Source organism: Streptomyces sp. NPDC014006, assembly GCF_043088925.1.
Taxonomy (GTDB): Bacteria; Actinomycetota; Actinomycetes; order Streptomycetales; family Streptomycetaceae; genus Streptomyces.
This window is the reverse complement of record NZ_JBICAJ010000003.1, coordinates 224057-278122: the sequence shown is the minus strand read 5'-3', so window position 1 is coordinate 278122 and position 54066 is coordinate 224057. Positions and strand designations below refer to the sequence as shown.

The window sequence follows — 54066 nt, the reverse complement described above, 5'->3', positions numbered from 1 at the left end:
ACGGCCACCACTCCGTGTTCCGCGTGGTGCAGCCGGCGTTCCTCGTCCCCGACGCCCGTGGGCGCGTCCTCGATGTGCCGCGTGTGCGGGTCGCTCTGGACGGCGTCACGCAGTTTGCGCAGCACCGGGTCGTCCGGGCGCCGGGCGCACGTCAGACGCAGGTCCGCGAGCAGATAGGGCGCCCAGTCCCGCTCCCAGTTCTGCAGGACGTCCTCGCGGGCCTCGTCGGACAGCAGGGCCCACTCCGTGATGTTGGCGGGCGATCGGCCGGACGGGAACATGCGCCGGAAGGCGTCGTTGGCCGAGATGACGTGCCCGGCGGCGGAGCGGACGTAGGCCATCTCGGTCTGACCGTCCGCCCAGCGCTGCCAGTGCGGGGACGCCGGCCCCGCCGGCAGCACCGGATCGGTCTTGAAGAGGTCCAGATGCGCGATGCGCAGATGGTGGTCGCTGAAGTTCAGGGCCCTCGCGACCCGCAGGAAGAGTTCGGGCGACGGAACCAGGACACCGTTCTCCAGTTTCTGATAGGTGCCCGTACCACCGCGCAGCGCCTCGTCCATGTCGGATTGACGGAGATGAGCGCTGCGTGAACGTCGTGTGGAGATCCGTGGCGGTAATCCGATGAGCTCTCGGGTGCCCTTTGCGCGATATCGCCTCAGAAGCTCCTGGTAATCGCGGTCGGTCGGCCGCTTGTGTTGCATTCTTCCCCCGGTTTTCGACTGTGTCGATGAGTTGATGCTTATTCAACTTCTATCGGAATGGTTGATTCCGTATCAGCTCCAGGGTGCGGGATCTCCTGTCGGCGCCGACAGGCGCGCACCTGAAGTGCATGCACTGGTACGGCATGCACTATAAGTGCGCTCACAAGACCGCCGTTGTCAGGAAGCTCGCCCTCCCTGAACCATTGTGTCCGGAACCGATCGGATGCTTACCCGTCCGGTTCTCACGGCACAGTGACGAAGGACACGGCGGACGCAAAAGGTTCGTCAATTCTTTCTTTGGAGTCTGTCTCCAATCACGGGGGAGCCCCGATTCACTCGGGGAGGAAAGGTGATTCCATCATGCCGCTGAATCGAGCGGTCATAGGTCGCAGTACGAAATCGGAAGCCGTCCTGGTGGTCACCGAGGACACGTTGCGCGACGCGGCGGCGCAGTTCGAGGAGCCGCTCGCGGTGTACCGGGACCCCGAGGCGGCCCGGGCGCTCGGACATCCGGCACCGATCGCGCCGCCCGCTTTCGCCGCCCGCCTGTGGTTCCGCATGGTGTGGGCCTGGCCGATGTACGAACCCGACCTCGGACGCAAGCCCGGCGCCAATCTGCTGCTGGCCGACCTGCACACGGTCGCGCACCGCCCGATCCGCCTCGGCGACCGGCTCTCCCTGACCTCGACCGTCGCGGACATCACCGAGATCAGCCGGCAGCGCGACATCATCCACATCCAGAACGAGATCACGACCGAGGACGGCGAAGCCGTCTGCAGCACGGGCTACAAGTTCGTCATCTCCCACGCGGACACCTTCGAACCGGCCGCCGCGACCGCGCAGGAGGGTGTGGCATGACCGCGAACGTCCGCTACGAGGACATCGGTGTGGGACACGTCCTTCCGGAGAAGGAGGTCGCGGTCGACCGCCTCGCGCTGTTGCTGTTCGGCGGCCAGACCATGCGGCTGGACTTCGCCGCGACCCACTGGAGCGAGCGCATCTCGCGATCCGTGGGACTGCCCGATGTGATCATGCACGGGCCCTTCACGCTCGGCAAGGTGCTGGAGATCGTCAACCAGTGGACCGGCGACCCGGGCGCCCTGGTGGAGCACCGTGTGCGCCTGGCCCGTCCGGTCCCGGTCCCGGACGACGGGACCGGAGCGGTCTTCCGGCTCTCGGGGAGCGTGGAGGAGAAACTCGACGGCAACCGGGTGCGGATCGGGGTGACCGCCGCCTCCCCCGAGGGTGAGGTGCTCGCCACCTTGCAGGCCACCGTTCAGCTCGCCTGACGACCGGGCCGCCGGCCCATCGGCAGCCCTGACCCGCGCGGGACGTCTGCCCGCGCGACGGTGCCCCGGCCCGGCGGCCGGACCCACGTGATCCGGACGCCTGCGCGCACCGCCGGACGCCCGCGCCACCCGCGGAACGCCCGCGCGCACCCGCCGCGCGCCTGCGCCTTCCACGGAACGCCTGCGCGCATCGCCGGGCGCCTGTCATCGACGTACCCCCGAACCGAACGGCCCGCAGGCGCGCATGCCGTCCACAGCCACGCACGCGCCGGCCCGCGGCGTGCTCGCACGCCGACCGCGTCGAGCAGCAGCGGCTCCCCCCACCCCGACTGTCCGAGGCGAGCCCGACCGGCTGCCGAACGCCCTTGAACCAGGAGTATTCGAGTGCGCACCCTGCTTGTCGACAACCACGACTCCTACAGCTTCAACCTCTTCCAGCTGATCGCCCAGGTCACGGGCGTCGACCCGGTGGTGGTCGTCAACGACGACCCCGCCTTGGCCACCATGCCGCTGGACGGGTTCGACAGCATCGTCATCTCGCCCGGGCCCGGCCGCCCGCAGAACGACCGCGATCTCGGCCACGTCGGTGACCTGCTGCACCGCACCGACCTGCCGGTGCTGGGTGTGTGCCTGGGCCACCAGGCCATCGCGCACCTGGCCGGCGCCTCCGTCACACCGGCCCCGCAACCGCGGCACGGCCACCTGACCACGGTCAAGCACGCGGACGACGAGCTGTTCGCGGGGATACCCACCGAGTTCACCGCGGTGCGTTACCACTCGCTGTGCGTGCAGGAGCCGCTGCCCGCCACCCTGATCGCCACCGCCCGCTCCGAGGACGGCGTGCTGATGGCGCTGCGCCATCGCGACCTGCCGCGCTGGGGCGTGCAGTTCCATCCGGAGTCGATCGCCTCGGAGTTCGGCCGGGAGCTCATCGCGAACTTCGCCGAGCTGACCCGGCAGGCCGCCGCCACGCGGATCCAGGACGACCGTGAGCCGCGCGCCGCGCGGATCCCGGCCGACGCACCGGTACGGGCCACCGGCTCCGGCCCGGCCGGCCGGATGCGGTTGCTGAGCACCGATCTGCCCGAAGCGGTCGACGCCGAGGCGGTGTTCCTCGAGTTCTTCGCCGACAGCCCGGACAGCTTCTGGCTCGACAGCAGCCGGGTGGAGGAGGGACTGTCGCGCTTCTCCTTCCTGGGCGACGCCGGCGGGCCGCTCAGCGAGGTGCTCACCTACCGGGTCGACGCCACGGCGGTCAAGGTGCGGGACGCCGCCGGCATCCGCGTGCTCAGCGGCAGCGTGTTCGACGTGCTGCAGGCGCGGCTGCGCGAGCGCGCGGTCGATCCCGGCACGCTGCCGTTCGACCTGACCGGCGGCTATGTGGGCTACTTCGGCTACGAGTTGAAGGCCGAGTGCGGCGGCAGTGCCCGGCGCAGCGCCGACACGCCGGACGCGGCCTGGATGTTCGCCGACCGGCTGATCGCGGTGGACCACCTGGAGAACCGCACCTATGTGCTCGCCCTCCACGACGAGCGGACCGAGGACGACGCCCGCGCCTGGGTCGACCGCACCGCGGCCCGCCTCGTCCAGCTGCGCCCGGCACCCGCGCCGCCCCAGGCGGACACCGGCCCCGCTCCCGACCCCGCCGAGCACCTGGTGCGCGGGCGGGCCGGATACGAGGACGACGTCCGCGCGGCGCAGCGCCAGTTGATCCGCGGCGAGAGCTACGAGATCTGCCTGACCAACAAACTGCACCTGCCCTTCGACGACGACGACACGGCCTTCTACCGCCGGCTGCGGCGGCTGAACCCGGCGCCGTACGCCGCGTTCCTGCGGATCGACGGCGTGACGGTGTTCTGCTCCTCACCGGAGCGCTTCCTGCGGATCGAGCGGGACGGACGGGTGGAGAGCAAGCCCATCAAGGGCACCGCCCCGCGCGACGCGGACCCGGAGCGGGACGCCGCGCTGGCGGCCGAGCTCAGGGCGAGCCAGAAGACGCAGGCGGAGAACCTCATGATCGTCGACCTGCTGCGCAACGACCTCGGCCAGGTCTGCGAGGTCGGCAGTGTGCACGTCGATCCCTACATGGCCGTGGAGAGCTACCAGACGGTGCACCAGCTGGTGTCCACCGTCAAGGGGCAGCTGCGTCCCTCGGTGGGTGCGGTGGAGTGCGTGCGGCACTGCTTCCCCGGAGGCTCCATGACCGGCGCGCCCAAGACGCGGACCATGGAGATCATCGACCGCCTCGAGACCGAGGCGCGCGGGGTCTACTCCGGCACCCTCGGCTACTTCGGCCTGTCCGGCGGCACCGATCTGAACATCGTGATCCGTACCGCCGTACGCCGCGGCAACGACCTGAGCATCGGCGCCGGGGGTGCCATCGTGCTGGACTCCGATCCGCACGAGGAGTACCTGGAGATGATCCTCAAGGCCGACGCCCCGCTGCGGGCCTACCGGGCCCCGCTCCCCGCTCGGGCGAGCAGCGCGGCGCGATGACCAGCTCACCGCCGGCACCGGCCGGACGCTACGTGTGGGACCCGGCCGCCGGCCGGGACGGCGCCCTGCTGCCCGAGCGGACGGCGGAGGCGGCGCCCGCCCTCGTCGCCGACTCCTGGCTGGTCGAGGACGGCAGGGTACGGGCACTGCCCGCCCACGCGAGGAGGTTCCGGGACGCCTGCGGTCGCCTGCTCGGCACGCCGCCCGGTCCGGTCACCGCCTTCCTGCGGGCGGCCACGGGCCTGCTGCCGCAGCGGGGCCGCTGGTTCCCCAGGGTCGAGGCCCGGCCCGGCGGCCACGGCCCGCACCTGACCCTGTGGCTGCGCCCGGCCCCGCCGCGCGGCGGGCCGGTGGTGCTCTGGCACCCCGGCATGGTGGATCCCCGCGCGGTGCCGTGGGCCAAAGGACCGGACCTCGTCCTGCTGGGGCGGCTGCGCGAGGCGGCCCGTGCCGCCGGCGCCGACGAGCCGCTTCTGCTGTCGGCGACCGGACAGGTCCGCGAGGGCGGTACCACCAGTCTCCTGTGGTGGCGCGGTACGACCCTGTGCGCCCCGCCACCCGGGCCGGACCTGCTGCCCGGGGTGACGCGGGCACTTCTGACCGCCGAGGTGGCCGATGCCGGCCACCGGGTGGTCTTCGAGACGGCCACCGCGCAGGACCTGGCCGGCGTGCCCGTGTGGGCGGTCAACGCCCTGCACGGCATCCGGCCGGTCGCCGGTTGGCTGAACCTGGCCGACGAGCTCCCACCACCCCCGGACTCGTCGGCCGAAGCAGAGCGCTGGCAGGCGCGCCTCGACCGGCACGCCCTGCCCGCCCACCCCGGCCTGGTGCCCGACGCCGACGATCCGGCGCCGGGCACCGCGGGGCCCCTTCCGCAGACCGACGTGGTCCGGCCGGCCCGCGCAGCTCACCGGCCGCCGGCCGGCCGGACACGCCGGCGTCCTCTGCCCGACAGCCGACTTCCCTTGCCCGACAGCCGACTTGGTTCGGCCGACCCGCAGCAGCGAGGCTGACATCGCATGTCCACCGACACCCTCACGCAACGACCGAGCTACGAGCGCGACCTGCTGGCCCAGCTCACCCGGCGCTGGGGCCGACGGGTCGCGGTGAAGAAGGACGAGCTCGACCTCGACGGGCACTTCGACCCCGGGCTGCCGGACTTCCCCGAGCATCTCGTGCCCGTGTTCGCGCTCCCCGGCGTCGAACCCCTCGACCCGGCGGCGCGCAGGCAGATCCTCGCGGCCGCGTGGATCGCGTACAACGCCAAGACCGCGGCGATCGAGAACGAGATCATCCTGCCCGCCTGCCGGCTGATGCTGGAGGAGCGCATACCGGTACGCCGCGACGACGTGTCGTACACCGCCCTGCACCAGACCATCGTCGACGAGCACTTCCACATCCTGATGTGCCAGAACGCGGTCGGGGTCACCAAGCGCCGGCGCGAGCTGGACGGGCTGGCCTTCGATCCGCGTGGCTGGGCGGTGGTACAGGGTCTCGACCGGGCCCGCGAGGGCCTGTCGGGCTTCGACCGCGACCTGGTCGAGATCGCCTTCTCCCTGGCCGCCGAGACCACCATCAGCGGCTTCCTGTCGAGCCTCGCGACCGCGCAGGACATCCAGCCGATGAACCGGATCACGGTGGACATGCACCGGCGCGACGAGAGCGGGCACGCCGTCGTGTTCCGCGAGCTCGCCGGTTCGCTCTACCGCTCGCTGGACGCGGCCGAGCGGGCGCTGTTCCGCGACGCGCTGATCAGCGGGCTGGCCGCGTTCCGCGCCGCGGACCTCGACCCCTGGGTCGGGGTGGCCGCGGCCGGCGGCCTGCGGATCGAGACCGGGCAGCTGGCCGAGTGGGCCTCCGCCCGCCCGGCCCCACGGCGCGACACCGGCCCGCTGCAGCTGCTGCTCGACGACCTCGGCATCGACCCGTCACTCGTCGAGGCGGTACCGCGGCACGGCTGAGCCGGTCCGCGCGGCCGCACCGCGCGCCGCCGCGTTCGATCCGCCACCACGGAAACCGAGGAGAAGATGTTCACCCTGACCGACGAGCTCCAGGACATCGCCCGCACCGCACGGGACTTCGCCGACGAACACCTGGCCCCCTGCGCCGTGGAGTGGGACGAGACGCACCACTTCCCCGTCGACACCCTGCGCAAGGCCGCTCAGCTCGGCATGGGCGGCATCACGGTACGGCAGGACGTGGGCGGTTCCGGCCTGTCCCGGCTGGCCGCCTCCCTCGTCTTCGAGGCGCTGTCCACGGGCTGCCCGGCCGTGGCGGCGTATCTGTCCATCCACAACATGGTCGCCACGATGATCGACACCTTCGGCGACACCCGCCAACGCGACCGTTTTCTCCCTCATCTGTGTTCCATGCAGTTCCTGGCCAGCTACTGCCTGACCGAGCCGGGCTGCGGCTCGGACGCCGCGGCCCTGCGCACCACCGCGGTGCGCGACGGTGACGCGTATGTGCTGAACGGTGTCAAGCAGTTCATCTCCGGCGCCGGCGTCTCGGACGTCTATCTCGTCATGGCCCGCACGGGCGGCCCCGGCCCGGCCGGCATCTCCGCGGTGCTGGTCGAGGACGGCACGCCCGGGCTCTCCTTCGGCCCCGAGGAGCGCAAGATGGGCTGGCATGCGCAGCCCACCCGCCAGGTCGTCCTGCGCGATGTGCGGGTGCCGGCCGCCAACCTGCTCGGCGGCGAGGGCAGCGGCTTCCGTATCGCGATGACGGGCCTGAACAGCGGGCGCCTCAACATCGGGGCCTGCTCGCTCGGCGGCGGTGCGGCAGCGCTCGAGCGCGCGGTCGCCTATCTGCGCGATCGGGAAGCCTTCGGCCGGCCCCTGATCGAGTCGCAGGCCCTGCAGTTCCGGCTGGCCGACCTCGCCACCGAGCTGGAGGCCGGCCGCGCCCTGCTGTGGCGTGCCGCGGCCGCGCTGGACGCCGGCGACGCGAACGCGCTCACCCTGTGCGCGATGGCCAAGCGGGTGGCGACCGACGCGGGCTTCGCGGCCGCCGACGGCGCCCTCCAACTGCACGGGGGCTACGGCTACCTGACCGAGTACGGCATCGAGAAGATCGTCCGCGATCTGAGGGTGCATCAGATCCTGGAGGGCAGCAACGAGATCATGCGCCTGATCGTGGCGCGCTCACTGGTCGCGTCCTGAGAGCCTGAGGCCGCCCTCCTCCGCGGCATCCTCCGCGGCGGCCCGGCGGGTGCAGCAGCCCCCGCCGGCCGGGTCGGAGTCCGCGTTCCCGGTGAAGGTGTCCGCGTCCGCCTTCACCAGGTACACCTCCCACGCCTCCCGGCCCGGCCCGTGCACCCAGACCTTGTCCTGGAGGGCGTAGCAGCAGGTCGTGTCGTTCTCCTCGGCGGTGGTCAGGCCGGCGTCCCGCAGCCGGCGGGTGGTGGCGCCGACCTGTTCCCCCGGACTCGACCTCGACGCCGAGATGGTCCAGGCGGGTCTCCTGGCTCGCCCTCGATCAGACGAGCTTGAGCGGGAGTTCGGTGATGGCGAAGTTGGCGTAGCCGGCGCGCCGCTTGGCCGGTTCGGTGCCGAACAGCTTCGCGTAGAAGGCGATCGAGGCTTCCAGGTCACTGACCCGCAGGGCCAGCGCCGCGACCGGTGTCTCCGACCGCTGCGCCTACGCCGGCGTCGTCGAACACTCGGTGTACGTCCACCCCGCCGCACGCGGCCGCGGTATCGGCGCGGCCCTGCTCCGGCAGCTGATCACGTCCACCGAGGCCGCCAGGATCTGGACGATCCAGTCCGGCGTGCTCTCCGAGAACACGGCGAGCATCACCCTGCACCGGCGGGCCGGATTCCGCGTCGTGGGAACGCGCGAACGCCTCGGCCGGCTCCACGGTGTATGGCGCGACGTCGTCCTGATCGAACGACGCAGCCCCACCGTCTGAGCCGGCCGGTACCCGAAGGGTGGTCACGCCTCCCGGGGGATCACCGGAGCCGGGTCGTCGAGCAGGTTCTGCGGGGCGTGCGGCGAAGGCGACGGCGAGCCGAAGTCCGGCGAGGGCTCGGCGTCGGGATGCGGGTGGCAGGTGAAGCCCAGGCGGGTCATCGCCAGGGTGACCTCCCGGCCGGTGAAGTCCCGTCGGTCCTGGCGGGTGACGACTTCGCCCACCTGCTTCACGGGGTAGCGGCGGCGCCCGATCGTCACGGACTCACCCGTGACGGGCTCGGGCGTGACGCCCTCCATGGAGGCCAGCACCCCGGCCTTGGTCAGCTCGAACGGATAGCGGGCGATGACACAGCGCATGATGCCTCCCAGGAAGGGTGAACGGGCTGCCGGACAGGGGACGTTCCGGCCGGTGGGCCGGTGGTGCTAGGCCGCCCGGCCCAGGGCGGAGCCGCGCCCCGCGCTACGCCGTGCCGCTTCCCCGGGAGTCCTCCCGCGCCCCGAACGGCCGCGGCGGGAGCGGGACGAGGAGGAGCCGGGAGCCGCGGCGCGACGGCTGGGTTCCGCGGCGGGCGCGGCGACGACCACGGGCACACCGGAGGGGGTCCGGGCCCCGGTGATGCGGCTCAGCTCCTCCTCCCCGGAACGCACGGCCGTGATGCGTGCCGTGACGCCGGCCGACGCCATCAGCCGCTTGAATTCACCGCGCTGGTCGGGGGTCACCAGGGTGACGACGGTGCCGGACTCGCCGGCGCGGGCCGTACGGCCGCCGCGGTGCAGGTAGTCCTTGGGATCGGTGGGCGGGTCCACGTTGACGACGAGGTCGAGGTCGTCGACGTGGATGCCGCGGGCGGCGACGTTGGTCGCCACCAGCACGGTGACGTGACCGTCCTTGAACTGGGCGAGGGTGCGGGTGCGCTGCGGCTGGGACCGGCCGCCGTGCAGTGCCGCGGCGCGGACACCGCTGTTCAGCAGGTGCTTGGTGAGCCGGTCCACCGCGCGCTTGGTGTCCAGGAACATGATGACCCGGCCGTCGCGGGCCGCGATCTCGGTGGTCGCCTGCCGCTTGTCCGCGTCATCGACGTGCAGCACGTGGTGCTCCATGGTGGTGACGGCGCCGGCCGACGGGTCGACGGAGTGGACCACCGGGTCGGTCAGGTAGCGGCGGACCAGCAGGTCGACGTTGCGGTCCAGGGTGGCGGAGAACAGCAGTCGCTGGCCGTCGGGGCGTACCTGGTCGAGCAGGGCGGTGACCTGGGGCATGAAGCCCATGTCGGTCATCTGGTCGGCCTCGTCGAGGACGGTGATGTCGACGTCGTCGAGGCGGCAGTCGCCGCGGTCGATGAGGTCCTTGAGCCGGCCCGGCGTCGCGACCACGACCTCGGCGCCGGCACGCAGCGCACCGGCCTGCCTGCCGATCGACATCCCGCCGACCACGGTGGCGAGCCGCAGGCTCACGGCACGGGCGTAGGGGGTGAGCGCGTCGGTGACCTGCTGGGCCAGCTCACGCGTCGGTACCAGCACGAGGGCCAGCGGGCGCCGCGGTTCGGCGCGCTGCCCCGCGGTGCGGGCCAGGAGCGCCAGGCCGAAGGCGAGGGTCTTGCCCGAGCCGGTGCGGCCGCGGCCGAGGACGTCACGGCCGGCCAGGGAGTTCGGCAGGGTCGCCGCCTGGATCGGGAACGGCACGGTCACTCCCTCCCGGCGGAGGGCGGCCGGCAGGGCCGGCGGCAGGCCCAGCTCGTCGAACGACTCCACCGGCGGCAGCGCGGGCGTGATCGTCGTCGGCAGGGCGAATTCACCCGACGGACGCGAGGAGCTCTGTGCCGAGGAGGGCCGACGCCCACGGCGGCTCTGGGAACCACCGGAGGAACCGGATCCGCCGGATCGGTTGTATGTGCGAGCGGAACGAGCACGGCTCATGCGAAATCTTCACGCTTTCCTGGACGCGGCACGTATCCGTCAAGGAAATCGCGCGGCGGAAAACAGCCGCGCGAAGAACCGCGAGAACGAGCCGGAATTGAGGGGGCGGACCGGATCGGTCGACGACGCCCCGAACGACACGAGCTGGGGCCCGCACCCCAAGGTGCGGGCCCCAGCTGCTGTGTAACGCGATGGTGCGCAGGTCAGGCGGGGACGATGTTCTCGGCCGTCGGGCCCTTCTGGCCCTGGCCGATGTCGAACGTCACCTTCTGGCCCTCCTGCAGCTCGCGGAAGCCCTGGGTGGCGATGTTCGAGTAGTGGGCGAAGACGTCAGCGCCGCCGCCGTCCTGCTCGATGAAGCCGAAACCCTTTTCCGCGTTGAACCACTTGACAGTACCGGTCGCCATTTTTTTCTCCTTCGGGACGGTGTTCGAAGCCGCCCTGCGCGGCTTCGGTCGCCGCGATGATCACTCCGCAGGAAAAAATTCCCGGCAACCACAACTGCAACTGACGCCGACAGTACCATGCCGCAATCGCCCCCGCACGGAAAAAACAAATTACGCTCCGCTTGCCGATCCGGGAATATCCGGCGGCACCCCGGTCGGCGACAGCAGTCCTCTTTCCCTGCCGCGCGTCACCGCGCCGCGGGCCGGGTGGCGGGCTGGAACCGGAAGGAGACGGCCTCCATCAGGCGCCTGTGCTGGGTCTTCTGGACGGCGGCGATCAGCCACCGCCCCCCGGCGTCGCGCACGACGGTGTAGGTGGCGAGCTTGCCGAGCCGCTTCGGCCGGCCCTTGCCGACGTCCCCCCGGGTGACGACGACCGCGGTGTCGGTCCCGTAGAAGCGGATGTCGGTGATGTCGAGGGTCAGCCGGGTGCCCTTGAGGAATCCGCCGAAGAGGGCCTGGTGCGCTCGGCCGATCTCCTCGCCGCCGCGGTACACGGTGCCCACGAAGGTGACGTCGGTCGCGTCCTCGGTGAAGCACCTGCCGTACGCGGTTCCGTCGCCGCGCATCCAGGCCGCGCTGCTCTCGTCGAGAAGGGAACGGATCGCGGCGGTGTCGCTCTCGCGGGCGGGCTCGACGGGGGTGCGGGTCGTCACTTCTCTGCCTCCGGTTCGGTGGACGTGCAGGACGTGGTAGCTTCACGGACGAAGTATCTGTGTTGGAGATGTTTCTTCCTTGAGGAAGATGTTAGGGAAAGGAAGGACCCGTGTCAACGCCGTCGATGCGAGCCGATGCGAGCGAGGTCTACCGTCGGTACCTGAGCGCCGTGATGCTGCACGGCCACGCCGGCGCCAAGGCGTGCGGCCTGGGTGCCACCGACCTGTACGCGCTGAACATCCTTCAGCTGTCGGGCCCGATGTCCCCCGGGGAACTGGCCGAACGCACGGGCCTGACGACCGGCCCGACGACCCGGTTGATCGACAGGCTGGAGCAGGCCGGCTACGTGCGCCGCGCCCCCGACCCCGGCGACCGCCGCAAGGCCGTCGTGGAGCCGGTGGGCGAACCGGCCGACCTGGACCGCGTCATGGCCCCGGCCCGCCAGAAGATCGGCGACATCCTCCGCGACTACGAGCCGGACCAACTGGCCGTGCTCTTCGACTACTTCACCCGGTCCGCCGCGGCCTACCAGGCGGCGGCGGAAGAACTCCGCACCGCGAACCCCGGCACCTGACCCCGGATGGAAAAGAGCTGGCCGGGCCGACGAACGAGCTGCTAGCTTGCGCTCGACCGTGACTTCGCCCGAGGAGGTGACACCCGTGAACGCTGTATCGAAGTGGGTGCTCCCCCTTTCCGTCACGGTGTGCGACTGATCAAGGTGTCGTCGGGAGCGCCTCTCCACAAGGCATTCCCGAAAGGCGAACACCCATGAACACTGTGACGATCACGCGGGTCGCTCCGGCACGGTGGGAGGCGGTGGCAGACGACCGGATCGTCGGCCGCGGAGATCTCTCGCAACGGCCCGACGGGCGGCGCTTCATCAGCATCGACGTGTGGCAGGGCGCGGTCTTCGACGAGCTCGCCGCCGCGATGCTGGCGGACCTCCCCGAGCAGCTCCACACCGTGGTCGGCGAGGCCGACCACGACCTGAGGGCGAGCTGGGAGCGGCTCGGCTTCACCGTCGGACGCCGCGAGCGGGAGTACGACCTGCCCACCGACGTACGCGAAACCGGGCTCGGCGGTCTGCGGCTCCCGCCGGATGTGACGATCCTGCCCGCCGGCGCGGCGGACGAGAGCCTGCTGCGCGCGCTGGACCGCGCGATCCGCGAGGAGGTCGAAGCCACCGTCGGCTGGCGCACCATGCCCGCCGAGGTGCTGCCCCTCCCGGCCGGGTCCCTGCCGGTGGACCCGGCGAAGTACGCGACGGCGGTCCGAGGCGGCGAGTACGTCGGTCTGGTCCGTGTCGCGCGGGTGCGCCGCCGAGCGCGGATCGGGCTGCTCGCTGTCCGGGCGGATCACCGCCGGCACGGCATCGGGCGGGCGCTGCTGGCCCACGCGCTGGGCGCGTTGCACCGGGATGGGGTCGAGTCCGCCTGGGCCGAGGTGGACGAGTCCAACGCCGCGGCGATCGCGCTGGTCGAGGGCGCCGGCGCCCGGCGTTCGGGCGGCTGCCTGGAGCTGGTGCGCCGATGACGCCCGCGAAGAGCGTGGACGTCGAGGGCATCGTCCTCGAATGCCTGCGCAACGCCACCTTCAAGGTCGAACTGCCCAACGGGCACCACGTGCTCGCGCACATCAGCGGGAAGATCCGGAAGAACCACATCAGGATCCTGCCGTTCGACCGGGTGCTCGTGGCGCTCAGCCCGTACGACCTGACCCGCGGCCGGATCCTCTACCGCTACCGGACCTGAACAGCGCGAGCGGGTGACGAGTCGGCCCGCTCCCACCTGATCAGGCGGAGCCGGAACCGCCCGCCGACTCGCTGGCGGCACGGCGGTACTCGGCGTTGATCCGCTGCGCCTCCTCGAGCTGGTCCTCCAGGATGACGATGCGGCACGCGGCCTCGATCGGAGTCCCCTTGTCGACGAGCTCCCGGGCCCGGGCGGCGACCCGCAGCTGGTAGCGGGAGTACCGGCGGTGTCCTCCCTCCGAGCGCAGCGGAGTGATCAGACGAGCCTCCCCGATCGCCCGGAGGAAGGCCGGGGTGGTGCCGAGCATCTCGGCCGCCCGGCCCATCGAGTACGCGGGGTAGTCGTCGTCGTCCAGACGATCATTCAGTGGGTTGTCCGATGTCATGTCACCTCGCTGTGCCAACGCGTCGAGGGGCCCTGGTGCCGTACGGCACCAGGGCCCCGAAGGAAATTCAACACCATCCGTCGGCACTACTGCTGTGCCGACCTGTCTGTTACCGCTCCCCGGCCCGGCAGGGCGGAGCGGGGGATCGCAGCTGCGTGACCGGGGACCACCTCCACTGAAGGAACCGGCATTGCTGGCGGCGGCTCCTCGATGTGCGAGCCGCCCAGTGCGGCCCTCAGTCCCGTCGCCATTCCGGGAACGCTGTGGCTTCGAGGCTCGAGGGCCGCACTGACCTGCGTACTTCGTATTCAGCCATCCCACCAGTTCGTGTCTGGCGGGTCTCGATCGACCGTGTCTACGTGAAGGAGCATACCCACGCCGGGTGCGAAAATCTACTCCGCGAGGAGCAGATTTCATCCCTTCGGCGGGTGGGGAAGCTTGCCGCGATCACCACGTGACCGGCCGCCGGGCCTTTCACCTGGACGGCGACACAGCGATGGGGGCCCTGCCGACGCGCGTCGGCAGGGCCCCCATCGGGATCTTGAGGGCGGTTTCCCGCCCGTACTCACATGGCCACGGGGTCGGCGCCGCCGAGCAGGGCCGACGCGACCTGGACATCCGTGTGAACAGCCGCGGTCACGGGCTCCGGGCGGCCGTGGCAGGTGAAGCCGAGGCGCGTCATGGCCCGCGTGACCTCGCCGGCGGTGAAGTCACGCGGATCCTGCCGCGTGAGGATCTGACCGACCTGCTTGACGGGGTAGCGGCGGCGGCCGATGGTCACGGAGTCACCCGTGACGAGCCCGGGCCTGACGCCCTTCATCGAGGCCAGCACCCCGGTCTTGGTCAGGTCGAACGGGTACCGGGCGATGACACAGCGCATGATGCCTCACAGGGGGGAAGTCGCGGGAGAAGGAGGGCGGGCTGCCCGGCGAGGCGGAGTCAGCGCGAGAGGGCGAGTACGCCGGCCACCCGGCCGCACCCACCGATGCCGCCGGAGCGGCCGCCCGGCGCGGGCGGCGTTCCGTCGAGGACGTCCCGCAGACGGATCCGGTCCGTGTACGTGGAGCTGTCCCGCAGGCCGGCGAGCCGGACCAGGGTGATCAGACCCGTGCTCTGGTCGTCCCCGTCGCACACGGTCAGGTACTCGACGCGGGCGCCCGCCATGACGGCCAGAGCCACCTCGACGGTCATGTCGTCGCACACCCGGGGCCCGTGCCCCTCGATGTCGTCGACCACGGTTCCGGCGGCGGAATCCGGCATGCGGTGGTGCGTCCGCGCTGACGTCAAGAGTGTCTCCTTCGGTGAGGGTGGGCTCAGGGGACCGCGCCGGACTATGCGGCCGCGTCGTTCCCGGCCCTGCGCGGCGCCCTGCGGCGCACGCCCGCGCCGACGGGCCGCCCCTGGCCGCTGGAGCCCCGGCGGCGGGAGGACGACGACGCGCGGCGGGGACGCTCCGCGACCGGCGTGGTGATCACTACCGGCACACCTGAGGGCGCCTGGGCGCCGGTGATGCGGCTCAGCTCCGCCTCGCCCGAGCGCACCGGGGTGATACGCGGGGTGATGCCGGCCGACGCCATCAGCCGGCTCATGCCACGGCGCTGGCCGGGCGTGACCAGGGTGACGACGCTGCCGGACTCGCCGGCGCGGGCCGTACGGCCGCCGCGGTGCAGATAGTCCTTGTGGTCGCTGGGCGGGTCCACGTTGACGACGAGGTCGAGGTCGTCGACGTGGATGCCGCGGGCGGCGACGTTGGTCGCCACCAGCACGGTGACGTGACCGTCCTTGAACTGGGCGAGGGTGCGGGTGCGCTGCGGCTGGGACCGGCCGCCGTGCAGTGCCGCGGCGCGGACACCGCTGTTCAGCAGGTGCTGGGTCAGCCGGTCCACGGCGTGCTTGGTGTCCAGGAACATGATCACCCGGCCGTCGCGGGCGGCGATCTCCGTGGTCGTGCGGTGCTTGTCCGCGTCGTGCACATGGAGGACGTGGTGCTCCATGGTGGTGACGGCGCCGGCCGACGGGTCGACGGAGTGGACCACCGGGTCGGTCAGGTAGCGGCGGACCAGCAGGTCCACGTTGCGGTCCAGGGTGGCGGAGAACAGCAGTCGCTGGCCGTCGGGGCGTACCTGGTCGAGCAGGGCGGTGACCTGGGGCATGAAGCCCATGTCGGTCATCTGGTCGGCCTCGTCGAGGACGGTGATGTCGACGTCGTCGAGGCGGCAGTCGCCGCGGTCGATGAGGTCCTTGAGCCGGCCCGGCGTCGCGACCACGACCTCGGCGCCGCCGCGGAGCGCGCCGGCCTGCCTGCCGATGGACATCCCGCCGACCACGGTGGCGAGCCGCAGGCTCACGGAGCGGGCGTAGGGAGCCAGCGCGTCGGTGACCTGCTGGGCCAGCTCACGGGTGGGGACGAGGACCAGGGCCAGCGGCTGCCGCGGTTCGGCGCGTCGGCCCGCGGTGCGGGCCAGGAGCGCCAGGCCGAAGGCGAGGGTCTTGCCCGAGCCGGTGCGGCCGCGGCCGAGGACGTCACGGCCGGCCAGGGAGTTCGGCAGGGTCGCCGCCTGGATCGGGAACGGTACGGTGACGCCTTCCCGGCCGAGCGTGGTCAGCAACGGTGCCGGCATGGCGAGCTCGGCGAACGTCTCGACGGCGGGCAGCGCGGGCGTGATCGTCTTCGGCAGCGCGAAATCGCCCTGCGCGGTCTGCCGGTTTCCGTAACCGCCGGAGCGGCGCGGCCCACTGGAGCGGCCCGTGCCTCCGCTTCCTCCGAAACGGTCATACGTGCGATTGCTGCGTGCGCGAGTGGTACGTGTGGGGTTCATGCGGAACCTTCCTCGATGCGGGCGCGTATCAAGGAATTTCCGCAGCAGAATGAGGCGCGCAGAGAATCGCGAGAACGGGCCGAAAGACAGGGTCGATAACCCTGGAAAATAAAGCGAGCTGGGGCCCGCACCCCAAGGTGCGGGCCCCAGCTGCGAAGTATGCGTCCGTGCCGGAGTATCAGGCGGGGACGATGTTCTCGGCCGTCGGGCCCTTCTGGCCCTGCGCGATGTCGAACGACACCTTCTGGCCTTCCAGCAGCTCGCGGAAGCCCTGGGTGGCGATGTTCGAGTAGTGGGCGAAGACGTCGGGGCCGCCGCCGTCCTGCTCGATGAAGCCGAAGCCCTTTTCCGCGTTGAACCACTTCACGGTGCCAGTAGCCATTTTGTTTCTCCTTCGGAGACGGTGCAAGGAATGCACCCTGTGTGCATTCCGAGTCGCCGTGATGATCAGCCGTCGGAAAAACCGTCTGGCAACCACACCTGCAACTGATGACGACAGTAGCACGTTGGCGTCGGCCCTGCGCGGTAAGCAATTCCGCGCCGTCTGTGGTCGCAGGAATATTTATCGTGCGCTGCGTCGATTTCTTATGTCGCTACCACAGATATTGACTCCCGGGTGTGCCGGTTTGCCGTCGAGCGCTCCCGGTCGCAACGCTGTGACCTCCTGCGATGGCCCGTAGGCGGCCCCTGTCGCCCCCACGCGACGAGATCCCGGCGAGCGCACCCGATTCCCGGAAGGAGACGAAGCCCACAGGGCGCGAGAGGCGAGCCGGCCACGCTCGATCAGCCTTGTCGGTGAGGCCGGGCAGGGCGGCGGACCAGGCGTCCATCTTGAAGAAGCCTTTGATGGGGACCATCGTCGTGCCACTCCCGACAGCAAGATCCACGGCGTTCCCGCGCGGCTGCCCGGGGCGTACGCCACCGAGGCGGTCCTCATGCGGATTGGCCAAGCACGAGTACGTGCTCGAGGTCGCCGAAGCCCTGCCCGCCGTGCGGGAGACGGTCGAGGGGCATCTGCACGACCGCGGGCTGACCCGGCAGCGGGTCCTCGCGACGGCCGTGCGCCTGCTCGATCTCGGCTTCTTCCGTGCTGCGCGTGCTCCGGACCGGAGGCACGACCGAGGGGGAGTGAGGGTCGTCAGTCGACGGGCGCGGGGTGCGGGACTCCCGCGAGGGAGGCGACGCCCGTGGTCGGACCGGCCCGGGGGCCGAGCCATTCGCACAGCAGGATCGTGGCGTCGTCCTGCAGCCGGTTGTCGTGGTGGCGAAGATGCGCGCGGATGAGGCGACGCAGGGTCTCGGGCACCGTGAGGCCGTCGATGTGGTGGCGGACCAGGAAATCGATGAAACGGGTGAGTCCGAACTCCTCACCTTCACGGGTACGGGCTTCGGTGATGCCGTCGGTGTAGAGGACGAGGCGGTCACCGGCCTGGAGCTGCTCGCGGCAGACCGTGGTGGGCAGATGCAGATCGGCGCCCATGGGGTGTGCGGGCGGGCAGTGCAGCAGGGTGGTCCAGCGTCCGTCACGGATCAGGACGGGGGGAGCGTGGCCGCGGTTGACCCAGGTCAGCATGCCGGTGGACGTGTCGAGGTCGGCAAGGACGCCGGTGACGTAACGGGTCGGGCCGAACTGTCCGAGCAGCACCCGCTCGATGGCGTCGCCGAGGTCGTCCAGGGCCGTGCCCTGCCTGCGGTGGTTACGGCAGGCGCCCACGGCGAGGTTGGCGGTGAGGCCGGCCGAGGTGTCGTGCCCCATGGCGTCGAAGACCGACAGATGGACCACGTCGTCGGCGGTGGCGTAGTCGTAGGCGTCCCCGCTGACCTCGTACGCGGGCTCCATCACGGCGCCGATGATCACCCGGTGGTCGGCGTAGGTGCGCGGCGGCATCAGTGTCCACTGCATCTCCGCGGCGACGTTCATGGGCTGGGTACGCGTCAGACGGGCGTAGGAGTCACTGGTGTCCCGGCTTCCGACGACCAACATCGCCACCAGGGCGGACAGTGCCCGCATGTCCCGGCGGACGTCCTCCCCGTCCTCCTCGGGACAGGCCAGGTACAGCACCCCCAGTCGTTCGGTGCCGTCCAGGAGCGGGACCCAGCATCCATGCAGCCCGTCCTCCCGGTCGGCGACCGGGAGGACGAGCCCGTACTGGAAGGCGCGGCCGGCGAGCGTGCCCTCGACCGACAGCTCGGCCTTGTCCTGCGGGGCGCCCTCGGCGGCGTTCAGCCCCCTGCCGGTGAGCAGCCGCAGGGTGTCGCGTTGCAGGTCCCCGAGGTAGATGAGCACGTCGCGGAAGCCCGCCGTCGCCGCGTGCTCGGCCACCCGCGACGGCAGGCGCTCGAACGCCATCAGATGGCTCTCACCCAGCAGCCCCGTCAGCATGCGCCGGACCGCACGGTCCCGATCTGTCACGAGACACCTCTCTGTACCTCACCGTCCCGATGCCACGTTCGGTACGTCCGCCCCCTCACTGCCGGCGTACGGGACGGCTCGCCGACTCGGTGGACGGCGGCCGGCCCGTCAGGGACGGGGCCGCAAGGCGCGTCCGGTCGAGGGCGGACCTCCGCCGACGTCCCTGATCAGCTCCGCGCACACGTCACGGAGTTTGATGTTGCGGTGCTGGGAGGCCTTGCGCAGCAGGTCGAACGCCTCGTCGGCCGGGCACCGCTGCCGGCCCATGACCACGCCGATCGCCTGGTCGATGACGGTGCGGGACTCCATCGCCCGCTGCAGGTCGGCGGCGTACTGCTGCGCGTCGGCGATGCGCTGCGCGAGCGCGATGGCGCCGGAGGCCTGGGCGGCGAGCGCCCGCAGACCGGCGAGATCGGCGTCGGCGAATCCGGAGACCTTCGGCGAGTACAGGTTGAGGGCGCCGGCGGTGTGCGTGTGCGCCGCGATCGGCAGGGACAGGGACGAGCGCGTGCCGCAGGCGGCCGCGTAATCCGGGTAGGGCCCCCAGCGGTGCTCGTCCAGCATGTCCGCCACGACGATTTCCTCGCCCGCGCGCAGCGCCTGGAGACAGGGCCCGTCGTCCTGCCCGTACTGGGCCTCGTCCAGCTCGGGAGCGCTCGTCCCGGCGCTGACCACGGTCAGGGGCCGCTGCTGCCGCTCAAGGGTGATTCCCACTCCCTGGGCCACGGTGGCCAGGGCCAGCGCGCTGTCCGCGAGAACCTGGAGGAACTGCTCGAGGGAGTCGGTGCTCAGCAGGAGAGAGGTCACATCCGGCACGTCCGGCACTGCATACGGTTGGTCGGTCACGATCGCTGTGTCCTTCCGGGCGCGAGGCCCGCGGGTCGGCATGGTGTGAGCCGCCAAAGACCACGGGGATCCAGCCCGAAGAGATACCTCCAGCGAGGTGGCCGACCCACTCCGGAACGGAGACGGAAACGACGGCCTCCTATTTGCCACTATCCTCCCTTTTCTCGTTTTTCTCGTTCTGGTCTTCAGGCCCGTCGCCGCAGGAGCCCCTCTCCATGGCCACCACCACCGCCCTCGTGCGGTCGTTCACATCGAGCTCGGCCGACCAGCCCTGCCGGCTCAGGCTGCCGGCCACCGTCGCGCCGGTCGCGAGCCCGAGGAATCCCATCGAGACCCTGGGAGTGTGCCCGAACATCCAGTGGTGCGGCAGCGTCACCATGAACAGCGCCGCACAGCTGCTGCCCAGATACGCCAGCCCGCCGAGCGCGAGGACGAGCACCGACAGGTACACCTGGGGCGGAGGACGGGATTGCGGGGGAAGCGGTCGAGCACCGCGTAGCACAGCACCACGCAGCCGAGCAGCGCGAGCGCCGTGTACTTGCTCCCGCCGGGCGGAGCCGTCGTCACCAGCCCGACGGCCATCGCACCGAACAGCACCCAGCACACCGTGTTCCACCGGCGCAGCGACGTGGCCCAGAAGGCGTCGGGCGAGGGAGCGGTCACAGCGGTCATGGACCCTCGACGTACGTCGGCCGTCGGCCGCCCGCCGGGCGTTTCGGCCGAGGCCGCCGCCGTGCGCACCGCTGCCCGCCCGGGCCACCAGCTCGCATCGCCGAGCAGCAGCATCGCCGACGGCAGGATCATGATGCGGACGACGAACGCGTCGAGCAGCACGGCCGCGGCGAGGACGTGGCCAGTCCGTCCGTGCCCGCCACCGCGCGCTGGACCTCGGCCTCGCAGACGCGGTGAACGTGGCGCTCGCCGCCGACTACGACACGGACGCGATCCTCACCTCGACCGACGGGAGTTGCGGGCCGTACGCCCGTTGGGCCGCCACAAGGCGTTCCGCGTGCTCCCCGACGACCTCCCGCTCTGACGCAGGAACCCCCGGCGGTCGAGTGCCCGCTCCTGCAGCGGGCTTGTACACAGCCCACGACCAGACATCCGCAGGTCGAGTCGTGCTGCCGCTGGCTCGCAGCAGCGTCATCAGGGGGAGCCATGGGGTGGATCGACTCAGTTGCCCCGGGGAATCCGCGGCCGCAGCTGCCGGAGCGGGTCAGGAACCGAGGAGCCTGCCCTTCTGGTCAGCGAACTCCGCTTCCGTGAGGACGCCCTGGGCCTTGAGCTCGGCCAGTTGCTTCAGCTGCTCGATCTTGCTGGTCATGTCGGCGGCCGGCGGAGCGGTCGGCTCGGCAGCGTAGGCCGGCTGCGGTTCGGGCGCCTGGTACTCCTGCTGGGCTGCCCATCGCCCCTGCTGTCGGCGGGACACACGGTTCGACACGGCGGTCGCCGTTCCGGCGACGATGGCCGTACGGGCGACCCCTCGGAGAAGTCCCGGCATGGCGATCTCCCTTCTCGCTTCCCCGAGGTCACCTCAGGGTGCGGTTTCGGTCGCGTCGAGCGCGGCCAGAATCGCGGGCACCGGGATTCTCCCGGAGGCGACCAGCTCGGCACCGCCGCGGCGCAGGGCGGCGGCCAACGGCGCGGCCCAGAGGTTCTCGTAGATCAGGACACCGGCGGAGTTGCCGGGTTCCAGGGCGGCGGCCGCCTCTTCGAGGTCGTCCTGACCCAGCAGACCGGAGGACGCGCCCTCGAAGACGGCCAGGTCGAGTGCGCCGTCGCCGGTGAGATCGCCGATCTCCAGGCCGGTGACGGATCCGTCGGCGTCCTTCCGGATGAACGTGAGGTCGAGGATGCGGATGACGCCCCGGTCCACCAGATCGACCAGGAGGGGCAGGCCCTCGCCGGTCATTCGGTTGCCGGGAAACTCCACGACCAGATAGTCGACCGGTCCCATTCCGATCTCGCCGGATGTGTCGACTTCATCGAATGCGTCGCTCACGGCGTCACCTCTGGGCTCGTGCGTGATTCCCCATGCCATTGCATCACCGGACGGGGAGGGGCGCACGTCGTGTGCATTGCGGCACCGCACGGTCGTTCCGGGCGGAACAGCATCGTGCGGGACACGGACCTCTGGGACATGCCCCGTCCGCGGATCAACCTCTTCACCCGTGCACACACCGGATGTGCCAGGGGCACGACGCGGCACGGATGGTCGGTCCTGCGTGCTCGTCGGCGCAGCGTCGGGGCGGGCGGTCGTGCCCTCACGCAAAAACGCCGTCACGGCGCGTCGCCGTCTGCGGTCTTGCTCGCTGATCGGCCAGTGCCACGCCAGGCCGGTCGTGGAGGAGCGGTGCAGTGGCGCCCCGGCTCAGCGAAGCCGGGTGCGATCAGCTCTGGGCGTCGGACGCGGACTGCCACGCCTTCATGCCCGCTCGGGACGCCTCCTTGGCCTGCTGCCACTTCATGGCCGCCTGCTGGGACGGGGGGACGTCCATGTCGCGGATCAGACGCCGGCCCGCTGCGAACACGGCGGAGGCGGCGAGGGCCATGCCGGCGCACGCCACCACGGCACCGGCCGCGGTGAGCACGGCACCGGCCGTGACGAGCCGAGTGTTGATGTCGATCGTCCGCTGGGACTGGTGGTGATGGTTCATGACTCCACCATCCAACGGGGGGAACCACATCGCATCCCGGCCAACGGATCAGGATATCGCTGATGGGTTCCGAAGGAGCCGGACGGCGGTGCGGTGCGGACAGCAGGCCTCAGCCGGCTTCCTGTCGATCCCCGAGGGCGTGACCCGGGAGCCGTGACCATTCCGCCCGAGGGCTACGGCCTGCTCGCGCCCGGCTGGGTCTTCGGGATCCGCGAGGTGAAGAACAGGGCGAGGAGGGCGGCGAGAGCAAGGATGGCGAGCGCGGCGCGCAGCCCGTCGAGTCTTGCCTCGGTGTTCGCGTCGAGCACCTCCTGGGACGTCTGGTCGCTCACATGGGCGTCGTCGAGGGCCTTTTCGAGCTGTGCGTCCGACAGGAAGGGCGCGCCGCTCTGGAGTTCGACGTTGGCCTGGCTCTTGACCTGTTCCGGGACCGCCGGGTTCTGTTCGACACTGCCCAGGAACGACGAGGTGAGCGCGGCGATCATCATCGACCCGGCGAGTGCCGTACCGATCGAGGCGCCGAGGTTGGTGACGGCGTTCTGGACTCCACCGACCTCCGCGCTCTGTGCTTCCGGCACCGCGGACACGGTGACGGAACCGAGCTGGGAGGCCAGCGCCCCCATGCCGAGCCCGATGAGCAGGAGGGGGACGGTGACGATCTCCCCGCCGGCGTCCGTGTCGAGGGCGGCCATCAGGATCACCGCGCCCGCGAGCAGCGCCAGGACCCCCAGCCGCACGACCCGGCGCGGTGAGACGTCCGGAAGGAGACGCGGGATCAGGATCGCGGCCGCGAGCAGGGTCAGCGACAGAGGCAGGATGCGGACGCCGGTCTCGAGCGCGGACAGACCCAGGGCGACCGACAGATAGAGCGGTACGACGAAGAACACACCCATCTGCACGAGGTACTGAAAGAAGAACAGCGTCAGACCGCCGGTGAGCTTCTTGTTCTCCAGCATGGCCGGGTCGACGAGGGGTTCCTTGTGCTGCTTCACCACGCGGGCCTCCCAGTGGAGGAAGAGCCAGATCAGCAGCAGACCGGCCAGCATCAGCCAGACGACCAGCGACACCCCGAGCCACGAGGGCGCGTCGGGCTTCGGCTTGAACCAGCCCCATTCGTCCGAGCGGAGCACCCCGTAGACGAAGATGCCGAGTCCGAGGGCGGAGAGGACGGAACCGACGAGATCGATCCGCGCGCCCTCGCCGGCCGGCGCGTCGGCGATGCGGCGGGCGAGCAGCACGATGCCGAGCACCATCACGACCTCACCGGCGAACACCCAGCGCCAGGAGAAGTACGTGGTGGCGAGACCGCCGATGAGCGGCCCCAGCGCGATCGCGACGGCTCCTGCGGCGGCGACGAGTCCGTAGGCGGCGGGACGGCGTTGAACGGCGAAGTTGCTCGCCACGAGCGTCACGATCGCGGGCAGGATGAGCGAGGCCCCGATGCCCTCGAGGAGCGCCCAGCCGATCAGGAGGACGGTCAGGTTGGGTGCGAGCGCCGTGGTCAGGGAGCCGAAGCCGTAGACGATGCAGCCGATCATGAACGCGCGTTTGCGGCCGATCAGGGCACCGGCCTTGCCGCCGGGGATCATGAACATCGCCATCACGAGGGTGTAGGCCGTGATGGCACCTTGGATCCCGGTCACCGTCGTGTCCAGGTCCTCGGCCACCGCCGCGATCGACACGTTCATGACGGAACTGTCGAGGGCCATCAGGAACTGGCCCGCCGCGAGTGCCAGCAGGACGACACGCACTGTCGCCGGCCTCGGGGCAGTGTTCGCAGTAGGCGCCATGGGTGAAGCGTGGCATTTGTTCCGAGGCCGGCCCCGCGACCCGCAACGGAAGTCAGCCGCTTGGCGGCGACCGGGTGAGCACGATCGGGACGAACGCGCCGAGCGCGAGCCCCGCCTGATGGTCCGCAACGACACGAACGAGCTGCTCGCGTTCCACGGCTTTCCGCCGGGCACTGGAGAGGCGGGCAGTGCGGCCGCCGCCACATGCGCCGTGGTCTTCAAGGTCGTCGGGTCCGCCCAACAGCGGTGGCGGGCCGTGAACGCACCCCGCCTCGTCGCCTTCGTGCGCGCCGGGCCCGATGCGAACGCGGATCCTGGTCGGGGCACCGAGACTCCGGCTGCCTGAGCAGGATGACCGCGATGACCCCGGACGCGTGGCCTGCGGCGGACCTGGTCACCGCAGGCATGTCAGTGGCACGAGGTTGACTGGCGGCCGTGGAAACCGATGCCTTCGTCGACAGCGTCTGGCGCCTGATCGATGGGAATCCCCCTGATCCGGATGAACCCATCATTCTGGAGGCACCGCCGGGCGTGAACCTGCATGAACTTGTCGCGGAATTCGGCCGGCGGGCGGGGCAGCACCGGAATGTGGCAGCGGGCGGGTTCGTCGATCCGTCGCTCAGCGGACGCACCGGCCTGCCGCTGGCCGAGCCCTTCGGGGCCGGGGAATTGCTGGAGATGCGGGGCTGGGGCTACCGGAACCGCTGGGTCGGGTGCGGCCTGGCCGCATCCCCCGCCGGCCCGCGGGCTGTCGCTGTGATCACCCACCGCGAGGACCCAGCGGCCGCCGGTTTCCCGCAAGGTGCGTCCTGGGCCGAGAAGCTGCGCATCGTCACCGGCTGGGAACCGATACCCGAGCCGCGCGTGGACTGGCCCGTCATCGAGGCAGACCTCGGCGCACGGCTGCCCAGCGACTACAAGGAGGTCGTCGACCTGTTCGGCGCGGGCAGTTTCGACGAGTACGCCGAGCTTGCCGTGCCCGGCGGCCCCGGCGCTGGTCTCAACCCGTGGAAAAGACGGATGCCTCGCTTCGGGCACACGGCGCTGGTGAGTCCCGTGGACGTTGCGGCGCAGTGCCCGGATTCCAGCGGTACGGCGACGCGCCCCGCGGTGTCGGCCTCGGCCTCGCCGTCGCACGCGGCTTCGCCGAAGGCATCGGCGGCTCCCTGGACGCCGAGGACACGCACGGGGGCGGCCTCCACCGTGCCGACGGCCCCGGGGCGCGAGACACAGGAACCGGTGGCGGCGAGGTTGTGAGTGCGCTCAATCGCCGGGCCGTTCGGCGGCGACGACCCGACGTCCGGTCAGGCGGCGTCGAGGGCACCGGCGATCTTGCGGTACATCTCGGTCAGGGCGGGGCCGGGCTCGCCCTTGTGGGCCCGCACGCCGGCGTCGAGGGCGACGCCGATGGTGCTGCGGAAGTTCTCGGCCTCGGCCGGGTCCTGCTTCTTGAGCAGGTCCATGGCCGCGGTGAGGGCGGGCAGCACATGGTCGGCGAGTTCGGCCACGGACTTGCCGTTCAGGTTCTTGATCTTCGACTTCTCGGCGAGCACGTGCCCGACCTGACCGGTCGCGGAGGTCAGGGCGATGCTGCCGTGGGTGGCGACCTTGTGGGGTGAGCCGGCGGCGTCGGCGGCGGCCATGAGGGAGACGGCGCCGTAGGCGGCGGTCCGCAGGGTGGTCTTGTCCTGGTCGGTGAGGGTGATGGCCATGGTGGTGGGCTCCTTCGACTCTTCGCGGCCCGGTCGGGTCCGCGTCGCCTTCGTTCTGGCATGGAGCTTGGGCCACCCGGATTTCACGACGGCTTCACCACGCTTTCAGTGGCAAGCGGGCGATGAGACGCGTTGAAAGCCGACCCGGACCCGCCTCCCTGCGATCGGCCCTCGGTGTGGCGCCGGGCGAGCCCCTCTTTGGGCTGGAAAACAAACAAACCCCAGGCCGATGACCTGGGGTTTCAATCTGGAGCGGGTGACGAGAATCGAACTCGCGCTCTCAGCTTGGGAAGCTGATGTTCTACCATTAAACTACACCCGCGTAAGTCGCCGACGCCCCCGAGTCCGGTGGTGTCGGAACCGTCGCCCACTGTACCTCATGCCAGGCCCCCGGTGTTCATGGACGGGGGCCTGCGTGTGTTCGCGGGGGCGGGGTATGCGGCTGCGGGGGACCGGAGTTGGGGCGTACGGTGGGGGTGTGCCGGAGGGGCTGCGCGAGGTCGGAGTGCCGCCTGGAGGGGCGTCCCTTTCATCCCGTAATGTGTGGCTTCGTCGTCAGGGCAGTCCAGCCCGGCGCGGCTCTTTGGGGAAGGGACTTCAGGACTTGATGGAGCGCACCCTCGTCCGTTGTGCCGATGGGCACGTGTTCACCGCCGCTTCGTTCCCGATGCAGCAGGCCGAGCGGCTCGGTCCCGGACGCCTCGTCCGGTGTCCCCGGTGTGCCCGGCTCCGCAGCGTGGTGCCGGTCACCCTGGTCGAGAAGCGGTAGCGGAACCCGGGAAAGATCATCATCGGCGTGCGGGACCCTCACGATTGGGGGGCTCCGCACGCCTTGCGTATCCTCGCTACGTGCTTCTCTCTGACAAGGACATCCGGGCCGAGATCGATGCCGGGCGGGTCCGCATCGATCCCTACGACACAGACATGGTGCAGCCGTCGAGCATCGACGTACGGCTGGACCGGTATTTCCGGGTGTTCGAGAACCACCGGTACCCGCACATCGACCCCTCCGTCGAGCAGGCGGATCTGACCCGGCTGGTCGAGCCGGAGGGCGACGAGCCGTTCATCCTGCACCCCGGTGAGTTCGTGCTGGCCAGCACGTACGAGGTGATCTCCCTCCCGGACGACCTCGCCTCCCGGCTCGAGGGGAAGAGCTCGCTCGGGCGGCTCGGGCTCGTCACCCACTCCACCGCCGGGTTCATCGACCCCGGCTTCTCCGGACACGTCACGCTGGAGCTGTCCAACCTCGCCACCCTGCCGATCAAGCTGTGGCCGGGGATGAAGATCGGCCAGCTGTGCATGTTCCGCCTCAGCTCGCCCGCCGAGTTCCCGTACGGGGCCGAGCGGTACGGATCGCGCTACCAGGGGCAGCGCGGGCCCACCGCCTCCCGGTCGTACATCAACTTCCATCGGACGCAGGTGTGAGCGCGAGCATGAGTGACGTGCGTGAGAATCTGACCTACGACCTGTTCGGCAAGGCCGTGCGCGAACTCGCGCAGACCATCGCCGACGACGGCTACCAGCCCGACGTCGTGCTCTCCATCGCCCGCGGCGGCGTGTTCGTCGCCGGCGGGCTCGCCTACGCCCTCGACTGCAAGAACATCCACCTGGTCAACGTGGAGTTCTACACCGGCGTCGGGACCACCCTCGAGATGCCCGTCATGCTTGCCCCGGTGCCGAACGCGATCGACTTCACCGCCAAGAAGGTGCTGATCGCGGACGACGTCGCCGACACCGGCAAGACGCTCAAGCTCGTCCACGACTTCTGCCTCGACCACGTCGCCGAGGTCCGCTCCGCCGTCATATACGAGAAGCCGCAGTCCCTCGTGAAGTGCGAGTACGTCTGGAAGCGCACCGATGACTGGATCAACTTCCCGTGGAGTGTCGAACCGCCCGTGGTGAGGCGTGCGGGTCAGGTGCTCGACGCCTGAGTCGTCCGGCGCGCAAGCCAAAGGCCCCCGGCGTTCACCGCCGGGGGCCTTTCGTGCGGCCGTACCGCACCGCAGGGGACTAGAACGTGCCCAGCTTCACGATCGACAGCAGCGCGATCAGCTGGATCGCCGACGCGCCCAGTGCCTTCGGCCACGGCAGGTCGTGCGAGCGGCTCACCATCAAGGTGAGCAGCACGCCGCACGCGACCCATGTCGCCCAGCCCAGGACCTGCACGAACGGCGCGTCGCCGCCCGCGAACATCGCCACGATCAGACGCGGCGCGTCGGTCAGGGCCATGATCAGCATGGACAGGCCGACCGTGGGCTGCCACGCCCCGTCGCCGCCGAGCTGACGGGCCAGCGTGTGGGTGACCGCGCCGAGCACGAACGACGACAGCACCATCGCCACCGCCGTGGTCAGCACGATCGGGATGGCGTTGGAGAGCGTGGCGTTGATCGCGTCCTGGCGGGCGCCGTCGAAGCCGAAGACGGCGAGCAGGCCGTAGAGGAACGTCACGACGAGGGCGGGGCCCCACATCGCGTAGTCACGCATCCGCAGGAACGTCTGGTTCGGGGACAGCACGATCCCCTTCAGCAGGGCCTTCCAGTGCAGCCGCGGGCCGGTCGGTCCGGCCGGGGCCGCCGCGCCGGCCTGGTAGGTGCCGCCCTGCGTGTAGCCCTCGTCGTACCGGACCTGCTCGTCGATGGAGAAGGCCTGGGTGTGTCCGGGCTGGTTCGCCGCGTACGGGTCCGCCGGGCCGGGGCCGTAGCCGCCTTCCGGGCCGCCGAAGTACTCCGGCTCACCCTGCGGTGGGCGCCCGCCGGCCTGCGGCCACGGCGATGCCGGGCCGCCGGCGCCGCTCGGTGGGTACGCCTGCGGGTAGCCGTACGACGGTCCCTGCGGCGCCTGCTGTCCGTACGGGGGGTGTTGCGGTCGTGATTGCGGGGCACGGCCGTCCCGGCCGCCGCGTCCGATCCTGAATCCAGCCACGTCATCGAACGTACCTGGTTCCGCACAGTGACGTGCCCACGGCAGTGTGCACGGCGGGGGTTTGCGGCCGAGCTGTGACATCCCCTAAGGGACCAACGCCGGGGACCCTGGGGTCCTTTCGGGGGTGGATCCGGGGCAGATCCGGGGCCGGTGAGTCAACCCCGCCGTAGGTCGACGGCGTCGAGCGCCGAGCCGGTTGGCGGGGATCGGCGCGGCGGCCGAGCGCGGGGCACCCGTCCGGGTGAACGGGCCGCGCAGGAAGCTCTCCTTCCCGCCCCTGACGCAAGGTCCCGTACGCACCCGCCCCACCTCCAGGACCGCCCCGATGCGTTCGACGACGGGCCCCGTGGGCGAGGATGGCTGCATGAGCGTCGTCAAGATCAATGTGCTGACCGTTCCCGCCGAGCAGCGGGAGGTCCTGGAGAAGCGGTTCGCCTCGCGGGCCCACGCCGTGGAGAACTCCGACGGCTTCGAGTGGTTCGAGCTGCTGCGCCCCGTCGAGGGCACGGACCAGTACCTGGTGTACACGCGCTGGCGGGACGAGGAGTCCTTCCAGGCCTGGATGGAGGGGCCGATGAAGGCCGCCCACCGGGGCGGTGCCGAGGGCGAGCGACCCAAGCCCGCGGCCTCCGGCTCGACCCTGTGGTCCTTCGAGGTGGTCCAGCAGGCGTCCCCGAAGGGCGTCTGACACACCCGGACCACCGGACCACCGGACGCCGGACCGCCGGACGCCACGCCGGACCGCCCAGCGGACACGACGGCGCCCCCTGCCTGTGCGGGTCAGGGGGCGCCGTCCGGCTTTGCGGGGCGGTGGGCCCGGGGCCGTTACTTCACCGGCTCCGGCTCCGGCGCGCTCTCGGACTCGGCCTCGCCCGCCGGGTCGACCGGCGTCTTGACGGAGTCGAGGAGCAGCTGGGCGACGTCCACGACCTGGATGGACTCCTTGGCCTTGCCCTCGTTCTTCTTGCCGTTGACCGAGTCGGTCAGCATGACCAGGCAGAACGGGCAGGCGGTGGAGACGATGTCCGGGTTGACGGACAGGGCCTCGTCGACGCGCTCGTTGTTGATGCGCTTGCCGATCCGTTCCTCCATCCACATCCGCGCGCCGCCGGCGCCGCAACAGAAGCCGCGCTCCTTGTGGCGGTGCATCTCCTCGTTGCGGACGCCCGGGACGGCGGCGATGATCTCGCGCGGCGGCGTGTAGATCTTGTTGTGCCGGCCCAGGTAGCACGGGTCGTGGTAGGTGATGATGCCCTCGACCGGGGTCACCGGGATCAGCTTGCCCTCGTCCACCAGGTGCTGGAGCAGCTGGGTGTGGTGGATGACCTCGTAGTCGCCGCCGAGCTGCGGGTACTCGTTGCCGAGCGTGTTGAGGCAGTGCGGGCAGGTGGCGACGATCTTCTTCGCCGACTTGGGCTTCGCGGACTCCGCGACGACCTTGCCCTCGTCGTCCAGCTCCTCGCCGAACGCCGTGTTCAGGGCCATCACGTTCTCCATGCCGAGCTCCTGGAACAGGGGCTCGTTGCCCAGGCGGCGTGCGGAGTCACCGGTGCACTTCTCGTCGCCGCCCATGATCGCGAACTTCACGCCCGCCATGTGCAGCAGCTCGGCGAAGGCCTTGGTGGTCTTCTTGGCGCGGTCCTCGAGGGCGCCGGCGCAGCCGACCCAGTACAGGTACTCGACCTCGGTGAGGTCCTCGATGTCCTTGCCGACGACCGGGACCTCGAAGTCGACCTCCTTGGTCCACTCCAGGCGCTGCTTCTTCGCCAGGCCCCAGGGGTTGCCCTTCTTCTCCAGGTTCTTGAGCATCGTGCCCGCCTCGGACGGGAACGCGGACTCGATCATCACCTGGTAGCGGCGCATGTCGACGATGTGGTCGACGTGCTCGATGTCCACCGGGCACTGCTCGACGCAGGCGCCGCAGGTGGTGCAGGACCACAGCACGTCCGGGTCGATGACGCCGTTCTCCTCGGCGGTGCCGATGAGCGGGCGTTCGGCCTCGGCCAGCGCGGACGCCGGGACGTCCTTCAGCTGCTCCTCGGACGCCTTCTCCTCGCCCTCCATCGTCTTGCCGCCGCCTGCGAGCAGGTACGGCGCCTTGGCGTGGGCGTGGTCCCGCAGCGACATGATCAGCAGCTTCGGGGAGAGCGGCTTGCCGGTGTTCCAGGCGGGGCACTGCGACTGGCAGCGGCCGCACTCGGTGCAGGTGGAGAAGTCCAGCAGGCCCTTCCAGGAGAACTGCTCGACCTGGGAGACGCCGAAGACGTCGTCCTCGCCCGGGTCCTCGAAGTTGATCGGCTTGCCGCCGCTCGTCATCGGCTGCAGCGCGCCCAGCGCGGTCTCACCGGTGGCGTTGCGCTTGAACCAGATGTTCGGGAACGCCAGGAAGCGGTGCCAGGCCACACCCATGTTGGTGTTCAGGCTGACCGTGATCATCCAGATCATGGTCGTGCCCAGCTTGATCATGGCGAACAGGTAGACCAGGTTCTGGAGCGTGGAGACGCTCAGGCCCTTCAGCGCCAGGATCACCGGGTACGAGGCGAAGTAGCCGGCCTCGTAGTGGTCCACGTGGTGCAGGGCGCCCTCCAGGGCGCGCAGCACGTAGATCGCGAGGCCGATGATGAGGATGACGTACTCGACGAAGTACGCCTGGCCCATCTTCGAGCCGGCGAAGCGGGACTTGCGGCCGGGCCGGGAGGGCAGGCTGAGCAGACGGATGACGATCAGCGTCGCGATGCCGAGCGTGGTCATCGCGCCGATGAACTCGATGTACATCTCGTACGGCAGGAAGCCGCCGAGGACCGGCAGCGTCCAGTCGGCCTGGAACAGCTGGCCGTAGGCGTTGATGATCGTGGGCGGCAGCGTCAGGAAGCCGATGGCCACGAACCAGTGGGCGATGCCGATGATCCCCCAGCGGTTCATGCGCGTGTGGCCGAGGAACTCCCGCACCAGGGTCACGCTGCGCGCGTAGGGGTTGTCGGTCCGGCTGCCTGCCGGGACCGGTTGGCCCAGCTTGAAGTAGCGGACGAACTGGCCGATGGCGCGGGCGAGCAGGGCGACGCCGACCACGGTCAGGGCCAGCGACACGATGATCGCGGCGAGTTGCATGGGGGCTCCTCGGGCCTGCGAGGGGTGAATCGAGGGAGATTACTAAGCGGTAACTTATTCAGTTCGTCTGAGACTACCCCTATCTTCCGATGCAATGTAGCCAGCCGTTCGGTGATCTGTGTCGCTGAGGCTTGCCTTAAAGGATCACAAGAAACGCGGGGCCTCGGGGAAGTCGACCGCAATCTGAACGTGTTATTCGTACCAAATTGGTACATTCACCTCTAACTTATATCCGTGCTCTATGGGATCGCCGCTGCCACCGCCGCCCTGCTGCTCACCGCCCTGCTGGCGGGAGCGCTCCGGACGCCTGCCCTGCGCATGGGGCTCATCGACCAGCGCCGGCGCGCGCGACCGGTGCCGCTGCTCGGCGGGGCGGCCATGGTGCTCGCCACCTGCCTGGTCGCCGCGGCCGGCAACTGGACCCGGCTCGCGCCGCTCGGGGACGGCAACGACCGGCTGCTCATCGCGGGCGGCGTGCTCGCCGCGCTGGGTCTCGCCGCGGACGTGTGGCGGCTGAGGACCCGGTTCCTGCTGGTGGGTACGGCCGTGGCGGCGGCCTGTGTCGTGCCGTACGACGAGACGGGCGTGCTCGGCGGGATGCTGGGCGTCGTCTTCATCGCCTTCGCCTCCTTCGCCTTCCGCTCGCTGGACCACACCGACGGCGTGGCCGGGACCGTGGGGGTGCTCACCGCCTTCGGGGTGGCGGCGTGCGCCGCGGCGGAGGTGATGGACGGGCTCGCGGTGCTGCTGAGCGTGCTCGCCGCGGCGCTGACCGGCTTCCTCATGCACGGCTGGCCGGCCGCCCGCATCGGGCTCGGCTCCTGCGGCTCGCTGTTCACCGGCTTCCTGCTGGCCTCGGCGGCCGTGGTCACCCGGTCGGGCTACGACCTGACCGGCACCGCCGCCGTCCTCGGGCCGCTTGTCGCCCTCGGCGCCGCCGATGTCCTCCTCGTCGCCCTCTCGCGGCGGCTGGCCGGACGGCCGCTGGCGCGCGGCGGTCCCGACCATGTCGGGCACCGGCTGCGGCGGCTCGGACTGACCGCGCAGGGCACGGCCGTACTGCTGGGCGTGGCCGCGGGTGCCGGGGTACTCGTGGGAGTACTGGTGCACGCCGGGTGGGCCCGTCCGAGTGTCGCGCTGTGGGTGGCGGGCGGTGCGCTGGTCGTCGTTCTCGCGCTGCTGCGGGTGCCGGTGTACCGGGTGCCGCGCCGGCGGGGGCCGGGGCAGGGACCGGGGTCGGGGCAGGGGCCCCAGACGATGGCGCGGGCGCCCCGGCAGTCCGTCCCGGCGAGTGCGCGACCGACTTTTTCCCGGGTGCAGCCACCGCGCCGACCGTCGTCGTCGCAGGTCAGAGCGCCGTTGCGTGTAAGGAACGGATAAGAGTTGAGTCCGGGTGACTCAGGTCTGTTGACCGAGCCGTGAGCCTCATGCACACTTGAGCCTGTTCCACTCAAGTCAGTTGGAGGAATTGCAATGGCACGTGCGGTCGGCATCGACCTGGGCACGACGAACTCGGTGGTCTCGGTCCTCGAGGGCGGCGAGCCCACCGTCATCACCAACGCCGAGGGCGCCAGGACCACGCCGTCCGTCGTCGCCTTCGCCAAGAACGGCGAGGTGCTGGTCGGCGAGGTGGCCAAGCGCCAGGCCGTCACCAACGTGGACCGGACGATCCGTTCGGTGAAGCGTCACATGGGCACCGACTGGAAGATCGAGCTGGACGGGAAGCCGTTCAACCCGCAGCAGATCTCCGCCTTCATCCTGCAGAAGCTGAAGCGGGACGCCGAGGCCTACCTGGGCGAGAAGGTGACCGACGCGGTCATCACCGTCCCGGCCTACTTCAACGACTCCGAGCGTCAGGCGACGAAGGAGGCCGGTGAGATCGCCGGTCTGAACGTCCTGCGCATCGTCAACGAGCCGACCGCCGCCGCGCTGGCGTACGGCCTCGACAAGGACGACCAGACGATCCTCGTCTTCGACCTCGGTGGCGGCACCTTCGACGTGTCCCTCCTGGAGATCGGTGACGGCGTCGTCGAGGTGAAGGCCACCAACGGTGACAACCACCTCGGTGGCGACGACTGGGACCAGCGCGTCGTCGACTACCTGGTGCAGCAGTTCAAGTCGGGCCACGGCGTGGACCTGGCCAAGGACAAGATGGCCCTGCAGCGCCTGCGCGAGGCGGCCGAGAAGGCCAAGATCGAGCTGTCCTCCTCCACGGAGACCTCGATCAACCTGCCCTACATCACGGCGTCCGCCGAGGGCCCGCTGCACCTGGACGAGAAGCTCACCCGCGCCCAGTTCCAGCAGCTGACGGCCGACCTGCTGGAGCGCTGCAAGACGCCGTTCCACAACGTCATCAAGGACGCCGGCATCTCCATCAACGAGATCGACCACGTCGTTCTCGTCGGTGGTTCGACCCGTATGCCCGCCGTCGCCGAGCTCGTCAAGGAGCTGACCGGCGGCAAGGAGGCCAACAAGGGTGTGAACCCGGACGAGGTCGTCGCCATCGGCGCCTCGCTCCAGGCCGGTGTGCTCAAGGGTGAGGTCAAGGACGTCCTGCTGCTGGACGTCACCCCGCTGTCCCTCGGTATCGAGACCAAGGGCGGCATCATGACCAAGCTGATCGAGCGCAACACCACGATCCCGACCAAGCGCTCGGAGATCTTCACGACGGCCGAGGACAACCAGCCGTCCGTGCAGATCCAGGTCTACCAGGGCGAGCGCGAGATCGCGGCGTACAACAAGAAGCTCGGCATGTTCGAGCTGACCGGTCTCCCGCCCGCGCCGCGCGGGGTGCCGCAGATCGAGGTCTCCTTCGACATCGACGCCAACGGCATCATGCACGTCACGGCGAAGGACCTCGGCACCGGCAAGGAACAGAAGATGACCGTCACCGGCGGCTCCTCGCTGCCGAAGGACGAGGTCGACCGCATGCGTGAGGAGGCCGAGCGCTACGCGGAGGAGGACCACAAGCGCCGCGAGGCCGCCGAGGCCCGCAACCAGGGCGAGCAGCTGGTCTACCAGACGGAGAAGTTCCTCAAGGACAACGAGGACAAGGTCCCCGGCGAGGTCAAGACCGAGGTCGAGGAAGCGGTCGCCGAGCTGAAGGAGAAGCTCAAGGGCGAGTCCGCCGAGGGCGACAACACAGCCGAGATCCGCTCCGCCACGGAGAAGGTCGCGGCCGTCTCGCAGAAGCTGGGCCAGGCGCTGTACGCCGACGCCCAGGGCGCCCAGGCCGCGGGCGGTGCTGCCGGTGCCGGTGAGCAGCCCAAGGCCGACGACGACGTCGTGGACGCCGAGATCGTGGACGACGAGCGCAAGGACGGTGCCGCGTAATGACGGAGGAGACCCCGGGCTTTGAAGAGAAGCCCGACGTCCCCTCCGGCGCCACCCCTGACGACGCCGAGCTGAAGGCCGCCTCCTCCGAGGAGGCGGCGGCCCCGGCCGGGGACGGGAACGAGAACGCGGGCCTGGTCGCCCAGCTTGATCAGGCGCGCAAGGCGCTCGACGAGCGCACGGCGGACCTCCAGCGCCTCCAGGCCGAGTTCCAGAACTACCGCCGCCGGGTCGAGCGGGACCGCGCCGCGGTCAAGGAGCTCGCCAACGCGAACCTCCTGACCGAACTGCTGCCCGTGCTCGACGACATCGGGCGCGCGCGGGAGCACGGCGAGCTGGTGGGCGGCTTCAAGTCGGTCGCCGAGTCGCTGGAGACCGTCGTGGCGAAGCTGGGCCTGCAGCAGTTCGGCAAGGAGGGCGAGCCCTTCGACCCGACGATCCACGAGGCCCTGATGCACTCCTACGCGCCGGACGTCACCGAGACGACCTGCGTGGCGATCCTGCAGCCGGGGTACCGCATCGGCGAGCGCACCATCCGCCCCGCGCGGGTGGCCGTCGCCGAGCCGCAGCCCGGCGCGCAGGGCACGAAGGCGGAGGGCGCCGAGGACAAGGCGGCCGACGACAAGGAGAGCGGTGGCCCGGACGAGGGCTGACGTCACAAGCAACCAGGGGACCATCGGAAAGGGGGTACGTCGGGGATGAGCACCAAGGACTTCATCGAGAAGGACTACTACAAGGTCCTCGGCGTCCCCAAGGACGCCACCGAGGCCGAGATCAAGAAGGCGTACCGGAAGCTCGCCCGCGAGTTCCACCCGGACGCCAACAAGGGCAACGCCAAGGCCGAGGAGCGCTTCAAGGAGATCTCCGAGGCGAACGACGTGCTCGGCGACCCCAAGAAGCGCAAGGAGTACGACGAGGCCCGCACCCTGTTCGGCAACGGCGGCTTCAGGCCGGGGCCGGGTGCGGGCGGCGGCTCCTTCAACTTCGACCTGGGCGACCTCTTCGGAGGCGGCGCCCAGAGCGGAGGCAGCTTCGGCGGAGGAATCGGTGACGTCTTCGGGGGCCTGTTCAACCGGGGCGGTGCCGCGGGGACGCGGACCCAGCCCCGGCGCGGCCAGGACGTCGAGTCCGAGGTCACGCTCAGCTTCACGGAGGCCATCGAGGGCGCCACGGTCCCGCTGCGGATGTCCTCCCAGGCGCCGTGCAAGGCCTGCTCCGGCACCGGCGACAAGAACGGCACGCCGCGCGTGTGCCCGACCTGCGTCGGCACGGGGCAGGTGGCGCGCGGCTCCGGTGGCGGCTTCTCCCTGACGGACCCCTGCCCGGACTGCAAGGGCCGGGGCCTGATCGCGGAGCACCCCTGCGAGGTCTGCCACGGCAGCGGCCGGGCGAAGTCCTCGCGCACCATGCAGGTCCGCATCCCGGCCGGCGTCTCGGACGGGCAGCGGATCCGGCTGCGCGGCAAGGGCGCGCCGGGCGAGCGCGGCGGACCGGCCGGCGACCTCTATGTCGTCGTGCACGTCGACGCCCACCCGGTGTTCGGCCGCAAGGACGACAACCTCACGGTGACCGTGCCGGTGACGTTCACGGAGGCGGCGCTCGGCGGGGAGGTCAGGGTGCCGACCCTGGGCGGCCCGCCGGTCACGCTGAAGCTGCCGCCCGGCACGCCCAACGGCCGCACGATGCGCGCCCGCGGCAAGGGCGCGGTCCGCAAGGACGGCACTCGCGGCGACCTGCTGGTCACCGTGGAGGTGAGTGTTCCCAAGGACCTGTCGGGGAAGGCTCGTGACGCGCTCGAGGCGTATCGCGAGGCGACCGCGGACCAGGATCCGCGGGCGGAGCTGTTCGAGGCCGCGAAGGGAGCTTGAGTGGGATGGACGGCCGTCGACGTAATCCGTATGAACTGACGGAGGACACCCCGGTCTACGTCATCTCGGTGGCGGCCCAGCTCTCCGGCCTCCACCCGCAGACGCTGCGTCAGTACGACCGCCTGGGGCTGGTCTCCCCGGACCGCACCGCGGGCCGCGGGCGGCGTTACTCGGCCCGCGACATCGAACTGCTCCGCCAGGTGCAGCAGTTGTCGCAGGACGAGGGCATCAACCTGGCCGGCATCAAGCGCATCATCGAGCTGGAGAACCAGGTCGCCGCGTTGCAGTCCCGTGTCGCGGAGCTGCAGGCGGCCCTGGAGGGCGCGGCCGCGGCGATGCAGCAGCGCGAGGCCGCCGTCCACGCCTCCTACCGCCGCGACCTGGTCCCGTACCAGGAGGTCCAGCAGACCAGCGCGCTGGTGGTGTGGCGGCCGAAGAAGGCCAAGGACTAGCGGCCGCGCGCGCAGCGCGAAGGGGCCCGGAGGCGGATCGCCTCCGGGCCCCTTCGCGCTGCGCGCGCGGCCCGGTCGAGCCCGAGCAGATGGCCGATATCGTTCGGTCACCTGTGCTGTTTCGTGAAGGTGAACCCCCGCTCGTGAAGGGTCGGTAAGGGGTGTTTGGCGGTGAATGGGCAGGGGTTCTCCCCGCCTTCACGGACTGAGCGGAGCGTGATGTTGCCATCTCGTTAGGTGGCCGGTCTTGACGCAAGGTGGCGCTCCCGCGTTGGCTTTTCAGTCACGTGGGTCGTGCCGCTGCACCCGCGTTTCGTACCGCACCCGAAGTGAGCCCCCGCATGCGTCGTACCGCCGTAACCGTGGCCGCGTCCACGATGATCCTCACGCTTGCCGGCTGCAGCATGCTCAACTCGACGGAGGGCGGGGGCACCGCGAGCCCCACGAAGGGCGATGACGTCACCGTGGGTCTGCTGCTGCCGGAGAAGGTGAACTCCCGGTACGAGAAGTTCGACCACCCCATCATCGCCGCGAAGGTCGCCTCCCTCACCCGCAACAAGGGCAAGGTCGAGTACGCCAACGCCGAGCAGAACGCGTCCCGGCAGGCGACCCAGATGCAGCAGATGATCGACAACAAGGTCGACGTCATCCTGCTGGACGCGGTCGACTCGCACGCGATCGCCGACGAGGTGCAGAAGGCGAAGGACGCGGGCATCCCCGTCATCGCCTACGACCGCCTCGCCGAGGGCCCGATCGACGCGTATGTCTCCTTCGACAACGAACTGGTCGGCGAGGTGCAGGGCCGCACCCTGCTCGGCGCCCTCGGTGAGGGCGCCGACACCTCCGACCGGATCGTCATGATGAACGGCTCGCCGACCGACCCGAACGCGGGTCAGTTCAAGCGGGGCGCGCTCAGCGAGCTCAACGGCAAGGTGACGATCGCGAAGTCCTACGACACCAAGGACTGGGACCCGAAGAACGCACAGGCCAACATGGCCGAGGCGATCGCCGCGATCGGCGCCAAGAAGATCGCGGGCGTCTACTCCGCCAACGACGCCATGGCCGGCGGCATCATCAAGGCCCTCAAGGCGGCCGGTGTCTCCACCCTGCCGCCGATCACCGGGCAGGACGCCGAACTGGACGCCGTGCAGCGGATCGTGGCCGGCGACCAGTACATGAGCGTGTACAAGCCCTACCCGACCGAGGCGGAGGCCGCCGCGGAGATGGCCGTCGCCAAGGTGCAGGGCAGGGACATCCAGTTCGACGCGCTCGCCGGCGACACCGTCGACAGCCCCACGCAGAAGGACGTTCCGGCCCAGCTGGTCAGCGTGGTCGCGCTCACGAAGAGCAACATCAAGAGCACGGTCGTCAAGGACGGCATCTACAAGGTGCCGGAGATCTGCACCGCGAAGTACGCCTCGGCGTGCTCCGCGATCGGGCTGAAGTAGCCGCCCGCGCCTGAGCCGCCCGCGCGTCAGCCGTTGCGCATTGGCGGTCGCAAATCGGCCGGCACGACGAAGCCGGCCGCGGCAGGCGTCCGTCACGGCCCCGTCGCCGGGGTCATGGGCACGAACACGCCGTCCGGGGCGTGCGGGACCGTCGCACCGCTGAGGTAGCCGTCAGGGTCCCGGTCGCCGGTCACCCGCAGCCCGGTCACCCGCGCCCGCTTCGGGACGTCGTACCAGACCTCGATCTCGATGAGGTCGTGCCCGCCGATCTCGACCCGCTCGTGCTGGCGGCGCACCGCCATCGCGAAGGAGTCCGGCCGCGCAAGCGCCCCGTCGGCGTTCACCAGCCGCTGCTGCGCGGCGACGTAGGTGTGGAAGGCGGGGTCGGCGTTGCGCACCCGCAGGCGCGCGGTGCAGAACTGCCCGTCGGGCTGCGCCTCGCTGTGCGTGCCGGCCACGGCGGTCAGCCCGCACCTGAGGGCGAGCACGGTGAAGACCAGGTGCCCGTCCCGGTGCTCGCCCGGAGCGCGATGCGAGGGGCGGGCGGAGGCACTCGGCGGCGCGCCGGCGGTCGCCTCGCACCCGGCCGCGCCCACGGCGGCGGCCAGGACGAGCGCGGCCGCCCGGACGACCGCGATCAGCGGGTACGTCGGTGTCGTACGCCCTGCACGGACCATGTCCGGCATTGTCGGGCCGCAGCTCGCCCAAGGGGAGAGGTCCGGCCGTCATGGCCGCGCGGCCAAGGGCGGCGAAAGGCCGGGAGATAGCGGTGCGAACCGGTGGTTTCCCTCGGTCACGCGCGCCCGAGCCGTGTTGCACAGCACGCTCCGTCCGCGCATAGTTGCGCTGCGAAGAGGCGTGAACCGGGGGTGGAGTGGGCGATGACCGGGCACGGGACGGAGGAGCACCCGCACGGTGCCGACCGACTGTGCGCGGCGGGGGACCGGGTGTACTCCCGGGCGGTGCGGCGCGGCCGGGTGACGCGCCGGGACGCCGAGCAGGTGCCGTGCCTGCTCGATCTGGCGCTGCTGCACCCCGATCCGGACGACATGGACTGGCTGGTGCCCACCGCGCCCCAGGAGGTCATGACCCGGCTGCTGCGCGGCGTGTACGACGAGGTCGCCGACAGCCAGCGCCGGGTGGGCGCGGCGGTGGCCGCCGTCGAGTGGTACGCCGGCCTCGGCGGCCGTACGCCCGCGGCGGGATCCGGGGTGGGTGAGGGCAGCGCGATCCGGGTGCTCGACGGCCTCGCGCGGATCCAGGCGGCGATGGACGAGGCGACGCAGGCCTGCACGACCGAGGTGCTGACCGTGCAGCCGGGCGGCATCCGCCGTGAGCACGAGCTGTCCGAGGGGCTGCACCGGGCGCTGGCCCTGCGCGGCCGGGGTGTGCGCATGCGGGACCTGTACAACCACGTGGCGCGGCACGGGCAGGGGCTGCTGACGTATCTGGAGCTGATGGGCGACGCCGTGGAGGCGCGCACGCTCGACGAGGTCGTGGACCGGCTGATCCTCTTCGACCGCACGGTGGCCTTCATCCCGGCGAACGCCGAGCGCACGATGGCCCTCGAACTGCGCCACCCGGCGCTGATCTCCTACCTGGTCACGGTCTTCGAGCGGCTGTGGCGCCTGGGCGTCCCGCTGAACGCGCCCATCCCCGACAGCGGTATCGAGGGCATCTCGCACCGCGAGCAGTCCATCGCGGCGCTGCTCGCGGAGGGGCACCAGGACGCGGTCATCGCCGAGCGCCTCGGCATCAGTGTCCGCACCTGCCGGGCCCACATCGCCCGTCTTTCGGAGACCCTCGGCGCGGCCAGCCGTACCCAACTCGGCGTCCGGATCGCCCAGGTGGGGCTGGACACCCCGGCCCACCTCACCTTTCCGTGCCAGGAGTCCCCGTCCGTCGGATGAGGCGGCCGGGCTTGTGCCGCCTCACTGCTCCTTGTTGAGGATTCCGGACTGGGCTATCAGATAACCGAGCTGGGCCCGGCTGCCGCTGCCGAGAGCGGCGGCCAGCTTGGCGATATGGGCCCGGCAGGTGCGCACGTTCATGCCGAGGCGGCGGGCGATGGCCTCGTCGACGTGGCCCTCCACGAGCAGTTTGGCGATGGAGTGCTGGATCTCCGTGATGCCGTCGGGGGCGGTCTCGTAGGGCGCCCCGGCGCTCAGCGGGACGGCACGGTTCCACGTGAACTCGAAGACCTTGATCAGGTAGCGCACGAGTGCCGGGTTGCGCAGTTCCAGGGCCACTTGCTGGTCGTCCCGGGCCGGGATGAACGCGACGGACTCGTCGCAGATGATGAGGCGCTCGACCAGCTCGTCGATCGTGCGGTACTCCACCTTGCCGTTGGCGAGCTGTCCCACGTAGGCCAGTTGCTCCAGGTTGAAGCGCACGGTGTGCTGGTAGAGGGTCCGGATCCGCACACCGCGGTCGACCAGGGCGGTGTCACGGTCCAGCCCCTGACGGATGGTGCGCTCGGTGAAGCGGTTGCTGGGCTGCACCGTGAGCATTTCGGCCTGGCACTGGGCGGTGGCCAGGTCGAGCGCCGCGTTGATCCGGTCGCTGCCTTCCAGCACGGTGATGGAATGGGTGGCCGACGCCATGTTTCCGTTCAGGGCCATGAACGGCTCAAAAGCATCGGACAGTTCGATTGCCCACCGCCGGCGCTCCGCGATCTCCCGCTCGATGGGCAGCAAACGCTGCGCGAGCGCAAGCGCCGGGGGGACCGGACGCAGCCAGTCCGGGTCGTCGGGATCGGGGTGGAGCAGGGCGAACTCCATCAGGCAAGGGGCGGGTTCCGCCTCCGAGCGGGAGATACGGCCTTCGCGGAGGGCACCGGCGTAAAGGCGGCTACCCTCCTCGCACAGCTCGTTCGCCGCATGGGGATGTGCCGTCTTGGACCGATTCGACATCAAATCTCCACCCCCCAGGGTCCTGAACATGCAGGAACATGATGCACCGATTGTGTGGCCATGACGTGCCTGAATGAGCCATCGTCGTACTCGACGGGGGAAGAGGGGACCTTCAAGTGAGGACGAAGCCGACTATGGGGAAAAGAGTGCTTCGCTCGATACTTGTCGCCACCTTCTCCGCCGTTGTGGCCCTCGGAGCTCTGGGTGGCCACGCCGGTACGAAGGGCGACGATCGAGCGGACAGTAAGTGGCCGGCGGTGGCGGTGTCCTCCGAGTCCGTGGCTACGGCAGACGGTGCTGGGGGCAGATGATGGCGACTCCACCTGACGACCGTTCCTTCCGACGGGAAATGGCCACCGCGTACCGATCGGGCTGGCACTTCATCGACCTGGTCACCGCCATCCCCCACAACGGGGATTCGCTGATGGTGACCGTGTTCGGTGAGCCGGTCGTCGTCACGCGCGACGACGAAGGCGACGTGCGGGCGTACCGGTGTCTGCGGCGGCCTCGGGGGGCGCCGCAGCCTGTGCGGTGTGCCATCCGGTACGGAATGATCTTTGTGAACCTCGACCAGCGCGACCACCGGCTGTCGGAGCCGGACATCTCCGACGTGCGGACCATCTCGGCCACCCCCCGCAGTGCCTGACGCGATTCCCCCGTCGTAACAGATCGCTCAGGTGCTTCCCCCCGCAGCGGCGTCACCGTGACCTGAACACGGTGACGCCGCTGCAGTTTGTGCGCGTGTGCGCCGTTCATCCCCGGCCCATGGCCCGGTCCAGTTCGATCTCGATCACCACCCGTGACGGGTTCGGCGACGGCACGCGCTCGTAGCGCTCCGCATAGCGCCGCTCCGCCTCCGCGACCCGCTCCGCCTCGGTGCGGATGAAGGCGCGGCCCTCCAGCGTGGCCCAGCGCCGGCCGGCGACCTGGCAGACGGCGACCCGCGGGCCGCCCGCGGGGCCGGCGGCCCGCACATGCGCCACCTTCGCGCTCGCCTTGTTGGTGATCACCCGGGCCAGTCCCGCCTCGGGGTCGTAGGTCACTCCGACGGGTACGACGTGCGGCGTGCCGTCGGGACGCAGCGTCGTCAGGGTGCACAGGTGCCGTTCCCGCCAGAAGGCGAGATACGGCTCGTCCGGTGCGCCCGGGTCCTGGGGGTACGCGGTCATGGGACGCAACCTACCCGCAGCGGTGGCGGACCGCCGCCGTCAGCTCTCCCCTCCCTGCCTTGAGTGGAATAGACTCAACTTTGTGTACGTTGACCGAGTCAGTACGGGGAGACGGCTGACCCCAGCACGTGTAGGAGGAGAGAAGCGAACGTGGACGCCGAGCTGACCAACCGGAGCCGGGACGCGATCAACGCCGCCGGCAATCGGGCCGTGACCGAGGGACATCCGGACCTCACCCCTGCTCACCTGCTCCTCGCGCTGCTCCAGGGGCAGGAGAACGAGAACATCGTCGATCTGCTGGCCGCCGTCGACGCCGACCAGGCCGCCGTGCGCTCGGAGACGGAGAAGGTGCTCGCCTCCCTGCCCAGCGTGACCGGTTCGACCGTCGCGCCGCCGCAGCCCAACCGCGAGCTGCTCGCCGTCATCGCCGACGCCCAGGCCCGGGCCAAGGAGCTCGGCGACGAATACCTGTCCACCGAGCACCTGCTCATGGGCATCGCCGCCAAGGGCGGCCGGACCGGCGAGGTGCTCACCCGGCAGGGCGCCACGGCCGGCAAGCTCCAGGAGGCGTTCCGCAAGGCGAGGGGAGGGCGTCGCGTGACCACCGCGGACCCGGAGGGTGCGTACAAGGCGCTGGAGAAGTTCGGCACGGACTTCACCGCCGCCGCCCGTGAGGGCAAGCTCGACCCGGTCATCGGGCGGGACACCGAGATCCGGCGGGTGGTGCAGGTGCTCAGCCGCCGCACCAAGAACAACCCCGTCCTCATCGGCGAGCCCGGCGTCGGCAAGACAGCCGTCGTCGAGGGGCTCGCCCAGCGGATCGTGAAGGGCGACGTGCCCGAGTCGCTCAAGGACAAGCGGCTCGTCGCGCTCGACCTGGGCGCGATGGTGGCAGGTGCGAAGTACCGGGGTGAGTTCGAGGAGCGGCTGAAGACCGTCCTCGCCGAGATCAAGGACTCCGACGGGCAGATCATCACCTTCATCGACGAGCTGCACACCGTCGTGGGCGCGGGCGCCGGCGGCGACTCCGCCATGGACGCCGGCAACATGCTCAAGCCGATGCTGGCGCGCGGCGAGCTGCGCATGGTCGGCGCGACCACGCTCGACGAGTACCGCGAGCGGATCGAGAAGGATCCCGCGCTGGAGCGCCGCTTCCAGCAGGTGCTGGTCTCCGAGCCGAGCGTCGAGGACACCATCGCCATCCTGCGCGGTCTGAAAGGCCGCTACGAGGCGCACCACAAGGTGCAGATCGCCGACAGCGCGCTGGTGGCCGCGGCCACCCTGTCCGACCGGTACATCACCTCCCGCTTCCTGCCCGACAAGGCCATCGACCTGGTCGACGAGGCGGCCTCCCGCCTCCGCATGGAGATCGATTCCTCGCCCGTCGAGATCGACGAACTCCAGCGCGCCGTCGACCGGCTGAAGATGGAGGAGCTGGCGCTGAGCAAGGAGACCGACGCGGCCTCCCGTGAGCGCCTGGACAAGCTGCGCCGCGACCTCGCCGACAAGGAGGAGGAGCTGCGTGGCCTGACCGCCCGCTGGGAGAAGGAGAAGCAGTCCCTCAACCGGGTCGGTGAGCTGAAGGAGAAGCTGGACGACCTGCGCGGCCAGGCCGAACGCGCCCAGCGCGACGGTGACTTCGACACCGCCTCCAAGCTGCTGTACGGCGAGATCCCGGCCCTGGAGAAGGAGCTGGAGGCCGCCTCCGAGGCCGAGGAGGAGGTGGCCCGGGACACGATGGTCAAGGAGGAGGTCGGCTCCGACGACATCGCCGACGTCGTCGCCTCCTGGACCGGCATCCCGGCCGGGCGTCTGCTGGAGGGCGAGACGCAGAAGCTGCTGCGCATGGAGGACGAGATCGGCAAGCGGCTGATCGGGCAGGGCGAGGCCGTGCGCGCGGTGTCGGACGCGGTACGGCGTTCACGCGCCGGCATCGCCGACCCCGACCGCCCGACCGGTTCCTTCCTCTTCCTCGGCCCGACCGGTGTCGGCAAGACCGAACTGGCCAAGGCGCTCGCCGACTTCCTCTTCGACGACGAGCGGGCGATGGTCCGCATCGACATGTCGGAGTACGGCGAGAAGCACAGCGTCGCCCGGCTGGTCGGTGCCCCGCCCGGATACGTCGGCTACGAGGAGGGCGGCCAGCTGACGGAGGCGGTACGGCGGCGGCCGTACAGCGTGGTGCTGCTGGACGAGGTGGAGAAGGCACACCCGGAGGTCTTCGACGTCCTGCTCCAGGTGCTGGACGACGGGCGCCTGACGGACGGTCAGGGTCGCACGGTCGACTTCCGCAACACCATCCTGGTGCTGACCTCCAACCTGGGCAGCCAGTTCCTGATGGACCCGCTGACCAGCGAGGCGGAGAAGAAGGAGCAGGTGCTGGAGGTCGTACGGGCGTCCTTCAAGCCGGAGTTCCTCAACCGGCTCGACGACCTGGTGGTCTTCTCCGCGCTGACCAAGCAGGAGCTGAGCCGGATCGCCGAGCTGCAGATCAGCCGGCTGGCCAAGCGGCTCGCCGAGCGTCGCCTCACCCTCGACGTCACGCCCGAGGCGCTGGCCTGGCTCGCCGACGAGGGGATGGACCCGGCCTACGGCGCCCGGCCGCTGCGCCGCCTGGTGCAGAGCGCGATCGGGGACCGGCTCGCGAAGGAGATCCTCTCCGGCGAGATCAAGGACGGCGACACGGTCCGGGTGGACCGCTTCGGCGAGGGCCTGCTGGTCGGCCCGGCGACGGGCAAGACGCTCTGACGGCTCAGATGCCGGTCGTGAGGACGACGTACAGCGCCCACGGGAACCACGGGGAGAACGCCAGGCAGCCCCACCACAGGGTCCACAACACCCACCGCACCGCTTTCGGCGTGCGCATCCCCGCGTCATCGCGCACACCGGGTGCGGCGGGGATCTTGCCGGCCACCGGCTGACGGGGCCCGCCCGCGTCACACGGTGAATGCCGAGAACCGCACGCGTGCGGTCGACGTGCTCTCGTAGGTCACGTCGACCGTCACGGCGTTCGCCCCGGCGCCGGCGGGCGGCGGGTGGGCGTCGCTGTTCAGATCCAGGCACAGATCCGCGCCCTCGCGGCACAGCCGCGTCTCCGGCTGCTCCCCGTAGGTGCGGGTCAGCCAGCCGGTGGCGTCGGCCCGGGGCATGCGGAAGGTGACGAGGTAGTCGGTGTCCAGCCAGGTGCGCACCGTGCAGTCGGTGTCGTACGCGCCGTCGGGCAGACTCGCCCCGCCGAAGGCGAGGGCCTCGGTGCACGAGGCCTGCTCCGGGGCGCCGCCCAGCGGATAGTCGCTGGTCGCGAACCGCACCACCGCCGTGACCAGCCATATCAGGATCAGTACCGGCAGGACCGCGACCGCCGCCACCAGCCCCCACCGCTTCCCTCTTCGGGTCATGCCGTTCCCTTCCCGCTCGTGACGCTTTCGCCTGACCGGCCGGATCATGTCAGCCCAGGGCTGACAGGTCCCGTCGGGGCTTGCCACCCCCCTCCCCCTCTGGGGGAGGATGGCGGAATCCGTACGAAGGGAAATTCACGGTGACCATCGACCCGTCCTCGATTCCGAACTTCGGGGGCCAGCCCCAGCCGCAGCCGCAAGGACCGGCGGGCCCCGTCGTCCCGGATCAGGACCTCGTGAAGCAGCTCCTGGAGCAGATGGAGCTCAAGTACGTCGTCGACGACGAGGGTGACCTCGCGGCGCCGTGGGAGCAGTTCCGTACGTACTTCATGTTCCGCGGCGAGGACGACCAGCAGGTCTTCTCGGTGCGGACGTTCTACGACCGCCCCCACAAGATCGACGAGAAGCCCCAGCTGCTGGAGTCCATCGACGACTGGAACCGCCGCACGCTGTGGCCCAAGGTCTACACCCACACCCACGACGACGGCACCGTCCGCCTCATCGGCGAGGCGCAGATGCTGATCGGCATGGGCGTCAGCCTGGAGCACTTCGTCTCCTCGACCGTCAGCTGGGTGCGCGCCGCGATCGAGTTCGACCGCTGGCTCGTCGAGCAGCTGGGACTGGAGCAGGAGATCAACGACGCCGACGAGCCCGAGGAGGGCGAGGAGTAGTCCTCCCGGACCACAGGGGCGTACGGGCGATCACGGCCAGGTACGCGCCGTAGGCGAACGACAGCCCGGCCAGGGCGCCGGCCACCACGGCCGCGTGCCAGGGCCGGGCTTTCGCCGTGCGGCAGCGGGTGGCGGACGAAGCGCAGGGGCCGCGCCCGGCGTCGAAGCGTGAGCCCCACCGGCGCTGCACGGCGAAGGAGCCGCCGAGCGGGTCGCCGGCGCGCCGGCCGACCCGCAGCACGTACGTGGCCCGGCCGAGCGGCGCGAGCCCGGCGCCCGTCCACAGGCTGTGGAAAACTCCGCGACCGCGCCGCCGCACCATCTCCCGGGTCGCGGCGGCGAGCACCGCGGCGGCGACCGCGCACCAGTACAGGAGCCCGGCGCACCGGTGGATGCCGCAGGTGGCGGCGGCGGCCCAGGAGCGACCAGTCCCGACGCGTAGCCGCCGAGCGGGCGCCGAGCAGCGCGCGCGGCCGGCAGGAGGCCCCAGGTGGGGTGGGGGCGCGCACGTGACTCGATCGAGCGAAAGTACTTGCCGAGATGGAAAGTATTTTCGTAGAGTGGGGTGCACGGGGGCGGACCGACCACCGCCCCGGACACGGGGAGGACCAGATGACCCACAGCACCGACCAGCCGTACGACCCGCACGCCGCCGCGGCGGCCCTGCACGCCGCGCGTGACGCCCAGGCGGCCGCCCGGGCCGCGCAGCGCACACCGCGCCGCTATGTGATCGCGCAGGCCGCCGCCTGCGCCGTCGAGTTCGTCGCCTTGGGGCTCACCGGGGTGTACGAGCAGTGGGCGGGCCCGCTGCTCGCGCTCGGCCTGGCCGGCTTCGTCGCCTTCATGGCCCTGATGTGGGCGGGCGTGAGGCACGGCGGGAGCGTCCCGTGGCCCCGGCGGGAGGGGCGCCCGACCTGGCGGATCCTGGTGCCGCCGGCCGCGACGATCGCCGTGGGCGGCCTGGCCGCGATCCCCTACGGCATGTCCGGCGCGCTGGTGGTCTTCGTCGTGGTCTGCGTCCTGGACCTCGGACGGCGCGTCATACGAACGGAGCACGCGTGACCGACACCCCGCCACCCGCCCTGGACCGGGAACTGCAGCATCCCACCCGGCTGGCGCTCGTCGCCTACCTCTCCTCCTGCACGGAGGCCGAGTTCGGGGTGCTCCGGGACTACTGCGGCATCTCCGACTCGGTCACCAGCAAGACCGTCTCCGCGCTGGAGAAGGCCGGCCATGTGAGCGTCCGCAAGGGCTACGTCGGCAAACGGCCGCGTACCTGGGTCGCGCTCACGCGAGAGGGGCGGCGGGCGCTCCAGGCGCACCTCGCCGCGCTGGAGGAGATCGTCACCGCCGCCCGGCGCGCGGGCGCCGAGCAACAGGGGTGAGGACAGCCGAGCGGCGTAGGTGCGGTCGGCTGAGCGGCGGAAGTGTGGTCAGCCGGCCAGTGCCTTGAGCCGCTGTGCCGCCTCCTGCAACACCTCCGTGCGCTTGCAGAACGCGAACCGTACGAAGGGTGCGCCCGCCTCGCGGTGGTCGTAGAAGACGGCGTTCGGGATGGCCACGACGCCCGCCCGCTCGGGCAGTGCGCGGCAGAAGGCGAACCCGTCGTCGAAGCCGAGCGGGCGGATGTCGGTGGTGAGGAAGTACGTGCCGGCCGTCCGGAACACCCCGAACCCCGCTTCGGTCAGGCCCGTCGCGAGCAGGTCCCGCTTGGCGCGCAGGTCCTCGCGGAAGGCCGTGAAGTACGACTCCGGCAGGTTCAGCGCCTCGGCGATCGCGTACTGGAAGGGCCCGGCGGAGACGTATGTCAGGAACTGCTTGGCCGAGCGCACGGCCGCGACCAGACCGGGCGCGGCGGTGATCCAGCCGACCTTCCAGCCGGTGAACGAGAACGTCTTCCCGCTCGAGGAGATGGTGACCGTGCGCTCCCGCATCCCGGGCAGGGCCGCCAGCGGCACATGGGCGGCGCCGTCGAACACCAGGTGCTCGTACACCTCGTCGGTCACCACCAGCAGGTCCCGCTCCACCGCCAGCTCGGCGATCGCGGTCAGCTCCTCGCGGGTGAGGACGGTGCCGGTGGGGTTGTGCGGGGTGTTGATCAGCAGCAGCCGGGTGCGGTCGGTGACGGCGTCGCGCAGCTCGTCGAGATCGAGGCGGAAGGCGCCCGCGCCGAGATGCGGGCGCAGGGTGACCGGCACGCGCGTGCCGCCCGCCATGGCGATGCAGGCCGCGTAGGAGTCGTAGTACGGCTCCAGCGCGATGACCTCGTCACCGGGCTCGACCAGGGCCAGCAGGGCGGCCGCGATGGCCTCGGTGGCGCCCGCGGTGACCAGCACCTCGGTGTCCGGGTCGAACGCCAGCCCGTAGTGGAGCTGCTGGTGCGCCGCGATGGCCGTGCGCAGCTCGGGGACGCCGGGGCCGGGCGGGTACTGGTTGCCGCGTCCGTCGCGCAGCGCCCGCACCGCGGCCTCGCGGACCTCCTCGGGTCCGTCGGTGTCGGGGAAGCCCTGACCGAGGTTGATGGCCCCGGTGCGCAGGGCGAGGGCGGACATCTCGGCGAAGATCGTCGTCCCGAACTCGGCGAGCCGGCGGTTCAGCAGGGGGCGGGCGCTGGAGGTCATGCGGGCCATCCTGCGCCGAAGCTCTGGAGTTCCTCAACTCTGCTTTGGGCCGCGACGGGGACGGGCATCTCCCGGTCACACCAAGAGCGGGGCGGCCGACGGGGGACGCCTCGCCGGACCCCGCCGGGCGGCGCCCGGCGCGGGTCCACGGGGGAGAAACGGAAGGAGGGTGACGCCGTGAGCGTGTTCTTCGGCTTCATCCTGGTGCTGATCGTCTTCGCGGTGATCGCGGTGATCGTGTCCGCCGCGCGCCGCGGCCGGCGGACCACTCGGCGGGCCGCCGGCCACCACGGCCGCAGGAGTGCCGCCGCCGGTACCGTCTACGGCAGCAGCAGCGGCTCCGGCAACAGCTGGTGGGCCGGCGGGGGCGACACCGGTGGGTCGTCGTGCGGCTCGTCCTCGGGCGGGCACCACGGCGGTGGCCACTCCGGGCACGGCGGACATTCCTGCGGGGGAGGCCACTCCTCGTGCGGCGGCGGCTCGTCCTGCGGAGGCGGGTCGTCCTGCGGGGGAGGCGGATGCGGGGGAGGCAGCGGCTGACACGGGGCAGCCGAGTCTCGAACAGGGGAACGCATCCGCACCGCGGGGCCCGGGCTCGAGTCCGGGCCCCGCGGTGAACCGTCCGACACACGTGCGGTGGGCGCGCGTACGCCTTTCCGCGGGTGGGCGTACGCCGTCGTTGAACAGTTGAGCGTTGCAGCCCTCTGAGGGATGGAAACCCTCCGAAGTTGGGTAAAAACGCTGTGGCGGCCGCACAGTTCATGATTCCCTCTGAGTCACCACCCCAGCCCCGAGGACGTCTCGCGCGGACGCCTGCCCGCCGGGCTGACCGGGCCGATCTCCCGGTGTCGACCGGGGTGTGACGGACCAACGCCCCCTGATCTTTGCGTGCTTGCGGAGCCGATCCATGCTCACGACCCTGAAGACCTCCTACACCGACACGCGCGCGGCCGACCTCGCCTGGGCCCTGGGACGCGAACCGCTCCCCGCACTGGCCACGCTCGACCTCGAACTGTCCGGCGCCAAACTTCAGTTGCGACTGCTCGGCGCCTCCCATCAGGTACTCCTGGAGGAGGAGCGGGGTGTGTGCTCGGAGACGGTGGCCTGTATCCCGGGCAGCAGCACACCCCTGCCGCTCGGTGTGGCCAAACGCGTCGGCGACTGGGAGTACGAGTTCGCCGCCCGCGTCGAGGTGCTCTCCCCGGGCTCCTTCGCGGGCCGTGCGCAGGAACTGCTGGCCCTGGTCTCCGACCACCCCAACGGTCTGGCCGGTGTCTTCCCGGGCAGCCCGCACGCCTTCACGGCGCTGCTGGCGCAGGGCCACGACGGTCACGTCCACTGGCGCACCTGGCACGCCTACCCGCAGGACGGCCAACTGGTGGCCACCCGTACGCGGGTCGGCGCCCGGGTACCGGCGGCGGTCTAGGCGCGTCCGCGCCGGCACCCGTAGGAGTACCGGCCGTCGGCCGGGCAAACGCGCCAAGGGGCAACACCACGCGTGTGGGTGACGAAGCGTGGCGGGCCTCTGACGTAACGTCACAAGCGTGATGGAACAGCACGCCCCCGCCCCGCCCGGCGCGCCGCCGTCCTGGGGCCGCCCCGCGCGGCTGCCCGTCCGCCCGGGCACGGGCCGGTTCCTGGTCCTCGCCGGTGTGTTCGTGTGCGCCGCCTGCGGACTGGTGTACGAACTCGAACTGGTCGCCCTCGCCTCGTACCTGATCGGCGACTCGGTCACCCAGGCCTCGGTCGTGCTGTCGGTCATGGTGTTCGCCATGGGCATCGGCTCGCTGGCGGCCAAGCGGCTGCGCCGGCACGCGGCCATCGGGTTCGCCGCGCTGGAGGCGGCGCTGGCCCTCGTCGGCGGATGCAGCGCGCTCGCCCTGTACGCCGTGTTCGCCTGGACGGGTGCCTGGGGCGGGGTGTGGGCGAGCGGCCCGCGCTGCCTGCTGGTCGCCTTCTCCCTCGCCATCGGGCTGCTCATCGGGGCGGAGGTGCCGCTGCTGATGGAGCTGATCCAGCGCATCCGCCGCCAGGACGCGGGCGGCGCGGTGGCCGACCTGTTCGCGGCGGACTACGTCGGCGCCCTCGTCGGCGGCCTCGCCTTTCCCTTTCTGCTGCTGCCGCTGCTGGGCCAGCTGACCAGCTCCCTGCTCACCGGCGCGGTCAACGTCGTCGCCGGTGGCGCGCTCGTCCTCGGGCTGTTCCGCCGCGATCTGAGCCGGCGCGCCCGGCGGGTGCTGCTCGCCGTGGGTCTCGTCGTGCTCGGCGTGCTCGCCTTCGCCGCCGCCGAGGTCGACGACTTCGAGCGGGCCGCGCGGCAGGCCGTGTACGGCGACGGGGTGCGCGTCGCCGTGCAGAGCGGGGTCCAGGAGATCGTCCTGACCGGCGGCACCGCCGGCCGCCCCCTCGACCTCTTCCTCGACGGCCGGCTGCGCGTCGGCGGCCGCGACGAGCGGCGCTACCACGAGGCGCTCGTCCAGCCCGCGATGGCCGGGCCGCACGCACGCGTGCTGATCCTCGGCGGCGGCGACGGCCTGGCCGCCCGCGAGGTGCTGCGCCATCCGGATGTGCGGCGGCTGCGGATCGTCGAACTGGACCCCGAGGTGGTGCGCCTCGCCCGCACCGACCCGGCGCTGGCCCGGCTCAACGACCACGTCTACGGCGACCCGCGCCTGGCGGTCACCACCGCCGACGCCTTCGGCTGGCTGCGCACGGCGCCCTCCGGGTCGTACGACGTGGTGATCGCGGATCTGCCGGATCCGGGCATCACCGCCAGCACCAAGCTGTACTCGCAGGAGTTCTACGGGCTGGCCCGGCGTGTGCTCGCCCCCGGCGGGCGGCTCGTCGTGCACGCCGGGCCGGTCGCCGCGCGGCCCCGCGTGTTCTGGACCGTGGAATCGACACTGCGGGCGGCGGGGCTGCGCACGGTGTCCTACCGGGTCGGCGGCCGGGACTCCGGGTTCGCGGCCGGACCGGACCGCACGGCCGGGGTGGCACACCCGCCGGGGGACTGGGGCTTCGTCCTGGCCGGTACCGGCGCACGGCAGCCCGCGCTGCGCCTGGACCCCGTCGGGCCCCGTCCGGCCACGCTGACCCCCGGCGCGCTCGCCGCCGACGCGCGCGCCGCGGCCGGCACGCGGGTGCCGGGGCTGTCGCCGTCGACGCTGGTGCACCCGCGGTACCGGGGCTGACCGGCTCCAGGCGGAGGGTGTTGCGCGCGCACGCGTGGCGGCCCGCCTCTCCCTCAGGGCGGGTCGCACCCTTCCCCCCGGTCGGGTCGCTCGGCACCGACGTCACGGACCGTGGGGCGGGCCGAATCCCGCGCGCGGCGGATCTCGGGCGCAACCCGTGCGGTGGGTGTGCGGTTCCCGCAACCTCCGCGGTAGTCCGCAAGGGGGAGGGCGCGGGGATCCAGGCGCGTGGGGGTGCAGTTCGCCGCCCGCTGGGTAGGCTCCGTCGACATGGAGCATGAGGTGTTCGTCCCGGTCCCCGCCGAGCGGCTTCGGGCGGCGCTCGCCGACCCCGCCCGGATCGCCCGGGCGGTGCCCGGACTCCAGCGGGACGCAGGCGCGGAAGACGGCACGGACGTCGCCGGGCGGCTGAAGCTGCGGGTCGGCGGTCATTCCGTCACCTACCGCGGCACCCTGCGGGTCACCGGCCGCGAGGATGGTTCCTGCGCGGTCGAGGGCGATGCCGGGGAGGCGCGCGGCACCGGCACGGTGAAGCTGACGCTCACCGTGCGGGCCACGGACGCCGAGGGCGGCGCCACGCTCACCTTCGAGGGCGGCGCGACGGCGGACGGCCGTATCACCGAGCTCCCCGCCGACGAGGTCGAGGCGGCGCTCACCCGCCTCCTGACCCGCTTCGCGGAACAGCTGGGGCAGGAGACGGCGCCGACCGGGGCCGCGGACATCGCGCCCGAGTCGCCCGAACAGCTGTCCACCGGGGACTTCGAGCCGGCCGCGACCAGTGACTTCGACACCGCGCCGGATGCCGATGACGCGCCGGCGCCGTCCGTCTTCGACGTCGACGTACCGCCGCCGTCGCTGGACCCGCGCGCCGACGAGGCCGCCGGGCCGCCGAGCGAGGCCGCGCCGGACCACGGCGAGCCGCAGGCCGGCACCCCGGCGGACTACACCGACCCCGGCCGGCCGCCCGCCGAGGCCGCGCACGCCCGGCGCACGATGATCGGCCGCAGCGCCGAGGAGGTCGACCACGCGCCGCCCCGCGGCCGCTACGCCCCCGTCCCGGCCCCGCAGGCGGGCTCGGCGACGTCCACCCTGCGCTGGATGGCCCCGGCGGCGGTGGCGGTGGTGGCATCGGCGATCGTGGTCGGCCGCGCCCTGCGCCGCCGCCGCTGACCCCGCCCC

The 54066-nt window shown here is 71.0% G+C and carries 57 protein-coding genes, 1 tRNA gene and 4 pseudogenes (1 of these 62 running past the window's edge); 32 read left to right on the top strand and 30 right to left on the bottom strand.

Going from position 1 to position 54066, the window contains the following annotated elements; genetic code table 11:
• On the bottom strand, window positions 1–560 hold the 5' portion of the coding sequence (locus tag ACF1GV_RS13510; RefSeq protein ID WP_391680019.1) for a sulfotransferase. 64 nt of this gene lie to the left of the window's left edge; 560 of the gene's 624 nt are visible here — the first part of the coding sequence; it begins with the start codon at window positions 558–560; the stop codon falls past the left edge of the window.
• 501 nt (window positions 561–1061) lie between these two features.
• On the opposite strand from ACF1GV_RS13510, the gene ACF1GV_RS13505 reads away from it, so the two are divergent.
• The 6 genes from ACF1GV_RS13505 (at window position 1062) to ACF1GV_RS13480 (ending at window position 7650) form a co-directional block, all read left to right on the top strand.
• The gene (locus ACF1GV_RS13505) at window positions 1062–1559 is read left to right on the top strand and encodes a MaoC family dehydratase N-terminal domain-containing protein (RefSeq protein WP_391680018.1); all 498 of its coding nucleotides are present in this window, start codon (window positions 1062–1064) and stop codon (window positions 1557–1559) included.
• Window positions 1556–1990, top strand: a complete 435-nt coding sequence (locus tag ACF1GV_RS13500) for a MaoC/PaaZ C-terminal domain-containing protein (RefSeq protein WP_363265185.1) — start codon at window positions 1556–1558, stop codon at window positions 1988–1990. The genes ACF1GV_RS13505 and ACF1GV_RS13500 overlap by 4 nt, the downstream gene beginning before the upstream one ends.
• A 384-nt stretch (window positions 1991–2374) precedes the next feature.
• Entirely contained in the window at window positions 2375–4486 is a 2112-nt protein-coding gene (gene pabB / locus ACF1GV_RS13495; protein WP_391680016.1) for an aminodeoxychorismate synthase component I, read from the top strand.
• Complete coding sequence (locus tag ACF1GV_RS13490) at window positions 4483–5499, top strand: aminotransferase class IV (protein WP_391680014.1); 1017 nt, start codon at window positions 4483–4485, stop codon at window positions 5497–5499. Before pabB ends, ACF1GV_RS13490 begins: the two co-directional genes overlap by 4 nt.
• A 6-nt stretch (window positions 5500–5505) precedes the next feature.
• Entirely contained in the window at window positions 5506–6447 is a 942-nt protein-coding gene (locus tag ACF1GV_RS13485; protein ID WP_391680012.1) for a diiron oxygenase, read from the top strand.
• A gap of 66 nt (window positions 6448–6513) precedes the next feature.
• Entirely contained in the window at window positions 6514–7650 is a 1137-nt protein-coding gene (locus ACF1GV_RS13480) for an acyl-CoA dehydrogenase family protein (RefSeq protein ID WP_363265181.1), read from the top strand.
• Here ACF1GV_RS13480 and ACF1GV_RS13475 read toward each other — a convergent pair.
• Window positions 7633–8098: pseudogene (locus ACF1GV_RS13475) on the bottom strand (ArsI/CadI family heavy metal resistance metalloenzyme). The gene ACF1GV_RS13480 and the pseudogene ACF1GV_RS13475 overlap by 18 nt on opposite strands.
• 1 nt (window position 8099) lies before the next feature.
• On the opposite strand from ACF1GV_RS13475, the pseudogene ACF1GV_RS13470 reads away from it, so the two are divergent.
• A pseudogene (locus ACF1GV_RS13470) lies at window positions 8100–8399 on the top strand (GNAT family N-acetyltransferase); the annotation flags it as partial.
• Window positions 8400–8422: 23 nt separating this feature from the next.
• On the opposite strand, the gene ACF1GV_RS13465 reads toward ACF1GV_RS13470, so the two are convergent.
• The 4 genes from ACF1GV_RS13465 to ACF1GV_RS13450 form a co-directional block, all read right to left on the bottom strand.
• A complete protein-coding gene (locus ACF1GV_RS13465) occupies window positions 8423–8758 on the bottom strand; it encodes an SCO5918 family protein (RefSeq protein WP_391680011.1) in 336 nt (111 codons plus the stop codon).
• 66 nt (window positions 8759–8824) lie between these two features.
• Entirely contained in the window at window positions 8825–10318 is a 1494-nt protein-coding gene (locus tag ACF1GV_RS13460) for a DEAD/DEAH box helicase (protein WP_391680010.1), read from the bottom strand.
• 203 nt (window positions 10319–10521) lie between these two features.
• On the bottom strand, window positions 10522–10725 hold the full coding sequence (locus ACF1GV_RS13455) for a cold-shock protein (protein ID WP_391680009.1): 204 nt from the start codon (window positions 10723–10725) through the stop codon (window positions 10522–10524).
• A gap of 227 nt (window positions 10726–10952) precedes the next feature.
• Window positions 10953–11420, bottom strand: a complete 468-nt coding sequence (locus tag ACF1GV_RS13450; protein ID WP_391680007.1) for an SgcJ/EcaC family oxidoreductase — start codon at window positions 11418–11420, stop codon at window positions 10953–10955.
• 110 nt (window positions 11421–11530) lie between these two features.
• Here ACF1GV_RS13450 and ACF1GV_RS13445 point away from each other — a divergent pair, with 110 nt between their 5' ends.
• From ACF1GV_RS13445 to infA, 3 genes are all read left to right on the top strand, one after another.
• Window positions 11531–11995, top strand: a complete 465-nt coding sequence (locus tag ACF1GV_RS13445; protein WP_391680006.1) for a MarR family winged helix-turn-helix transcriptional regulator — start codon at window positions 11531–11533, stop codon at window positions 11993–11995.
• Between the two features lie 194 nt (window positions 11996–12189).
• On the top strand, window positions 12190–12954 hold the full coding sequence (locus ACF1GV_RS13440) for a GNAT family N-acetyltransferase (RefSeq protein WP_391680004.1): 765 nt from the start codon (window positions 12190–12192) through the stop codon (window positions 12952–12954).
• Window positions 12951–13172: a translation initiation factor IF-1 gene (infA, locus tag ACF1GV_RS13435; protein ID WP_363265173.1), complete on the top strand. Its 222-nt coding sequence runs from the start codon at window positions 12951–12953 to the stop codon at window positions 13170–13172. Before ACF1GV_RS13440 ends, infA begins: the two co-directional genes overlap by 4 nt.
• A gap of 40 nt (window positions 13173–13212) precedes the next feature.
• Here infA and ACF1GV_RS13430 read toward each other — a convergent pair whose 3' ends face one another.
• The 5 genes from ACF1GV_RS13430 to ACF1GV_RS13410 form a co-directional block, all read right to left on the bottom strand.
• On the bottom strand, window positions 13213–13557 hold the full coding sequence (locus ACF1GV_RS13430) for a MerR family transcriptional regulator (RefSeq protein WP_363265172.1): 345 nt from the start codon (window positions 13555–13557) through the stop codon (window positions 13213–13215).
• Between the two features lie 565 nt (window positions 13558–14122).
• Window positions 14123–14437: an SCO5918 family protein gene (locus ACF1GV_RS13425; RefSeq protein ID WP_391680003.1), complete on the bottom strand. Its 315-nt coding sequence runs from the start codon at window positions 14435–14437 to the stop codon at window positions 14123–14125.
• 59 nt (window positions 14438–14496) lie between these two features.
• On the bottom strand, window positions 14497–14844 hold the full coding sequence (locus tag ACF1GV_RS13420; protein ID WP_391680002.1) for a CBS domain-containing protein: 348 nt from the start codon (window positions 14842–14844) through the stop codon (window positions 14497–14499).
• Window positions 14845–14888: 44 nt separating this feature from the next.
• Window positions 14889–16376, bottom strand: coding sequence for a DEAD/DEAH box helicase (locus tag ACF1GV_RS13415; protein WP_391680000.1), 1488 nt, complete (start codon window positions 16374–16376; stop codon window positions 14889–14891).
• A 178-nt stretch (window positions 16377–16554) separates the two neighbouring features.
• Window positions 16555–16758 (bottom strand): cold-shock protein, encoded by a 204-nt coding sequence (locus ACF1GV_RS13410; protein ID WP_030648194.1) that lies wholly within the window; start codon window positions 16756–16758, stop codon window positions 16555–16557.
• 560 nt (window positions 16759–17318) lie between these two features.
• Between ACF1GV_RS13410 and ACF1GV_RS13405 the strand changes: the two are divergent.
• Window positions 17319–17465: pseudogene (locus ACF1GV_RS13405) on the top strand (DNA topoisomerase IB); the annotation flags it as partial.
• A 49-nt stretch (window positions 17466–17514) separates the two neighbouring features.
• On the opposite strand, the gene ACF1GV_RS13400 reads toward ACF1GV_RS13405, so the two are convergent.
• The 4 genes from ACF1GV_RS13400 to ACF1GV_RS13385 form a co-directional block, all read right to left on the bottom strand.
• Window positions 17515–18759 carry a PP2C family protein-serine/threonine phosphatase gene (locus tag ACF1GV_RS13400; RefSeq protein ID WP_391680426.1) on the bottom strand — a complete coding sequence of 415 codons (1245 nt, stop codon included), beginning with the start codon at window positions 18757–18759 and terminating at the stop codon, window positions 17515–17517.
• A gap of 138 nt (window positions 18760–18897) precedes the next feature.
• Entirely contained in the window at window positions 18898–19635 is a 738-nt protein-coding gene (locus ACF1GV_RS13395) for a GAF and ANTAR domain-containing protein (protein WP_391679998.1), read from the bottom strand.
• Between the two features lie 139 nt (window positions 19636–19774).
• Entirely contained in the window at window positions 19775–20014 is a 240-nt protein-coding gene (locus tag ACF1GV_RS13390) for a hypothetical protein (RefSeq protein ID WP_391679996.1), read from the bottom strand.
• Window positions 20008–20469: a hypothetical protein gene (locus ACF1GV_RS13385; RefSeq protein WP_391679994.1), complete on the bottom strand. Its 462-nt coding sequence runs from the start codon at window positions 20467–20469 to the stop codon at window positions 20008–20010. The genes ACF1GV_RS13390 and ACF1GV_RS13385 overlap by 7 nt, the downstream gene beginning before the upstream one ends.
• Window positions 20470–20480: 11 nt before the next feature.
• On the opposite strand from ACF1GV_RS13385, the pseudogene ACF1GV_RS13380 reads away from it, so the two are divergent.
• A pseudogene (locus ACF1GV_RS13380) lies at window positions 20481–20671 on the top strand (VapC toxin family PIN domain ribonuclease); the annotation flags it as partial.
• 180 nt (window positions 20672–20851) lie between these two features.
• Here the strand turns inward: ACF1GV_RS13380 and ACF1GV_RS13375 are convergent.
• From ACF1GV_RS13375 to ACF1GV_RS13360, 4 genes are all read right to left on the bottom strand, one after another.
• Window positions 20852–21136: an SHOCT domain-containing protein gene (locus ACF1GV_RS13375; protein ID WP_391679993.1), complete on the bottom strand. Its 285-nt coding sequence runs from the start codon at window positions 21134–21136 to the stop codon at window positions 20852–20854.
• A gap of 33 nt (window positions 21137–21169) precedes the next feature.
• A complete protein-coding gene (locus ACF1GV_RS13370) occupies window positions 21170–21592 on the bottom strand; it encodes a DUF6325 family protein (protein WP_391680425.1) in 423 nt (140 codons plus the stop codon).
• A 433-nt stretch (window positions 21593–22025) separates the two neighbouring features.
• Window positions 22026–22292 carry a hypothetical protein gene (locus ACF1GV_RS13365; protein WP_363265167.1) on the bottom strand — a complete coding sequence of 89 codons (267 nt, stop codon included), beginning with the start codon at window positions 22290–22292 and terminating at the stop codon, window positions 22026–22028.
• 173 nt (window positions 22293–22465) lie between these two features.
• Window positions 22466–24082, bottom strand: a complete 1617-nt coding sequence (locus tag ACF1GV_RS13360) for an MFS transporter (protein WP_391679992.1) — start codon at window positions 24080–24082, stop codon at window positions 22466–22468.
• 435 nt (window positions 24083–24517) lie between these two features.
• Between ACF1GV_RS13360 and ACF1GV_RS13355 the strand changes: the two genes are divergently transcribed.
• Window positions 24518–25339 carry a hypothetical protein gene (locus ACF1GV_RS13355; protein ID WP_391679991.1) on the top strand — a complete coding sequence of 274 codons (822 nt, stop codon included), beginning with the start codon at window positions 24518–24520 and terminating at the stop codon, window positions 25337–25339.
• A gap of 47 nt (window positions 25340–25386) precedes the next feature.
• On the opposite strand, the gene ACF1GV_RS13350 is transcribed toward ACF1GV_RS13355, so the two are convergent.
• Both ACF1GV_RS13350 and ACF1GV_RS13345 read right to left on the bottom strand, forming a co-directional pair.
• On the bottom strand, window positions 25387–25794 hold the full coding sequence (locus ACF1GV_RS13350) for a hypothetical protein (RefSeq protein WP_391679989.1): 408 nt from the start codon (window positions 25792–25794) through the stop codon (window positions 25387–25389).
• Between the two features lie 248 nt (window positions 25795–26042).
• A tRNA-Gly gene (locus ACF1GV_RS13345) sits at window positions 26043–26116 on the bottom strand.
• A gap of 527 nt (window positions 26117–26643) precedes the next feature.
• On the opposite strand from ACF1GV_RS13345, the gene dcd reads away from it, so the two are divergent.
• Window positions 26644–27219, top strand: a complete 576-nt coding sequence (dcd, locus tag ACF1GV_RS13340) for a dCTP deaminase (RefSeq protein ID WP_363265165.1) — start codon at window positions 26644–26646, stop codon at window positions 27217–27219.
• 8 nt (window positions 27220–27227) lie between these two features.
• Entirely contained in the window at window positions 27228–27725 is a 498-nt protein-coding gene (locus ACF1GV_RS13335) for a phosphoribosyltransferase (RefSeq protein WP_391679987.1), read from the top strand.
• 79 nt (window positions 27726–27804) lie between these two features.
• On the opposite strand, the gene ACF1GV_RS13330 is transcribed toward ACF1GV_RS13335, so the two are convergent.
• Window positions 27805–28797, bottom strand: a complete 993-nt coding sequence (locus ACF1GV_RS13330; protein ID WP_391679985.1) for a YIP1 family protein — start codon at window positions 28795–28797, stop codon at window positions 27805–27807.
• Window positions 28798–29080: 283 nt separating this feature from the next.
• On the opposite strand from ACF1GV_RS13330, the gene ACF1GV_RS13325 reads away from it, so the two are divergent.
• Window positions 29081–29404: an antibiotic biosynthesis monooxygenase family protein gene (locus tag ACF1GV_RS13325; RefSeq protein WP_391679983.1), complete on the top strand. Its 324-nt coding sequence runs from the start codon at window positions 29081–29083 to the stop codon at window positions 29402–29404.
• A gap of 137 nt (window positions 29405–29541) precedes the next feature.
• Here the strand turns inward: ACF1GV_RS13325 and ACF1GV_RS13320 are convergent, their stop codons facing one another.
• Window positions 29542–31824 (bottom strand): (Fe-S)-binding protein, encoded by a 2283-nt coding sequence (locus ACF1GV_RS13320; protein WP_391679982.1) that lies wholly within the window; start codon window positions 31822–31824, stop codon window positions 29542–29544.
• A 234-nt stretch (window positions 31825–32058) separates the two neighbouring features.
• On the opposite strand from ACF1GV_RS13320, the gene ACF1GV_RS13315 reads away from it, so the two are divergent.
• The 6 genes from ACF1GV_RS13315 (at window position 32059) to ACF1GV_RS13290 (ending at window position 38925) form a co-directional block, all read left to right on the top strand.
• Window positions 32059–33204, top strand: coding sequence for an MraY family glycosyltransferase (locus ACF1GV_RS13315; protein ID WP_391679981.1), 1146 nt, complete (start codon window positions 32059–32061; stop codon window positions 33202–33204).
• A gap of 93 nt (window positions 33205–33297) precedes the next feature.
• On the top strand, window positions 33298–35157 hold the full coding sequence (gene dnaK / locus ACF1GV_RS13310; protein ID WP_391679979.1) for a molecular chaperone DnaK: 1860 nt from the start codon (window positions 33298–33300) through the stop codon (window positions 35155–35157).
• Window positions 35157–35810, top strand: a complete 654-nt coding sequence (gene grpE, locus ACF1GV_RS13305; protein ID WP_391679977.1) for a nucleotide exchange factor GrpE — start codon at window positions 35157–35159, stop codon at window positions 35808–35810. The genes dnaK and grpE overlap by 1 nt, the downstream gene beginning before the upstream one ends.
• Before the next feature lie 45 nt (window positions 35811–35855).
• Window positions 35856–37025, top strand: coding sequence for a molecular chaperone DnaJ (gene dnaJ / locus ACF1GV_RS13300; protein ID WP_391679976.1), 1170 nt, complete (start codon window positions 35856–35858; stop codon window positions 37023–37025).
• Window positions 37026–37030: 5 nt separating this feature from the next.
• Entirely contained in the window at window positions 37031–37477 is a 447-nt protein-coding gene (locus ACF1GV_RS13295; protein WP_103779400.1) for a heat shock protein transcriptional repressor HspR, read from the top strand.
• A gap of 341 nt (window positions 37478–37818) precedes the next feature.
• On the top strand, window positions 37819–38925 hold the full coding sequence (locus tag ACF1GV_RS13290) for a sugar ABC transporter substrate-binding protein (protein ID WP_391679974.1): 1107 nt from the start codon (window positions 37819–37821) through the stop codon (window positions 38923–38925).
• A 92-nt stretch (window positions 38926–39017) separates the two neighbouring features.
• Here ACF1GV_RS13290 and ACF1GV_RS13285 read toward each other — a convergent pair whose 3' ends face one another.
• Window positions 39018–39602: a hypothetical protein gene (locus ACF1GV_RS13285; RefSeq protein ID WP_391679973.1), complete on the bottom strand. Its 585-nt coding sequence runs from the start codon at window positions 39600–39602 to the stop codon at window positions 39018–39020.
• Between the two features lie 204 nt (window positions 39603–39806).
• Between ACF1GV_RS13285 and ACF1GV_RS13280 the strand changes: the two genes are divergently transcribed.
• The gene (locus tag ACF1GV_RS13280) at window positions 39807–40835 is read left to right on the top strand and encodes a LuxR C-terminal-related transcriptional regulator (RefSeq protein WP_391679971.1); all 1029 of its coding nucleotides are present in this window, start codon (window positions 39807–39809) and stop codon (window positions 40833–40835) included.
• A gap of 21 nt (window positions 40836–40856) precedes the next feature.
• On the opposite strand, the gene ACF1GV_RS13275 is transcribed toward ACF1GV_RS13280, so the two are convergent.
• A complete protein-coding gene (locus ACF1GV_RS13275) occupies window positions 40857–41837 on the bottom strand; it encodes a helix-turn-helix transcriptional regulator (protein ID WP_391679969.1) in 981 nt (326 codons plus the stop codon).
• Between the two features lie 310 nt (window positions 41838–42147).
• Between ACF1GV_RS13275 and ACF1GV_RS13270 the strand changes: the two genes are divergently transcribed.
• Window positions 42148–42483, top strand: coding sequence for a hypothetical protein (locus ACF1GV_RS13270; RefSeq protein ID WP_361634932.1), 336 nt, complete (start codon window positions 42148–42150; stop codon window positions 42481–42483).
• A 106-nt stretch (window positions 42484–42589) separates the two neighbouring features.
• On the opposite strand, the gene ACF1GV_RS13265 is transcribed toward ACF1GV_RS13270, so the two are convergent.
• Window positions 42590–43006 (bottom strand): pyridoxamine 5'-phosphate oxidase family protein, encoded by a 417-nt coding sequence (locus ACF1GV_RS13265; RefSeq protein ID WP_391679968.1) that lies wholly within the window; start codon window positions 43004–43006, stop codon window positions 42590–42592.
• Window positions 43007–43156: 150 nt separating this feature from the next.
• Between ACF1GV_RS13265 and clpB the strand changes: the two genes are divergently transcribed.
• The gene (clpB, locus tag ACF1GV_RS13260) at window positions 43157–45754 is read left to right on the top strand and encodes an ATP-dependent chaperone ClpB (protein ID WP_391679966.1); all 2598 of its coding nucleotides are present in this window, start codon (window positions 43157–43159) and stop codon (window positions 45752–45754) included.
• A 4-nt stretch (window positions 45755–45758) separates the two neighbouring features.
• On the opposite strand, the gene ACF1GV_RS13255 is transcribed toward clpB, so the two are convergent.
• Together ACF1GV_RS13255 and ACF1GV_RS13250 are read right to left on the bottom strand one after the other, a co-directional pair.
• Window positions 45759–45920, bottom strand: a complete 162-nt coding sequence (locus ACF1GV_RS13255; protein WP_391679965.1) for a hypothetical protein — start codon at window positions 45918–45920, stop codon at window positions 45759–45761.
• A 22-nt stretch (window positions 45921–45942) separates the two neighbouring features.
• Window positions 45943–46404 carry a hypothetical protein gene (locus tag ACF1GV_RS13250; protein WP_391679963.1) on the bottom strand — a complete coding sequence of 154 codons (462 nt, stop codon included), beginning with the start codon at window positions 46402–46404 and terminating at the stop codon, window positions 45943–45945.
• Window positions 46405–46544: 140 nt separating this feature from the next.
• Here ACF1GV_RS13250 and ACF1GV_RS13245 point away from each other — a divergent pair, with 140 nt between their 5' ends.
• The gene (locus ACF1GV_RS13245) at window positions 46545–47075 is read left to right on the top strand and encodes a YbjN domain-containing protein (protein ID WP_363269126.1); all 531 of its coding nucleotides are present in this window, start codon (window positions 46545–46547) and stop codon (window positions 47073–47075) included.
• Here ACF1GV_RS13245 and ACF1GV_RS13240 read toward each other — a convergent pair.
• Window positions 47038–47421, bottom strand: coding sequence for a hypothetical protein (locus ACF1GV_RS13240; protein ID WP_391679961.1), 384 nt, complete (start codon window positions 47419–47421; stop codon window positions 47038–47040). The two genes, ACF1GV_RS13245 and ACF1GV_RS13240, sit on opposite strands and share 38 nt — an antisense overlap.
• Before the next feature lie 266 nt (window positions 47422–47687).
• Between ACF1GV_RS13240 and ACF1GV_RS13235 the strand changes: the two genes are divergently transcribed.
• Window positions 47688–48137 carry a hypothetical protein gene (locus ACF1GV_RS13235; RefSeq protein WP_391679959.1) on the top strand — a complete coding sequence of 150 codons (450 nt, stop codon included), beginning with the start codon at window positions 47688–47690 and terminating at the stop codon, window positions 48135–48137.
• Window positions 48134–48460: a winged helix-turn-helix domain-containing protein gene (locus tag ACF1GV_RS13230; RefSeq protein ID WP_391679957.1), complete on the top strand. Its 327-nt coding sequence runs from the start codon at window positions 48134–48136 to the stop codon at window positions 48458–48460. Before ACF1GV_RS13235 ends, ACF1GV_RS13230 begins: the two co-directional genes overlap by 4 nt.
• Window positions 48461–48508: 48 nt before the next feature.
• Here the strand turns inward: ACF1GV_RS13230 and ACF1GV_RS13225 are convergent, their stop codons facing one another.
• A complete protein-coding gene (locus tag ACF1GV_RS13225) occupies window positions 48509–49705 on the bottom strand; it encodes a pyridoxal phosphate-dependent aminotransferase (protein ID WP_391679955.1) in 1197 nt (398 codons plus the stop codon).
• 168 nt (window positions 49706–49873) lie between these two features.
• On the opposite strand from ACF1GV_RS13225, the gene ACF1GV_RS13220 reads away from it, so the two are divergent.
• The 4 genes from ACF1GV_RS13220 (at window position 49874) to ACF1GV_RS13205 (ending at window position 54057) form a co-directional block, all read left to right on the top strand.
• A complete protein-coding gene (locus ACF1GV_RS13220) occupies window positions 49874–50236 on the top strand; it encodes a hypothetical protein (RefSeq protein ID WP_391679953.1) in 363 nt (120 codons plus the stop codon).
• Window positions 50237–50603: 367 nt separating this feature from the next.
• A complete protein-coding gene (locus tag ACF1GV_RS13215) occupies window positions 50604–51122 on the top strand; it encodes a DUF2617 family protein (protein WP_363269119.1) in 519 nt (172 codons plus the stop codon).
• A 118-nt stretch (window positions 51123–51240) separates the two neighbouring features.
• On the top strand, window positions 51241–52887 hold the full coding sequence (locus ACF1GV_RS13210; protein ID WP_391679952.1) for a polyamine aminopropyltransferase: 1647 nt from the start codon (window positions 51241–51243) through the stop codon (window positions 52885–52887).
• Window positions 52888–53157: 270 nt separating this feature from the next.
• Window positions 53158–54057, top strand: a complete 900-nt coding sequence (locus ACF1GV_RS13205) for an SRPBCC family protein (RefSeq protein WP_391679950.1) — start codon at window positions 53158–53160, stop codon at window positions 54055–54057.
• Window positions 54058–54066: the final 9 nt, after the last annotated feature.

Excerpts from the sequence above, each read along its gene's own strand:
- ACF1GV_RS13425 (WP_391680003.1), bottom strand. The coding sequence starts at position 14,437 with ATGCGCTGTGTCATCGCCCGGTACCCGTTCGACCTGACCAAGACCGGG.
- ACF1GV_RS13325 (WP_391679983.1), top strand. The coding sequence starts at position 29,081 with ATGAGCGTCGTCAAGATCAATGTGCTGACCGTTCCCGCCGAGCAGCGG.
- ACF1GV_RS13375 (WP_391679993.1), bottom strand. The coding sequence starts at position 21,136 with ATGCCGGGACTTCTCCGAGGGGTCGCCCGTACGGCCATCGTCGCCGGA.
- ACF1GV_RS13460 (WP_391680010.1), bottom strand. The coding sequence starts at position 10,318 with ATGAGCCGTGCTCGTTCCGCTCGCACATACAACCGATCCGGCGGATCC.
- grpE (WP_391679977.1), top strand. The coding sequence starts at position 35,157 with ATGACGGAGGAGACCCCGGGCTTTGAAGAGAAGCCCGACGTCCCCTCC.
- infA (WP_363265173.1), top strand. The coding sequence starts at position 12,951 with ATGACGCCCGCGAAGAGCGTGGACGTCGAGGGCATCGTCCTCGAATGC.
- ACF1GV_RS13500 (WP_363265185.1), top strand. The coding sequence starts at position 1,556 with ATGACCGCGAACGTCCGCTACGAGGACATCGGTGTGGGACACGTCCTT.
- ACF1GV_RS13205 (WP_391679950.1), top strand. The coding sequence starts at position 53,158 with ATGGAGCATGAGGTGTTCGTCCCGGTCCCCGCCGAGCGGCTTCGGGCG.
- ACF1GV_RS13225 (WP_391679955.1), bottom strand. The coding sequence starts at position 49,705 with ATGGCCCGCATGACCTCCAGCGCCCGCCCCCTGCTGAACCGCCGGCTC.
- ACF1GV_RS13485 (WP_391680012.1), top strand. The coding sequence starts at position 5,506 with ATGTCCACCGACACCCTCACGCAACGACCGAGCTACGAGCGCGACCTG.
- ACF1GV_RS13320 (WP_391679982.1), bottom strand. The coding sequence starts at position 31,824 with ATGCAACTCGCCGCGATCATCGTGTCGCTGGCCCTGACCGTGGTCGGC.
- ACF1GV_RS13400 (WP_391680426.1), bottom strand. The coding sequence starts at position 18,759 with ATGCTGACGGGGCTGCTGGGTGAGAGCCATCTGATGGCGTTCGAGCGC.
- ACF1GV_RS13235 (WP_391679959.1), top strand. The coding sequence starts at position 47,688 with ATGACCCACAGCACCGACCAGCCGTACGACCCGCACGCCGCCGCGGCG.
- ACF1GV_RS13480 (WP_363265181.1), top strand. The coding sequence starts at position 6,514 with ATGTTCACCCTGACCGACGAGCTCCAGGACATCGCCCGCACCGCACGG.
- ACF1GV_RS13275 (WP_391679969.1), bottom strand. The coding sequence starts at position 41,837 with ATGTCGAATCGGTCCAAGACGGCACATCCCCATGCGGCGAACGAGCTG.
- ACF1GV_RS13265 (WP_391679968.1), bottom strand. The coding sequence starts at position 43,006 with ATGACCGCGTACCCCCAGGACCCGGGCGCACCGGACGAGCCGTATCTC.
- ACF1GV_RS13370 (WP_391680425.1), bottom strand. The coding sequence starts at position 21,592 with ATGGGACCGGTCGACTATCTGGTCGTGGAGTTTCCCGGCAACCGAATG.
- ACF1GV_RS13455 (WP_391680009.1), bottom strand. The coding sequence starts at position 10,725 with ATGGCGACCGGTACTGTCAAGTGGTTCAACGCGGAAAAGGGTTTCGGC.
- ACF1GV_RS13390 (WP_391679996.1), bottom strand. The coding sequence starts at position 20,014 with ATGGTGACGCTGCCGCACCACTGGATGTTCGGGCACACTCCCAGGGTC.
- ACF1GV_RS13295 (WP_103779400.1), top strand. The coding sequence starts at position 37,031 with ATGGACGGCCGTCGACGTAATCCGTATGAACTGACGGAGGACACCCCG.
- ACF1GV_RS13250 (WP_391679963.1), bottom strand. The coding sequence starts at position 46,404 with ATGACCCGAAGAGGGAAGCGGTGGGGGCTGGTGGCGGCGGTCGCGGTC.
- dnaK (WP_391679979.1), top strand. The coding sequence starts at position 33,298 with ATGGCACGTGCGGTCGGCATCGACCTGGGCACGACGAACTCGGTGGTC.
- ACF1GV_RS13280 (WP_391679971.1), top strand. The coding sequence starts at position 39,807 with ATGACCGGGCACGGGACGGAGGAGCACCCGCACGGTGCCGACCGACTG.
- ACF1GV_RS13465 (WP_391680011.1), bottom strand. The coding sequence starts at position 8,758 with ATGCGCTGTGTCATCGCCCGCTATCCGTTCGAGCTGACCAAGGCCGGG.
- ACF1GV_RS13505 (WP_391680018.1), top strand. The coding sequence starts at position 1,062 with ATGCCGCTGAATCGAGCGGTCATAGGTCGCAGTACGAAATCGGAAGCC.
- ACF1GV_RS13365 (WP_363265167.1), bottom strand. The coding sequence starts at position 22,292 with ATGAACCATCACCACCAGTCCCAGCGGACGATCGACATCAACACTCGG.
- ACF1GV_RS13330 (WP_391679985.1), bottom strand. The coding sequence starts at position 28,797 with ATGTCACAGCTCGGCCGCAAACCCCCGCCGTGCACACTGCCGTGGGCA.
- ACF1GV_RS13490 (WP_391680014.1), top strand. The coding sequence starts at position 4,483 with ATGACCAGCTCACCGCCGGCACCGGCCGGACGCTACGTGTGGGACCCG.
- dnaJ (WP_391679976.1), top strand. The coding sequence starts at position 35,856 with ATGAGCACCAAGGACTTCATCGAGAAGGACTACTACAAGGTCCTCGGC.
- ACF1GV_RS13360 (WP_391679992.1), bottom strand. The coding sequence starts at position 24,082 with ATGGCGCCTACTGCGAACACTGCCCCGAGGCCGGCGACAGTGCGTGTC.
- ACF1GV_RS13215 (WP_363269119.1), top strand. The coding sequence starts at position 50,604 with ATGCTCACGACCCTGAAGACCTCCTACACCGACACGCGCGCGGCCGAC.
- ACF1GV_RS13430 (WP_363265172.1), bottom strand. The coding sequence starts at position 13,557 with ATGACATCGGACAACCCACTGAATGATCGTCTGGACGACGACGACTAC.
- ACF1GV_RS13290 (WP_391679974.1), top strand. The coding sequence starts at position 37,819 with ATGCGTCGTACCGCCGTAACCGTGGCCGCGTCCACGATGATCCTCACG.
- ACF1GV_RS13270 (WP_361634932.1), top strand. The coding sequence starts at position 42,148 with ATGGCGACTCCACCTGACGACCGTTCCTTCCGACGGGAAATGGCCACC.
- ACF1GV_RS13335 (WP_391679987.1), top strand. The coding sequence starts at position 27,228 with ATGAGTGACGTGCGTGAGAATCTGACCTACGACCTGTTCGGCAAGGCC.
- ACF1GV_RS13350 (WP_391679989.1), bottom strand. The coding sequence starts at position 25,794 with ATGGCCATCACCCTCACCGACCAGGACAAGACCACCCTGCGGACCGCC.
- ACF1GV_RS13410 (WP_030648194.1), bottom strand. The coding sequence starts at position 16,758 with ATGGCTACTGGCACCGTGAAGTGGTTCAACGCGGAAAAGGGCTTCGGC.
- ACF1GV_RS13415 (WP_391680000.1), bottom strand. The coding sequence starts at position 16,376 with ATGAACCCCACACGTACCACTCGCGCACGCAGCAATCGCACGTATGAC.
- ACF1GV_RS13440 (WP_391680004.1), top strand. The coding sequence starts at position 12,190 with ATGAACACTGTGACGATCACGCGGGTCGCTCCGGCACGGTGGGAGGCG.
- ACF1GV_RS13285 (WP_391679973.1), bottom strand. The coding sequence starts at position 39,602 with ATGGTCCGTGCAGGGCGTACGACACCGACGTACCCGCTGATCGCGGTC.